Origin of the sequence: Oscillibacter acetigenes (assembly GCF_025567605.1) — a bacterium.
Classification (GTDB): Bacteria; Bacillota; Clostridia; order Oscillospirales; family Oscillospiraceae; genus Oscillibacter; species Oscillibacter welbionis.
The window spans coordinates 148,356-205,009 of sequence record NZ_JAOQKG010000004.1 but is presented as its reverse complement, the minus strand read 5'-3'; the positions used below and the strand labels follow the sequence as shown (position 1 = coordinate 205,009).

60 protein-coding genes and 1 other RNA gene (1 of these 61 only partly in view) are annotated in these 56,654 nt (G+C 59.6%); 39 read left to right on the top strand and 22 right to left on the bottom strand.

Annotated elements, in window-relative coordinates:
• From OCV80_RS09820 to OCV80_RS09805, 4 genes are all read left to right on the top strand, one after another.
• Positions 1-169 carry the end of a tyrosine-type recombinase/integrase gene (locus tag OCV80_RS09820; RefSeq protein ID WP_119311179.1) on the top strand. Its footprint begins 677 nt before the window's first position, so the window shows 169 of its 846 coding nt (coding positions 678-846); the start codon falls outside the window, past its left edge; its stop codon occupies positions 167-169.
• A 341-nt stretch (positions 170-510) separates the two neighbouring features.
• Positions 511-1,377, top strand: a complete 867-nt coding sequence (locus OCV80_RS09815) for a tyrosine-type recombinase/integrase (protein ID WP_158629675.1) — start codon at positions 511-513, stop codon at positions 1,375-1,377.
• Positions 1,378-1,541: 164 nt separating this feature from the next.
• Positions 1,542-8,135, top strand: coding sequence for an S-layer homology domain-containing protein (locus tag OCV80_RS09810; RefSeq protein ID WP_119311181.1), 6,594 nt, complete (start codon positions 1,542-1,544; stop codon positions 8,133-8,135).
• A gap of 433 nt (positions 8,136-8,568) precedes the next feature.
• Complete coding sequence (locus OCV80_RS09805) at positions 8,569-9,030, top strand: integrase core domain-containing protein (RefSeq protein ID WP_136890754.1); 462 nt, start codon at positions 8,569-8,571, stop codon at positions 9,028-9,030.
• A gap of 215 nt (positions 9,031-9,245) precedes the next feature.
• On the opposite strand, the gene ssrA is transcribed toward OCV80_RS09805, so the two are convergent.
• The 4 genes from ssrA to smpB all read right to left on the bottom strand — a co-directional run bounded on the left by ssrA (position 9,246) and on the right by smpB (position 11,655).
• Positions 9,246-9,609: a transfer-messenger RNA gene (gene ssrA, locus OCV80_RS09800) on the bottom strand.
• 221 nt (positions 9,610-9,830) lie between these two features.
• On the bottom strand, positions 9,831-10,589 hold the full coding sequence (locus tag OCV80_RS09795) for an SDR family NAD(P)-dependent oxidoreductase (RefSeq protein ID WP_119311182.1): 759 nt from the start codon (positions 10,587-10,589) through the stop codon (positions 9,831-9,833).
• Between the two features lie 15 nt (positions 10,590-10,604).
• Entirely contained in the window at positions 10,605-11,126 is a 522-nt protein-coding gene (locus OCV80_RS09790) for a peptidylprolyl isomerase (RefSeq protein WP_119311913.1), read from the bottom strand.
• Positions 11,127-11,136: 10 nt separating this feature from the next.
• Entirely contained in the window at positions 11,137-11,655 is a 519-nt protein-coding gene (gene smpB / locus OCV80_RS09785) for an SsrA-binding protein SmpB (RefSeq protein ID WP_081692081.1), read from the bottom strand.
• 104 nt (positions 11,656-11,759) lie between these two features.
• Between smpB and OCV80_RS09780 the strand changes: the two genes are divergently transcribed.
• From OCV80_RS09780 to OCV80_RS09735, 10 genes are all read left to right on the top strand, one after another.
• Positions 11,760-12,308: an NUDIX domain-containing protein gene (locus OCV80_RS09780; protein ID WP_021748410.1), complete on the top strand. Its 549-nt coding sequence runs from the start codon at positions 11,760-11,762 to the stop codon at positions 12,306-12,308.
• A 14-nt stretch (positions 12,309-12,322) separates the two neighbouring features.
• Positions 12,323-13,036 (top strand): response regulator, encoded by a 714-nt coding sequence (locus OCV80_RS09775; protein ID WP_021748409.1) that lies wholly within the window; start codon positions 12,323-12,325, stop codon positions 13,034-13,036.
• A gap of 38 nt (positions 13,037-13,074) precedes the next feature.
• A complete protein-coding gene (locus OCV80_RS09770; protein ID WP_119311183.1) occupies positions 13,075-14,871 on the top strand; it encodes an ATP-binding protein in 1,797 nt (598 codons plus the stop codon).
• 39 nt (positions 14,872-14,910) lie between these two features.
• A complete protein-coding gene (locus OCV80_RS09765; protein ID WP_119311184.1) occupies positions 14,911-16,194 on the top strand; it encodes a hypothetical protein in 1,284 nt (427 codons plus the stop codon).
• A gap of 47 nt (positions 16,195-16,241) precedes the next feature.
• Positions 16,242-17,042 carry a hypothetical protein gene (locus OCV80_RS09760; RefSeq protein WP_021748406.1) on the top strand — a complete coding sequence of 267 codons (801 nt, stop codon included), beginning with the start codon at positions 16,242-16,244 and terminating at the stop codon, positions 17,040-17,042.
• A gap of 328 nt (positions 17,043-17,370) precedes the next feature.
• Positions 17,371-18,669: a UDP-N-acetylglucosamine 1-carboxyvinyltransferase gene (locus tag OCV80_RS09755; protein WP_036629797.1), complete on the top strand. Its 1,299-nt coding sequence runs from the start codon at positions 17,371-17,373 to the stop codon at positions 18,667-18,669.
• A gap of 162 nt (positions 18,670-18,831) precedes the next feature.
• Complete coding sequence (locus tag OCV80_RS09750; protein WP_025544043.1) at positions 18,832-19,632, top strand: MBL fold metallo-hydrolase; 801 nt, start codon at positions 18,832-18,834, stop codon at positions 19,630-19,632.
• Positions 19,620-20,102 (top strand): 23S rRNA (pseudouridine(1915)-N(3))-methyltransferase RlmH, encoded by a 483-nt coding sequence (rlmH, locus tag OCV80_RS09745; protein ID WP_021748402.1) that lies wholly within the window; start codon positions 19,620-19,622, stop codon positions 20,100-20,102. The genes OCV80_RS09750 and rlmH overlap by 13 nt, the downstream gene beginning before the upstream one ends.
• 13 nt (positions 20,103-20,115) lie before the next feature.
• A complete protein-coding gene (locus OCV80_RS09740) occupies positions 20,116-20,424 on the top strand; it encodes a putative signal transducing protein (protein ID WP_119311185.1) in 309 nt (102 codons plus the stop codon).
• 46 nt (positions 20,425-20,470) lie between these two features.
• Complete coding sequence (locus OCV80_RS09735; protein WP_119311186.1) at positions 20,471-22,198, top strand: phospho-sugar mutase; 1,728 nt, start codon at positions 20,471-20,473, stop codon at positions 22,196-22,198.
• A 68-nt stretch (positions 22,199-22,266) separates the two neighbouring features.
• On the opposite strand, the gene OCV80_RS09730 is transcribed toward OCV80_RS09735, so the two are convergent.
• From OCV80_RS09730 to OCV80_RS09715, 4 genes are all read right to left on the bottom strand, one after another.
• Complete coding sequence (locus OCV80_RS09730) at positions 22,267-22,686, bottom strand: nuclear transport factor 2 family protein (RefSeq protein WP_119311187.1); 420 nt, start codon at positions 22,684-22,686, stop codon at positions 22,267-22,269.
• A gap of 49 nt (positions 22,687-22,735) precedes the next feature.
• Positions 22,736-23,116: a hypothetical protein gene (locus OCV80_RS09725; protein ID WP_119311188.1), complete on the bottom strand. Its 381-nt coding sequence runs from the start codon at positions 23,114-23,116 to the stop codon at positions 22,736-22,738.
• A 99-nt stretch (positions 23,117-23,215) separates the two neighbouring features.
• Positions 23,216-23,551 (bottom strand): hypothetical protein, encoded by a 336-nt coding sequence (locus tag OCV80_RS09720; RefSeq protein WP_119311189.1) that lies wholly within the window; start codon positions 23,549-23,551, stop codon positions 23,216-23,218.
• Between the two features lie 18 nt (positions 23,552-23,569).
• The gene (locus OCV80_RS09715) at positions 23,570-23,980 is read right to left on the bottom strand and encodes a hypothetical protein (RefSeq protein ID WP_119311190.1); all 411 of its coding nucleotides are present in this window, start codon (positions 23,978-23,980) and stop codon (positions 23,570-23,572) included.
• 144 nt (positions 23,981-24,124) lie between these two features.
• Here OCV80_RS09715 and OCV80_RS09710 point away from each other — a divergent pair, with 144 nt between their 5' ends.
• The 12 genes from OCV80_RS09710 (at position 24,125) to OCV80_RS09655 (ending at position 32,889) form a co-directional block, all read left to right on the top strand.
• On the top strand, positions 24,125-24,487 hold the full coding sequence (locus tag OCV80_RS09710; RefSeq protein ID WP_249390776.1) for a DUF134 domain-containing protein: 363 nt from the start codon (positions 24,125-24,127) through the stop codon (positions 24,485-24,487).
• Positions 24,484-24,891, top strand: coding sequence for a NifB/NifX family molybdenum-iron cluster-binding protein (locus tag OCV80_RS09705; protein WP_249390777.1), 408 nt, complete (start codon positions 24,484-24,486; stop codon positions 24,889-24,891). Before OCV80_RS09710 ends, OCV80_RS09705 begins: the two co-directional genes overlap by 4 nt.
• 137 nt (positions 24,892-25,028) lie before the next feature.
• Positions 25,029-25,667, top strand: a complete 639-nt coding sequence (locus tag OCV80_RS09700) for a superoxide dismutase (protein ID WP_119311914.1) — start codon at positions 25,029-25,031, stop codon at positions 25,665-25,667.
• 128 nt (positions 25,668-25,795) lie between these two features.
• A complete protein-coding gene (locus OCV80_RS09695) occupies positions 25,796-27,112 on the top strand; it encodes a dihydroorotase (RefSeq protein ID WP_267288382.1) in 1,317 nt (438 codons plus the stop codon).
• Positions 27,109-27,846: a dihydroorotate dehydrogenase electron transfer subunit gene (locus tag OCV80_RS09690; protein ID WP_021748390.1), complete on the top strand. Its 738-nt coding sequence runs from the start codon at positions 27,109-27,111 to the stop codon at positions 27,844-27,846. Before OCV80_RS09695 ends, OCV80_RS09690 begins: the two co-directional genes overlap by 4 nt.
• Positions 27,840-28,754 carry a dihydroorotate dehydrogenase gene (locus OCV80_RS09685; protein WP_267288381.1) on the top strand — a complete coding sequence of 305 codons (915 nt, stop codon included), beginning with the start codon at positions 27,840-27,842 and terminating at the stop codon, positions 28,752-28,754. The genes OCV80_RS09690 and OCV80_RS09685 overlap by 7 nt, the downstream gene beginning before the upstream one ends.
• 40 nt (positions 28,755-28,794) lie before the next feature.
• Positions 28,795-29,499, top strand: coding sequence for an orotidine-5'-phosphate decarboxylase (gene pyrF, locus OCV80_RS09680; RefSeq protein WP_136890755.1), 705 nt, complete (start codon positions 28,795-28,797; stop codon positions 29,497-29,499).
• A 21-nt stretch (positions 29,500-29,520) separates the two neighbouring features.
• Positions 29,521-29,691, top strand: coding sequence for a hypothetical protein (locus OCV80_RS09675; RefSeq protein WP_021748387.1), 171 nt, complete (start codon positions 29,521-29,523; stop codon positions 29,689-29,691).
• Between the two features lie 35 nt (positions 29,692-29,726).
• On the top strand, positions 29,727-30,368 hold the full coding sequence (gene pyrE, locus OCV80_RS09670; RefSeq protein ID WP_136890756.1) for an orotate phosphoribosyltransferase: 642 nt from the start codon (positions 29,727-29,729) through the stop codon (positions 30,366-30,368).
• A gap of 93 nt (positions 30,369-30,461) precedes the next feature.
• A complete protein-coding gene (gene pyrB, locus OCV80_RS09665; RefSeq protein ID WP_025544034.1) occupies positions 30,462-31,382 on the top strand; it encodes an aspartate carbamoyltransferase in 921 nt (306 codons plus the stop codon).
• Between the two features lie 18 nt (positions 31,383-31,400).
• Positions 31,401-31,826: an aspartate carbamoyltransferase regulatory subunit gene (locus OCV80_RS09660; protein WP_025544033.1), complete on the top strand. Its 426-nt coding sequence runs from the start codon at positions 31,401-31,403 to the stop codon at positions 31,824-31,826.
• A 193-nt stretch (positions 31,827-32,019) separates the two neighbouring features.
• Positions 32,020-32,889, top strand: coding sequence for a YitT family protein (locus OCV80_RS09655; protein WP_158629678.1), 870 nt, complete (start codon positions 32,020-32,022; stop codon positions 32,887-32,889).
• 45 nt (positions 32,890-32,934) lie between these two features.
• Here the strand turns inward: OCV80_RS09655 and OCV80_RS09650 are convergent, their stop codons facing one another.
• The 10 genes from OCV80_RS09650 to OCV80_RS09605 form a co-directional block, all read right to left on the bottom strand.
• Positions 32,935-33,336 (bottom strand): RNHCP domain-containing protein, encoded by a 402-nt coding sequence (locus OCV80_RS09650; protein ID WP_081692079.1) that lies wholly within the window; start codon positions 33,334-33,336, stop codon positions 32,935-32,937.
• 126 nt (positions 33,337-33,462) lie between these two features.
• Positions 33,463-33,735: a CD3324 family protein gene (locus OCV80_RS09645; protein ID WP_021748380.1), complete on the bottom strand. Its 273-nt coding sequence runs from the start codon at positions 33,733-33,735 to the stop codon at positions 33,463-33,465.
• 394 nt (positions 33,736-34,129) lie between these two features.
• Positions 34,130-34,729: a hypothetical protein gene (locus tag OCV80_RS09640; protein WP_136890758.1), complete on the bottom strand. Its 600-nt coding sequence runs from the start codon at positions 34,727-34,729 to the stop codon at positions 34,130-34,132.
• A 75-nt stretch (positions 34,730-34,804) separates the two neighbouring features.
• The gene (locus OCV80_RS09635) at positions 34,805-35,551 is read right to left on the bottom strand and encodes a hypothetical protein (RefSeq protein ID WP_256264234.1); all 747 of its coding nucleotides are present in this window, start codon (positions 35,549-35,551) and stop codon (positions 34,805-34,807) included.
• A 24-nt stretch (positions 35,552-35,575) separates the two neighbouring features.
• Positions 35,576-35,983 (bottom strand): hypothetical protein, encoded by a 408-nt coding sequence (locus tag OCV80_RS09630; RefSeq protein WP_136890760.1) that lies wholly within the window; start codon positions 35,981-35,983, stop codon positions 35,576-35,578.
• 19 nt (positions 35,984-36,002) lie between these two features.
• Positions 36,003-36,440 (bottom strand): helix-turn-helix transcriptional regulator, encoded by a 438-nt coding sequence (locus OCV80_RS09625; protein WP_136890761.1) that lies wholly within the window; start codon positions 36,438-36,440, stop codon positions 36,003-36,005.
• 365 nt (positions 36,441-36,805) lie between these two features.
• Entirely contained in the window at positions 36,806-37,675 is an 870-nt protein-coding gene (locus tag OCV80_RS09620; protein ID WP_025544024.1) for a radical SAM protein, read from the bottom strand.
• Positions 37,672-38,946, bottom strand: a complete 1,275-nt coding sequence (locus OCV80_RS09615; RefSeq protein WP_021748374.1) for an aminotransferase class I/II-fold pyridoxal phosphate-dependent enzyme — start codon at positions 38,944-38,946, stop codon at positions 37,672-37,674. The genes OCV80_RS09620 and OCV80_RS09615 overlap by 4 nt, the downstream gene beginning before the upstream one ends.
• A gap of 143 nt (positions 38,947-39,089) precedes the next feature.
• Positions 39,090-39,425 (bottom strand): hypothetical protein, encoded by a 336-nt coding sequence (locus tag OCV80_RS09610; protein ID WP_021751899.1) that lies wholly within the window; start codon positions 39,423-39,425, stop codon positions 39,090-39,092.
• An 89-nt stretch (positions 39,426-39,514) separates the two neighbouring features.
• A complete protein-coding gene (locus OCV80_RS09605) occupies positions 39,515-40,522 on the bottom strand; it encodes an adenosine deaminase family protein (protein ID WP_158629679.1) in 1,008 nt (335 codons plus the stop codon).
• A 190-nt stretch (positions 40,523-40,712) separates the two neighbouring features.
• Between OCV80_RS09605 and OCV80_RS09600 the strand changes: the two genes are divergently transcribed.
• On the top strand, positions 40,713-42,077 hold the full coding sequence (locus OCV80_RS09600; protein WP_136890762.1) for an MATE family efflux transporter: 1,365 nt from the start codon (positions 40,713-40,715) through the stop codon (positions 42,075-42,077).
• Positions 42,078-42,146: 69 nt separating this feature from the next.
• Here the strand turns inward: OCV80_RS09600 and OCV80_RS09595 are convergent, their stop codons facing one another.
• The 3 genes from OCV80_RS09595 to OCV80_RS09585 all read right to left on the bottom strand — a co-directional run bounded on the left by OCV80_RS09595 (position 42,147) and on the right by OCV80_RS09585 (position 44,455).
• Entirely contained in the window at positions 42,147-42,545 is a 399-nt protein-coding gene (locus OCV80_RS09595; RefSeq protein WP_025544447.1) for a hypothetical protein, read from the bottom strand.
• Between the two features lie 112 nt (positions 42,546-42,657).
• Positions 42,658-43,389 carry a PHP domain-containing protein gene (locus tag OCV80_RS09590; protein WP_119311199.1) on the bottom strand — a complete coding sequence of 244 codons (732 nt, stop codon included), beginning with the start codon at positions 43,387-43,389 and terminating at the stop codon, positions 42,658-42,660.
• A gap of 61 nt (positions 43,390-43,450) precedes the next feature.
• The gene (locus OCV80_RS09585; RefSeq protein WP_136890763.1) at positions 43,451-44,455 is read right to left on the bottom strand and encodes a LacI family DNA-binding transcriptional regulator; all 1,005 of its coding nucleotides are present in this window, start codon (positions 44,453-44,455) and stop codon (positions 43,451-43,453) included.
• 651 nt (positions 44,456-45,106) lie between these two features.
• Here OCV80_RS09585 and OCV80_RS09580 point away from each other — a divergent pair.
• The 11 genes from OCV80_RS09580 (at position 45,107) to OCV80_RS09530 (ending at position 55,530) form a co-directional block, all read left to right on the top strand.
• A complete protein-coding gene (locus OCV80_RS09580; protein WP_021750901.1) occupies positions 45,107-45,940 on the top strand; it encodes a transketolase in 834 nt (277 codons plus the stop codon).
• A 14-nt stretch (positions 45,941-45,954) separates the two neighbouring features.
• Positions 45,955-46,929, top strand: coding sequence for a transketolase family protein (locus tag OCV80_RS09575; RefSeq protein ID WP_021750902.1), 975 nt, complete (start codon positions 45,955-45,957; stop codon positions 46,927-46,929).
• A gap of 76 nt (positions 46,930-47,005) precedes the next feature.
• Positions 47,006-48,181: a 4-hydroxybutyrate dehydrogenase gene (locus OCV80_RS09570; RefSeq protein ID WP_025544450.1), complete on the top strand. Its 1,176-nt coding sequence runs from the start codon at positions 47,006-47,008 to the stop codon at positions 48,179-48,181.
• A gap of 249 nt (positions 48,182-48,430) precedes the next feature.
• Positions 48,431-48,712 carry a hypothetical protein gene (locus OCV80_RS09565; protein ID WP_119311307.1) on the top strand — a complete coding sequence of 94 codons (282 nt, stop codon included), beginning with the start codon at positions 48,431-48,433 and terminating at the stop codon, positions 48,710-48,712.
• A gap of 81 nt (positions 48,713-48,793) precedes the next feature.
• Complete coding sequence (locus OCV80_RS09560; RefSeq protein WP_119311308.1) at positions 48,794-49,990, top strand: ABC transporter substrate-binding protein; 1,197 nt, start codon at positions 48,794-48,796, stop codon at positions 49,988-49,990.
• A gap of 150 nt (positions 49,991-50,140) precedes the next feature.
• Positions 50,141-51,061, top strand: a complete 921-nt coding sequence (locus OCV80_RS09555; protein WP_021750907.1) for a branched-chain amino acid ABC transporter permease — start codon at positions 50,141-50,143, stop codon at positions 51,059-51,061.
• A gap of 9 nt (positions 51,062-51,070) precedes the next feature.
• The gene (locus OCV80_RS09550) at positions 51,071-52,147 is read left to right on the top strand and encodes a branched-chain amino acid ABC transporter permease (RefSeq protein ID WP_119311309.1); all 1,077 of its coding nucleotides are present in this window, start codon (positions 51,071-51,073) and stop codon (positions 52,145-52,147) included.
• A 19-nt stretch (positions 52,148-52,166) separates the two neighbouring features.
• The gene (locus OCV80_RS09545) at positions 52,167-52,988 is read left to right on the top strand and encodes an ABC transporter ATP-binding protein (RefSeq protein WP_249390888.1); all 822 of its coding nucleotides are present in this window, start codon (positions 52,167-52,169) and stop codon (positions 52,986-52,988) included.
• 11 nt (positions 52,989-52,999) lie between these two features.
• Positions 53,000-53,701: an ABC transporter ATP-binding protein gene (locus OCV80_RS09540; protein WP_036631146.1), complete on the top strand. Its 702-nt coding sequence runs from the start codon at positions 53,000-53,002 to the stop codon at positions 53,699-53,701.
• Between the two features lie 94 nt (positions 53,702-53,795).
• Positions 53,796-54,308 carry a transcription repressor NadR gene (locus tag OCV80_RS09535; RefSeq protein ID WP_036631139.1) on the top strand — a complete coding sequence of 171 codons (513 nt, stop codon included), beginning with the start codon at positions 53,796-53,798 and terminating at the stop codon, positions 54,306-54,308.
• Positions 54,309-54,420: 112 nt separating this feature from the next.
• Entirely contained in the window at positions 54,421-55,530 is a 1,110-nt protein-coding gene (locus OCV80_RS09530) for a PTS transporter subunit IIC (protein WP_021750912.1), read from the top strand.
• 36 nt (positions 55,531-55,566) lie between these two features.
• Here the strand turns inward: OCV80_RS09530 and OCV80_RS09525 are convergent, their stop codons facing one another.
• Positions 55,567-56,229 carry a helix-turn-helix domain-containing protein gene (locus OCV80_RS09525; protein ID WP_021750913.1) on the bottom strand — a complete coding sequence of 221 codons (663 nt, stop codon included), beginning with the start codon at positions 56,227-56,229 and terminating at the stop codon, positions 55,567-55,569.
• A 142-nt stretch (positions 56,230-56,371) separates the two neighbouring features.
• On the opposite strand from OCV80_RS09525, the gene OCV80_RS09520 reads away from it, so the two are divergent.
• Positions 56,372-56,654 (top strand): PPC domain-containing DNA-binding protein (locus OCV80_RS09520; RefSeq protein WP_267288380.1); only part of this gene is annotated, 283 nt, incomplete at its 3' end.

Below are 56,654 nucleotides of genomic sequence, written 5' to 3'. Positions count from 1 at the left end.
TCACAACCTGCGCCATTGTTTTGCCACGGCCTACTACCGGGCCTACCGGGATATCGCAAAACTGGCGGACGTACTGGGGCATAGTTCCATCGAAACAACCCGCATCTATCTCCTAACCTCCGGGGCAGAGCACCAGCGGCAGCTCGACCGTCTGGGGCTGGTGTCATAGGCGGAGTTAACATTCCGCCCCAAACAAAACGGTTTTTCTACCTGCGGGACTATATACATAAAGAAATTATACCATTTCTATTCTCGAAAAGCAAGGAACTTCCTAACTTCCGGGCATGGAAAAGCAAGCCGCAAAAGGAGATTTTTTGCGGCTTGGTTTTGTGCGCCTCCTGCTCTCCTTTTATTGGGAGCAGGGGGCTTTATTTTTTGTGCTTGGTCCTTCTGCTGGGCACTTGTGCGCTAAAACTGTGGTCAGAATGTTAATTCAGTTTTCGCCGGGTATATCCCGGCGTTTGTGCTATCTGTGCGGAATGTTAATTCTGACGCTGCGAGGTGATAGATGTGCCATTGGAAAAGAGCCAGGAAAGGCCGAGCCTTTCCGAGAATACGGAACGCCTCAGCAGGCCGGGACTGCGCCTGACAGACGAGCTGGAACTGCGTTTTCTGGAAAACCTGCGGGAGCATGGGCGGACAAAGGGGACAATCAGCACCTACCGCCGCAACCTCTCCAAGCTGCGGAAATACCTGCCGGAGGACAGCAATCTGGACCCCGCCTTTCTCTCCAGCTGGCAGTCGGAACTGTTGGAGCAGGGCTATTCCCCCGGCACCGTAAATAGCTGCACGGCCACAGTCAACGGTCTTTTGGAGTTTGCCGGACGGCGGGATCTCCAGGCGGGTCAGATCCCTATAAACGGGGAAGTGTCTTCGCCGGAGCTGACCCGGAATGAATATCTCCGGTTGCTCCAGGCGGCGAAACTCCTGAAGAAACGCCAGACTTATCTGCTGGTGCTGCTGTTTGGCACAATGGACCTGCCGCTTCGCTCCCTGTCCCGTGTGACTGTGGAGGCCGTACAGGAAGGATGGGTGTTTGCTCCACGGCGGTTGCGTGTCCCGCCCTGCCTGCGCGCGGAGCTGCTGGCCTATGCCGGGGAGCGGGGGATCGGGAGCGGCCCGGTGTTCTGCACCCGGTACGGTAAGCTGATGGACCGTGGAAATATTAACGTCCGCATCCAATCGCTGGCCCGCGACGCGCGGGTATCGGCGGAAAAATGTAACCCCCGGTGCCTGCGAAAATTATGTACTGCCACGCAAGAGAGCATCCGGGCCAATCTGGAGCTGCTGGCCGAGCAGACGTATGACCGCCTGCTGGAAAAGGAGTCTTTGACTGCAGGTTGGAGCGACTGCTACAAGGGAGGTGAGGAGTTATGAACGGTGGAATTCCTTTGGCGGGGGCGTTTCAATGCCTGGCCAGGCAGCCGCCGGAGGCCAGATAGAGGCATTATGGAGGGAATTGAAGCTCCATAGGAAAAACACCGATTTTTGCAGACCGCGGCTGTGTGCCAAATCCAGGTCTGTGCAAGGAGGAAGATACCATGAAAAGGCGACTGTTGGCAATGGTCCTTTCGCTGGCTATGCTGATGGGGCTGCTCCCCACGGCTGCGCTGGCGGCGGGCAGCGGGGGGCCTTCTGGCGGTGCCCCGTATCAGGATCTGGGCCAGAGAGAGGAAGGGGCGGTGTCTGCGGCCAAGTTTACCATCTACAAGGATGGCGTGAAAGGCGACTCCCCTAAAGAAAATGTGCAGGCTGGTCAGTTGAGCGAAACCGCGCCCGATCTGACCGGGGAAAACCTTTACTTCGATCACGCCGAGGTGAACGGGAAGCGCGTGTATGAAGCGGGCACTCTGACGGGGCAGGATATCACCTACTACGGCTCCATCAGCGGGGCACTGTCCATTCTGGGCGAGAGCGAAACCATTGACCTTTACTATGTCTCCAAGTATCCGGTAACGTATCATGTGACCGGCGCGGAGAAGACCGCCGGGGACGATCTGGTGAAGAAGGGTGACTCCCTGACCTTTCGGGCAATGCCGTCGGCCAAGGGACAACGACTGGTCGTAAAGGCAGGAGATACTGACATTTCCAACACCGGTACAGTCTTTGGCCAGGACACCGGTGAAATGCTCTTTACGGTGGATAACGTACAGAACGAACTGACTATTACGATCACCGAGACAGCTGCAACATCATATACCTTTTCATATAATACAACTGACGGCGCATTCCGCAATGGCCGCATTACCAGCGGTAACAATAATCAGAGCATAACGCCGGGCGGAACGATCACTTTTAGAATTGAGTCAACAGCGGGCAGCCTGTTAAATCGGTACACATTGAATATGCTGGTCATCAACGGCCACGAGGTTCAGACTCCTGGCACAGAGACCGGCGAGGGTGCTTATGTAGAGTCTACCCTTCCAAGCGGCGAAACAGTACGGATAACTCTGGTGCAGGAGGACACTACAGCAGCTCCAATTCATTATCAGAATGATTATGAGGTTACGATATCCGATGTGTACACTGACCTCTATATCAGCGAAGGTAATTTTAAGCGCACAGACAGAAACGAGGTCATCATCAAGGAACTGTCCGGCATAGGAAATATTGTGGGCTGGGACGATGGCGCTGAGGAATATGTTCCGGGAAGCGTAAACCATGTGTATCTCCAGACGGGCAGAACCGGCAACGAGTTCTACTTCAATCTCAAGCCAGGCTATGAAAAACCGCAGCTTACCGTCAAGGTCAACGGTCAGGTAAGCGAAGCGGAGATGAATTTTGAAAAGAATATCGGAAATCTGCACGACGGGAGAGAACCGAGCTATACGCAGGAGCAATATCAGTACCGCTTTGATCTTCCCAATGGCTTGGGAGACAACATAGAGCTTTTCCTGACCGCGACTCCCATCACCTATTCGGTGGAATACCGGAATGATAGGAATAACAACGACCTGATTGGCGAACCAGAGACGGGCTTCACAGTGGTGGAGGGCAACAAGGATACCATCACCATCACCAGCCGGACACCTTATGAGACGGTAAAGGGGTATTCGCCGGATGGCTACGTTGTAAGAGGAACCAGTGCCCCAGTGTATCACGCCGGCGATATTGTAGATGTAAAAGATGTAGCCGCCGATGCCGCTGGGACCACCATCATCTTTGTACCACACTGGGTTCCTGTGAATGAAGTGAACGAGCGGAATATCACCATCAACCTGTACATCGAAGACCCGACCGACATCAACGGCAGTGACATTCCGGCGGCGAACTACCTGCGCACGGTGGCGGAGGGCGACGCCCTGTTCAGACCGAACGAGGAACGTGGCCGGGAGCATATCCGAGAGTATATTAGCAGCTCTGATGAGCCGTGGAAAGACACTTATAACGATGAGGACTTTGTGCTGCGAGAGGGTGGAGAGATCCAAGTCGTTAAGGAATCGGTTAGCTCCTTAGATTTCCACTTTGATGTGAAAAAGGGCAACCTGACGGTGAAATTCCAGTGGGGTGCGGGTGAGCAGCCCGACACCGCGGTGCCTGCTCTGCCAGAGAATATCACAGAGCAAATTGCCATCAAGCAGGCATTTTCTGTGGATGTGAGTGAGTCCATACCGGAGGGCTATACTGCTTCTACGACAACCGTTGCGGGGACGATGATCGAAGCGGGTGTGGAGAAAACCGTTTACCTGTACAAGGATGCGGACAATGACAATAAGCCGGACAACCACACCATCACCCTGACGTTTAATGCCGGTGAAAACGGAATCATTGATCCTAATAATCTGACATCCGGCGGAGCACTGTCAGAGGATCAAAAGACCCTGACCTACAAGCTGGTAAAACCAGTGGAAGGCGAACTGGAGGGCGACAAGTATCCGCAGATCCCGCAGGTCAACGCAACGGCGGACAGTATGGTCTGGACGGGCTGGTTCAACAATAAAAATGAATCCAGCCGCTACGCCGACTATGCGAACCAACCCGTCGGTGCGGACGCGGCAGATCTCACCTTTGATGCGCATTACGACGCTGCCGAAGGCCATAAAGAAGTTGCCATCCGCTATTACACCGAGCAGGAGAGCGGAGAGTTTGGCCTCGCCCGTACCCTTACCAGTTACCGGAAACCCGGCGAAACTGTTACATACGGCCGCCCTGCCCGTAACGGCTATGTGACTTCCAATGAGGGGACATCCGGCAGCCTGACCGTGACCGAGGATGGACCAAATACCGCCGATGTCTATTATTATCTTGACACGGACAACAACGACAAGCCGGATACCTACACGGTGACGCTGACCTTCCGGGGCACCGGCTATGGCAGTTGGGATATTGAGGACACCATGTGGGAGCAGATGGAGGCAGGAAAGGATTACATCTATGACACGGACTCCCGTGCTCTGAAAGTATTCCTTGTAAAAGCAAACGAAGCAGGCTTTGAGGCGGAGACCTATCCCGAGGCCCCCAAAGTAATTCCCGAAGATACCTACCTGTTTGACTCCTGGCAGGATGACAGCAAGCACGCCTATGGCTCCGGCACGGAGGGCGACGGCATCACCGTTGGAAGTTCCGTGGGGGCGGAAGACGCCAACAAGAGCTACACGTCGGTCTACAACGAGGATAAGAACAACGACGAAAAGCCCGACGACGAGCAGTACATTACGATCACCTTCCGGGCTGGGGAGCACGGGACGTTTGCCGATAGCGAAAAGACAGTGACTTATGATAAGCTGCTGCCGGGCTACAGCTCTTATCCGGAGGCCCCTGCCGTGACAGCAAGCACGGGCTGGCAGTTTGCGGGCTGGAGTCCGGAATACGATAAGAGCGGAACAATAGAAGCGACTGTACAGGAAAGCCAAATGTACACGGCGACTTATCGCGGGCAAGGCACGCTGACCTATGGCGGCAACGCACAGAGCGGCGGAGAGGTTTTCGACCTGCCGGATGAGCAGACCGTTTGGGAAGGAACCACCGTGGAGCTAAGCGGCCAAACGCCAACCCACACCCCCGTCAACGAAACATCCGTTGTATTCATCGGCTGGTCCAGAACGAAAACCGGCCAAATCTATGGCGAGGAGGATCAGGAAGCGTTTGAGAAGATCGCGTTGTTGCCTGGCAGGGTTTACATCGACAGCACGGCTTTGACGATCTACGCCGTATGGGGCTATGATACTGATGGCAACCAGAAGCCGGATGTGACGGAACCCACGGAAAAGCCCAACCTGATCAATGTCGTACCGCCTGCGGCAATCACCGTGGAAAACGGCACCGCCATTGAGGAGATGGGGCTTCCAACGCAGGTGACGATTCAGACCACGAAGGGCGATATGCAGGCTAATGTTACGTGGGATACTCAAAACACAAGCTATGATCCCAGCAAGGCAGAGGCGCAGACCTTCACCCTGAACGGCACGCTCACGCTGCCGGAGGGCGTCACGAACACGAACAGCATTCCCTTGATGACCACCATCAGCATCACCGTGAATGCCAAGGATGTGGAACCCGGCCCCGATCCTTCTGAGTCCTACACCCTGACCTACGATGCCAACGGCGGTTTCGGCGGGCCGGGGCAGGAGAAAGTAAGCGCGGATGAAGCGGAAAACTATCAACTGAACACCACCGACAAACCGACTCACAAGACGGCTGAAGATGGCACCATGATCATCTTCATCGGCTGGAGCGCTGAGCAGGACACTAAAATCTACGGCGCTTCCGATAAGGACGGCCCGAATACCATTGACAAGCTCACCCTGACTGCCAACGATGAAGTTTATGCCGTCTGGGGCTATGACGCCAACGAGAACGGCACGCCCGACGTGGAGGAAGACGGCAAGTACACCCTGGCCTATGACGGCAATGCCATCAACGACGGTGATCAAGTCGCTGGCGTCCCCGACGGCGGAGAAATCAAGTATGTTTCCGGGCAGGTCGCAGTTCTGGACACCGAAGAACCCACCTACACCTTGGCGCCAGCCACGGATGACTCCGCTGTGATTCCCAGCCCCACAGACGAGCCGGAGACAGAGACGCTCCCCAGTGGAGAGTCCGCAGGTGAGGAAGAGCCCACAGAGAGCGAACCTGCCGCAACCGATCCTGTTGAGGAATCCATCCCTACCGAGGAGAGCGCCCCCCCCGTAGAAACCACTCCCGCGCATGTGCCCGAGTTAGCCTCCATCGGCATGACGCGCCTCTCCTACCGCAGTGCGGGCGATGGCAGTGGCGACAGCGTGGTGTTCATCGGTTGGTCCCTCAACCAGCACAGACAGATTTTCAAGGGAACCGATACCGAAGCTTTCAAGTATGTACAAATCGTTCCCGCCGTGACCTTCGACGATGAAGACATCACCGTGTACGCTGTCTGGGGCTATGATTCCGACAACGATGGCACAGCCGACGTGCTGGGCGAGAATTATGTGATTCGCTCCTATGCCGGTCCCAACGGCAGCATCGATCCGAGCGGAGACACCACCGTTGCAGAGGGCGGCGACCAAGGCTTTACCTTTATTCCCGACTCCGGCTATGCGGTGGATAAGATCGTCATTGACGGTGACACGTATCTGAACGACGGCAACCTCAATCTGGCCGGCTATGATGCGGACAGCAAGACCTACACCTTCACCAATGTGCAGGCCGACCGCAGCATCGTCGTGACCTTCTCCGCCGATGCGGACAGCGACGGCGTTCCCGACAAGTACGATCCCGCGCCAAGCGAGAGATACACTGTCACCGCCAGAGTAAACGACGGTAACGGCACCATTACTCCCGTCAGCAAGACCGTTGACGCGGGCGATGATGTTGTATTCACCATTACCGCCTATGGAGGTTACGCACTAGACTACATCACTGTGGACGGCAAGGTGGTCTACTCCAACAATGATGCAGAAAATCCATTCAAGGATACCTGGACGCTCAAGAACGTGCAGGCAAACAGCGAAGTTGTGGCCTACTTTGGCGAGGATCAGAACGGCGACGACGTTCCCGATGCGCCGACCTACCTGACCGTCACGGCGCGGGCCGGTGAAAACGGCTCCATCAGCCCCAGCGGCACCTTGCTGGTGAAGCGAGGCGAGAGTCAGAGCTTCAGCATCACTGCAAGCTCCGACTACCATATCTCCGATGTGGCAGTAAACGGCGTAAGCGTGGGCGCGGTCAGCAGCTATGAGATGATAAGCATCTCCGAGAACATGACCATCACGGCCAGCTTCGCCCGCGACAGCAGCGGCGGCGGAAGTCACACCACCCGCTACACCATCACGGCCAGCGCCGGTAAGGGCGGAGAGATCAGCCCTGACGGAAGCGTTCGCGTGGTCCGTGGCAGCAGCAAAACCTTTACCATTACCCCGGATGCGGGCTATGTGATCGAGGATGTGCTGGTGGACGGCGAGAGCGTCGGCGCTGTGGATAAGTACACCTTTGAGAATGTGCGTGAAAAGCACACCATCGAGGCGGTCTTTGCCGAGCAGAACGGCGGTGTGGCAGACCCGGACGACACCGGCGTATCTGGCTGGCTGAACACCAAGGACCACAGTGCCTATCTCGGCGGTTATGGCGGCGGGTGGTTTGGGCCTGACGATAACATGACCCGCGCCCAGGTGGCGCAGATGTTCTATAACCTCCTGCTCAATAAGAATGTGCCCATCACGGTCAGCTTCTCCGACGTGGCCCCGGACGCATGGTATGCCGAGGCGGTCAATACCTTGGGCAGTCTGGGCATCGTCGCCGGTATCGGCAACGGGCAATTTGCCCCCGACCGGGCGATCACCCGTGCGGAGTTCACCGTGATCGCTATGCGCTTTGCAGAACTGGACACCAGTGGGGAGAACATCTTTACGGATGTATCCGAGAACGACTGGTTCTATGACTATGTGGTAGGCGCGATCAAGTATGGCTGGATCACCGGCTACTCCGATGGCCGCTTCGGTCCTTACGACACCATCACCCGCGCCCAGGTGACCACCATCGTCAACCGGATGCTGGACCGCAGTGCGGATGAAGCCTATGTGGACCGCCACGCAGATGAACTGGAACAGTTCACCGATGTGCCGGACACTCACTGGGCTTACTACGAGGTCGCAGAGGCCACCAATGCCCACGACTACGACCGCACCAGCGGCAGCGAAGACTGGACACAGCTCTGGTAAGCATACTGAACAGTACGGAGGAAAGGGACTTCGTTCCCTTTCCTCCGTATGCATAAATAAAATAAGGAGTTCTTTAAGCCGTAATATACTTAATTGCCGCATTGCCGCCTTTGCAGAAATGGAAGAAGGCGGCAATGCATCCCACTTCAATACCGCTCTGTTAAAACACAGCATCCCTCTGCCGGATGGGCCTGCTGAATCATTGGAGAAGCACATGACAAATCCGGAAACCTTTTGCGGTGTGCCGTAATACCCCATTTTTCTTGTAACTACTCATTCGTTTTATCCATTGCCGAGAAGTGCACTGCCGGACAATTGGCATTGGAACATCTTTTTAGATTCCGTTTATAATTTGCTGTCTTAACTTTTGGCTTTAGGCCCATGAAACACACGGGTTCTATTTTGTATCCCCCTTTCTTTCACGCAGGAGAGGATGCCTGTTGACATCCCCTCTTTTTTACTTCCCTCTTCCTCCTGTCTCCTTGGCAGGACGCAGTTCTGCACTGGAGGAAGAAAACTCAAGTACGAGACCTACCTCAAGCTTATCATCGCCACCGGGATGCGGCAGGGCGACTACTGCGCGATCTGCAAGGGGGTGACATCAACTGGCAAGAGCACATCTCATCGGTTCAGACAGCTGTTTCATGCGCACACTGTAGTACAATCCTTCTCCAATTCATGGCGTCCCCATGACAACGCTGTCGCCGAGCCATTCTCCGCCACACTAAAACAGGAAGAGCTTTACCGGAAGGATTATACCTCCGAGGCAGACTTCAAACAATGTCTTGCCTCCTGCATCGAGTACATCGAGCTTTACAGCACACAGCGGCCGCATCGCACGTTGAAAAACCGCATACCCTGTCGGGTGGAAGAGGCATTCATGAACAGCAAGTGAAGGGGAGCGGTGTGCTGACATATCAGGGGTTCGAATCTGGCCGATTACATGTTTTGTATTTTGATTTTGTCCTGTTTGTATTTTGCAGATGACACAAGGCAAGAACTATAGGAAATTCTGACCTCCTTGCAGTGCAAAAAGTTCAGGCATAAATTGCCCCTACCCAATCCAAACAATGACATGCATTTGTTCAGATCGGATAGGGGCATTCATTATGGTGGAGGTGAGGGGAGTTGAACCCCTGTCCGAAAGCACTTTAACGGGACTTTCTCCGGGCGCAGACGGTTATTGCGGGAGTCTTTCTCCCTGTTCCCCTTCCGGATGGCAAGCCGTCACGCCGTCCGGTCAGGTGAGAGTCATCATGCGTGGGCGGGGCAACTCTTACCCGCCGCACGGACGCCACATCAACGACGCCTTCCCCGGCCTGTGGCCACTCCGGTTCAGACGGCCGCCTTTAATTAGGCAGCAATAGCAACTTGTCTGTTGTTATTTGATTTATAAATTGCCCGTTTTATGGCGGTCAGGCGCCGCCGCCCGCTGGTCCCGCCTCCATACCCCCGTCGAAACCGGTACACCCCCCTGTCGTCGGGACAGACTGTGCTCTACCCGCTCCCGGCTGCACCGAGAGCTCGCAATGCTCCGTTGTCCCTCCACTTCCCATCACAAACGCTTCACTGGTTTGTGATGGGAGCCTGCGATTCGCATCTCCATGCCGAGGGCCTTTCTGGGATATCTGGCAGGATACCAATGGAGATTGTAACACATCCCGCTGTCGGAATGTGTTACAATTCCATGACATTTCAGGTTTTGGTAAATTTTACCATCAGCTTCACCGGCGCGACTTTGGCCAGCAGCCGGTAGAATTTGTAGAACAGCCGCGGCGTGTACATAGTCCTGCCCGCCTTGGCGGCCCGCAGCGCGCCCGCCGCTACCCGCACCTGGTCGCAGTAAGGCAGGTACTCAAAGGCCGGGGAACGGCCAGTGATGCTGCCCACGTCCAGGAACTCCGTTTTCATGGGGCCGGGGCACACCGCCGTAACGGTAATGTCCCTTCGCTTCAGCTCTTCACTGAGGCCCACAGTGAAGGAGGACACATACGCCTTGCTAGCGCCGTACACCGTCATCCGGGGCGTGGGGCAGAAGGATGCGATGGAAGACGTGTTGAGGATGCGTCCCCCCGCCGGCATATAGGGAATGACCAGGTTCGTCATCGCCGTCATGGCCCTGACGTTCAGATCTACCATCCGGGTCTGGACAGCGGTCTCCGTCTCCCCCATCCGGCCCAGGTAACCGCAGCCGGCGTTGTTGATGAGGATCGCCACCTCCGGTTTCTCCGCCGCCAGTTTTTCCTGCAGGGTGGTAAAGGACATGGAATCGCACAGGTCCAAGGGAAGGCAGACCGTCTCCACCCCCACCATCTCCCGGGCGATCTCCTCCAGCCGGTCCTCCCGGCGGGCAATGAGCCAGCAGCACTCAATCTCCGGGAATATGTCCGTCAGCTGGCGGGCAAACTCCCGTCCCAGACCGGAGGACGCGCCGGTGATGATGGCCGTCTTCATTGGGCTCTCCCCCTCTCAGCGCTTTTCAGGCTCCGGATAGTCCACGCCCTGGGTGTCCACCCGAATGCTCTGAATGACCACCGGTGTCTTGGGCTTGTCGTTCCAGTCGGTGGGGACCTCCGAGATGCGGATGGCCTCCTCCACGTTTCCGGTCACCTGGCCGAAGGCGGCGTACTGCCCGTCCAGATGGGGCGCCGGGGCCACCATGATGAAGAACTGGCTGCCGGCGGAGTCCGGATGCATGGCCCGGGCCATGGACAGCACGCCGGTGGTGTGCTTCAGGTCGTTCTGGACAAAGCCGTTGCCGGAGAACTCGCCCCGGATGTCATAGCCGGGGCCGCCCATGCCGTTGCCGTCGGGGCAGCCGCCCTGGATCATGAAGCCGGGGATGACCCGGTGGAAGATCAGGCCGTCATAAAAGCCCTTGTTGGCCAGGGAGATGAAGTTGGCCACCGTGTTGGGAGCCTTGGCGGGGTATAGCTCGCCGGTCATCACAGCGCCGTTTTCCATGGTGATGGTGACAATAGGGTTCGTCATGTCAGACATATCATCGATTCCTTTCTTTTAGGGTGCGGTCAATCTCCCGCTTGGCGTCCCGCTGGGAGGCAGCCGCCCGCTTGTCATAGTTCTTCTTGCCCCGGCACAGGCCGATCTCCAGCTTCACCCGGGAATCCTTAAAATAGACGGACAGGGGCACCAGGGCATAGCCGTCCTGCTTCACCAGGGCATGGAGCTTGCGGATCTCTCGTTTGTGCATCAGCAGCCGCCGGGAGCGCACCGGGTCCCGGTTGAAGATGTTGCCCTTCTCATAGGGGGAGATGTGCATCCCATGGACGAACAGCTCCCCATCCTTTACCGTACAGTAGGCGTCCTTCAAATTCAGCGTTCCGGCCCGGATGGACTTGACCTCCGTGCCCGCAAGCTCGATGCCCGCCTCGTACCGGTCCTCCACGAAGTAGTCGTGGAAGGCCTTGCGGTTCTGGGCCGCGATCTTGATTCCCTTCTTCTCCGTGGGGCTCACCTCTTTCCTGGAAGGTTTTATTATAATACCATATTTTCCCCGCATCTTCAAGAGAAAGTCACAGTTGGCTTTTTCTGGAGGATATGCTATAATAAAGTGATTGAGTATGTCCTGAATATACAAAAAATAGACACAAGGTGGAATGCTATATGAATCAGACTGCGGATCTGACGGAGAAGACCCTCAGCCGGGAGGAAAAGTACCAGGGAAGCTTCCTGAGCCTGCACGTGGACCAGGTGCAGCTGCCGAACGGCAGGACCTCTTTCCGCGAGGTAGTAGAGCATGTGGACGGCGTGGCCATTCTGGCCCTGGACGACCGGAACAATGTGCTCACCGTCACCCAGTACCGCTATGTGATCGGAAAGACGCTGCTGGAGATCCCCGCCGGAAAGCTGGAGCCGGGCGAGGACCCGGTGGCCGGTGCCCTGCGGGAGCTGAAGGAGGAGACCGGTGCCGTGCCGGACACCTTCCTGCCCATGGGCGTGACCCTGCCCTCCCCCGGCTGTCTCAGTGAGCGGCTGTACCTCTTCCTGGCAAAGGGCCTGCACATGGAGTCCCAGCAGTTGGACGAGGATGAATTCTTGAATGTGGAGCGCATTCCCTTCAATGAGATGGTCCACCGCGTCATGGACGGGGAGATCGAGGACAGCAAGACCATCGCCGCCGTGCTGAAGGCAAAAGTGCTTCTGAATCTTTGAGAGGAGACTCTGCCATGAGCGATCCGAAAACCGTCCTGATCGTGGAGGACGAGAAGAATATCGTGGACATCCTGCGGTTCAATCTCCAGCGGGCGGGCTATCAGACGCTGGAGGCCTATGACGGAGAGGACGGCCTGGCTCAGGCGGTATCCGCCAATCCGGACCTGATCCTGCTGGATGTAATGCTGCCCAAGAAAAACGGCTTTGACGTGTGCCGCGCCCTGCGGGATCAGGGCAGCAGCGTTCCCGTCATCATCCTCACCGCCCGGGAGGAGGAGGCGGACAAGGTCCTGGGGCTGGAGATCGGTGCCGACGACTATATCACCAAGCCCTTCTCTATGCGGGAGCTGGTGGCCCGGGTAGGAGCCAACATCCGGCGGACCACCATGACGCCGCCGGCTGCCGCCTCTGCCGCGGCCTCCGCCATGCCCGTGTCCGGGGATTTGTCTATCAATACCGACAGCCACCAGGTCTTCCGGGCCGGTAAGGCCATCGACCTGACCCAGCGGGAGTATGAGCTGCTGACCTTTCTGGCCAGCCATCCCAACAAGGTCTACTCCCGCATCGACCTGATGGAGCAGGTGTGGAACTACGGCTATGTGGGCGACGACGTGCGGACCGTGGACGTGACGGTCCGGCGCCTGCGGGAGAAGATCGAGGCCGACCCCGCCAATCCTGTCTTCATCCTCACCCGCCGGGGCGCCGGCTACTACTTCTCCGTGAAATGACTCCGCCCCCCATTCTCTAAGGAAAGAAGGTGTTCGCCGTGTTCCGCAGCCTGCACATGAAGCTGATGCTGATTCTGCTGCTGCTCATCACCTCGCTGATGGCGGTGGTAGGTGCATTCCTGACCACCAGCGTCTCCAGCTTCTATATCGACACCTTTTACGAGCAGATCAGCGCCGTGTTCAGCGACGACAGCGACGGCTATGTCTCCACCCTCCGGGCCCGGGCGGCCGAACCGGACGGCGCCGCCGGCATCAAGGAGATGCTGGAGGGCCGGGCCGGCTCCCTGGGCATCGACTACCGCACCCGGAACTACTTCATCCTGGATGGGCAGAGCGGCACCTACCTGGACGGGTCTGCAGAGGCGTCAGAGCTCCCCCGGGAGCAGACCGCCAACCTGCTGACCGCCCGGAATGCCGTGGCTCAGGGCGACAGCACCCTGGTGGGAGACCGCAGCGACATCACCGCCGACTATATGGACGCAGCCATCCCCATCATGGGGGGCGGAAACGCCTACATCATTTACATCCTGGACAACAAGGACACAGTGACGGACCTGAACTCCCAGCTCTTCCTCATCATCATGCAGGCGCTGGTGATCGGCCTGCTGATCTCTGTCCTGTTGAGCTTCCTGCTGTCCAAGACCATGGTGGGCCCCATCGAAAAGCTCACCGCCGGGGCAGAGCGGGTGGCCGCGGGAGACTTTGACAGCCAGCTCCCCGTGGAGTCCACTGACGAGATCGGCATCCTCACGGGCACCTTCAACGAGATGGCCGATGTCCTTCAAGCCACGCTGGCCGCCGTGGAGAACGAGCGGAACAAGCTGGACACCCTGTTCCTCCACATGACCGACGGCGTGGTGGCCTTTGACCACGACAGCCTCCTTATCCACTGCAATCCCGCCGCCACCAATATGCTCCATCGCAGTGTGCCGGAGGGCACTACCTACGATACCCTCTTCGGTCAGGTCTATCCCTTCCAGGAGACCCTGGCCCTCCAAAGACCCAACTACGCCGAGGCGGAGATGGAGGTGGGGGACCGGACGCTGGAGCTGTTTCTGGCGCCGTTTTCCGACCAGGCCAGCGGCGGCGTGCTGGTGGTGCTTCATGACGTGACGGAGCAGCACCGCAACGAGGAGCGGCGCAAGGAGTTCGTGGCCAATGTCTCCCACGAGCTGCGCACCCCCCTCACCAACGTCCGCAGCTATGCCGAGACCCTGCGGGACGCGGAGGGAGACATCCCTGTGGAGACCTCCAACAGCTTTCTGGACATCATCATCACGGAGACGGACCGCATGACCCACATTGTTCAGGATCTGCTGACCCTCAGCCGCCTGGATGCGGGCAATGCGGAGCTGGTGCTCTCCCGCTTTCCTTTCGGGGACGCCATTGAGAGCGTCACCCGTGCCAATGCCCTGGCCGCCAAGCAGCACGGGCACACGCTGACCTATACTCCGCCGGAGAGCCTGCCCTTGATCGTGGGGGACCGGAGCCGGCTGGAGCAGGTGATGATGAACGTCATCGGCAATGCCGTCAAATATACGCCCGACGGCGGACACATCACCATCACCGCCGGCTCCACAGAGGCGGAGGTCTGGATGGAGGTCTGCGATGACGGCATCGGCATCCCAGAGAAGGATCGGGACCGGATCTTCGACCGCTTTTATCGGGTGGACAAGGCCCGTTCCCGGGAGTCCGGCGGCACGGGCCTGGGTCTCTCCATCGCCAGGGAGATCGTCCAGCGCCACCACGGCACCATCGCCCTGGCGCCCCACGAGGGCCCCGGCACCACCATCCGGCTGACGCTGCCCATCGGCGGGCCCTCCAACCCCATCTGAGAAAGTCACATCCGCAAAACCGCTGAAAGGAGGCTGCCCATGGATCAAACGGCCCGGCGCAGGCGCCGCAACCTCATCCAGAACATCGCCATCGCGCTTCTGTCCGTCTCGGCGGTGCTCCTGTTCGCCCAGCTGCAGCTGTACAATCTGGGCACGTCGGAGGACCCGCTCTATCTGGAGCGGCTGACCGGCGAGGGCTCACCCTCCCGGCTGCGGGAGTTTCCCGCTCCGGTACGGGTGGTCCTCACGGACTCCTACGGCCGGTATGGCAGCCTGGGCTTCACTACCAACAGTGACGGCTTCTCCGCCCTGGGCCTGCGGGAGGCTCTGGGCTCCGTCCAGCACCTTGCTCCTTCTGCAACGGATGCCTTTCGGGGTGCCCTCTCGGGCCCTTCCATCTATTTTGATTTTTTGAATCCCCTGCCCCTCCAGGTGCTTGCCGAGCTCACCGGTGCAGAGGGCACCGCGTTGGAGGGAAATGCCCGCTGTCTGCTGCTGGCCGCAGGGGCGGACGGCTCCGTCCATCTCTATGTATGGGACGGTGCTGATACCGTCCTCACCGGCACCGTCGCCTCCACCGCCCTCTCCATAGATTCTCTTACAGAGGCAGTGAGCCAGTCCGGCATGGGAAGCGTCTCCTTCGCCTTTGAGGTTGTGGAGATGGAGCCGCTATACGGCAAGCTGTTTCCCCTCTCCATCCTGCCGACGGAGTTACCGCAGCTGCCGGTCCTCTCTGCCGCTTCATCCATCTCCGGCACGGACTGGCTGCTGGCGGCTTTCGGCTTCAACATCAACACGCGGGAGCGCTATGCGGAGGCCGACGGCACGGAGGTCATCACCGAGGTCGAAGCCGATCGCTCCCTTCACATCCGTCCCTCCGGGGAGATCACCTACCGCAGCGGAACAGATGCTACGCTGGAGATCTCCGCACAGGAGGAGGTCCCCACTGCGGCGGAAGCCGTGCTGGGTGCCAGTATCCTGCTGGAACAGCTGACAGAGGACCGCTCCGGCGAGGCAAGGCTGTATCTGGAGTCCGTCAGTCAGGGCGGAGACACCACCCAGCTTCTGTTCGGATATCAGATCGATGGTGTCCCCATTCGCTTCTCCGACGGCGGACACGCCGCCGAGATCACGCTCTCCGGCACCAGCGTCACCCGCCTCACCCTGCGGTTCCGGCAGTACAGCACCGCCGGGGAGACGTCGCTCCTGCTGCCGCTGCGGCAGACGCTGGCCATTGCAGCGGAGCATCCCGGCACAGAGCTGTCTGTGGGCTATGCCGACGGCGGCGGAGACTCGGTATCCGCCAGCTGGCTGGCGGACTGAGTGCAGCGGATACAAGCCGCTCCGGCGGTGGAAAGGAGGTCCGACGGATGGAGAGCTTCCGTCTGAAAAACATCATCATTCTGATCCTGGCTCTGATGAATCTCTGCCTCCTGGGCCTGCTGGGAGTACGGCTGACCACCGGCTATTCCGCCCAGGCAGAGGCCCGTCAGCAGATGGTGCAGCTGTTCGCGGCGGAGGGTGTCTCTCTGGATGACGGCATTATCCCCGGCGCCACACCGCCCGCCGGCCTGACCTTGTCCAGGGACCCGGACGAGGATGAGAAGCTGGCCGGCTTTCTCCTGGGAGATGAGCTGGTCATGTCTGATGGTGGCGGCGGCGTCACCACCTATCAAAGCGAAAACGGCAGCGCCGTCTTCCGGTCCGACGGCACCTTTGACGTGGTGATCGAACAGAGCGGCGAGACAGCGGACGCCCTGTGCCGGGCCTTCTGCCGTGCGTTCCACTACGAAGCCCTCGCCTTCTCCCTGGATGGGGAGGACGGCAGCGCCTCCGCGGTCCAGACCTACGACGGGGCCCCGGTGGTCAACTGCACCGTCTCCTTCTCCATCTCCGGCGGGCGGGTGGCCTCCGTCAGCGGTACCCACCTGCCCCAGGCGGGACAGACCGCCAATGGGAACGGTGCCCTGTCCGCTCTGGATGCCCTCAATGCCTTCCTCGGCACCGTTCAGAGCGGCGCGGTGGTCACTGCCGTGACGGACCTGTACCTCTGTTATGAGCTGCAGAGCACCACAGCCACTCCTATGGCCCTGGTGCCCGCCTGGTGCGTTTCTACGGATACGGCTGATTATTATGTCAACTGCTACACCGGCGCGGTCTCCTCCGGCTGAGTAACTGGAGCCCTGCCGGGCAGATAATTTGTTTCCAAATTTCTCCGCCTGTGCGCCGCGATTCGGCCTGAAGCGGCTGTTTTCAGCCGTCGGCGGCTTTGGAATTTTGACGAATTTTGACGCGGAACCCGTCCGGCTCGCAGGAAGGGTTTGCATTTTGCGCGGGGATATGGTATAGTTTGGGTGTGTGAGCTTCCCCATCCGGAAAATTTCTCCGGTTTCGCAGGTCTTTAGCGGGTATGAAGCGGCACGGGCCGGGCACACTGTTTCATAGAAATTACAGGTGCCGCCACAAAAGAAAGCGCCTTTTGAAGAGAGGGTATCGACTTTGACAAAGTATATTGTACAGGGTGGTCATCCCCTGTTTGGTGAAGTAGAGATCAGCGGCGCCAAAAACGCCGCCGTTGCCATCATTCCCGCCGCTCTGCTGGTGGACGGGGTCTGCCGGATCGAAAATATCCCCCAGATCTCCGATGTGACGCTGTCCCTGAAGATTCTGGAGCATTTGGGTGCCGGCATCCGCGTCATCAACCGCCATACAGTGGAGATCGACGCCAGCCGCATCCGCTCCACCCGAACCTCCTATGAGTTGGCCCGGAAGATGCGGGCCTCCTATTATCTGATTGGTTCTCTCCTGGGCCGCTTCGGCCAGGCGGAGGTCGCCATGCCCGGCGGCTGCAACTTCGGGGTGCGCCCCATCGACCAGCACGTGAAGGGCTTTACCGCGCTTGGCGCCAAGGTCATGGTGGAGGGCGGCTTCATCAACGCTTCCACGGAGACCGGCCGCCTCAAGGGCGCCAACATCTATTTGGATGTGGTCTCCGTGGGCGCTACCATGAATATCATGATGGCCGCCGTCCGGGCGGAAGGCAACACCGTCATCGAGAACGCTGCCAAGGAGCCTCATATCGTGGACCTGGCCAACTTCCTCAACTCGATGGGCGCCAACATCCGGGGTGCCGGCACGGACACCATTAAAATTCAGGGCGTGGACCGCCTGCGGGGCGGCAGCTACGCCATCATTCCCGACCAGATTGAGGCAGGCACCTATATGGCCGCCGTGGCTGCCACCGGCGGCCAGATCCTGGTGAAGAATATCATCCCCAAGCACATGGATTGCATCACCGCCAAGCTGGTGGAGATGGGCGTGGAGGTAGAGGAGCGGGAGGACACCCTTCTGGTCCGCCGCAGCGGCCCCTTGCAGAAGGCCAATGTGAAAACCATGCCCTATCCGGGCTTCCCCACAGATATGCAGCCCCAGATCACCACCGTCCTCTGCCTGGCGGAGGGCACTTCCCTGGTGACGGAGAGCGTCTGGAACAACCGCTACCGCTATGTGGATGAGCTCAAGCGCATGGGCGCCAGCATCCAGGTAGACGACAAGACCGCTGTGGTGGAGGGTGTGGACCATCTCACCGGTGCGCCCATCCAGGCCTGCGATCTGCGGGCCGGCGCGGCATTGGTGATCGCTGCCCTGGCTGCCAAGGGCGAGAGCGAGATCAGCTGCGTACAGTATATCGAGCGGGGCTATGAGGATATCGTCACCAAGCTCCAGGGCCTTGGCGCTTCCATCCGTACCGTGGAGGTCCCCGGTGAGTCCGAGGAGCTGGAGGCTCACATTGGCTGAAACGGGGTACAGGCTTCTCTAGGTTTCCCCCGCTGCCGCGGGGTTATACAATCAAGACATTTCCATAGATCGAGCGATTTTACGTCCGCGATGGAGGATGGCGACTTTCGTCGACGGCCTCCCTTGTGGACGTCTTACTTTTCACCGGAAGAGGTATGTTTTTTGACCACCGTACATACGCTGGCAAGCGGTTCCTCCGGGAACGCGCTGCTGCTCTCCTGCGGGGAGAGCTATATTCTGCTGGATGCGGGCATTTCCTGCCGCCGCATCACTGCCGCTTTGCGGGAGCTGGGCCTGGAGCTCGGAAGCCTCACGGCCATTCTCATCACGCACACCCACGCGGACCACATCTCCGGCCTGCAGACGCTGCTCAAGCGCTGCGCCGCCCCGGTTTTTACCACCGAGCGGGCCGCCCGGGAGCTATCCTGGCGGCTGCCCGGCGCAGAGACACGGCTGGACGCGCTGGACTTCGGCATCCCCCAGTCTATCGGAGAGTTTGCCGTGACGGCATTTCCCACATCCCATGACGCTCCCGGTTCCTGTGGTTTCCGGCTGGACGCCGCCGGCGGCGCCGTCGGTGTCCTGACGGATACCGGCTACGTCACCGACGAGGCTGCCGACATTCTGGAGGGCGTGGATCTGGCGGTGCTGGAGGCCAACCACGACATCGAGACCCTCCGCAGCGGGCCCTACCCCTACTATTTGAAACAGCGGATTCTGGGCGCACAAGGCCATCTCAGCAATGAGGATGCCGCCCGTTTTGCCGCCGTTCTGGCGCAGAGCGGCACATCAGAGATCATCCTGGCCCATCTGAGCCGGGAGAATAATACGCCCGCCATGGCGCAAACTGCCGTAGAACGGGCTCTCTCCGCCGCAGGTGTCTCGCCTCTGCTGTCTGTGGCTCCCAGGGACTGCCTGGGCCCAGCCCACACCGTGAGCAGGAGGTCCGTATGCAGAAGGTGACGATCCTGTGTGTCGGAAAGCTGAAGGAGAAATTTTATATAGACGCCGCGGCGGAGTACGTCAAGCGGCTGTCCCGCTTCTGTAAGCTGGAGCTGGTAGAACTGCCGGAGGAGCGGCTGCCGGAGGACCCCTCCCCCGCCCAGATCGAGGCGGCCCTTTTGAAGGAGGCTGCTGCCATCCGGGCCAAGCTCCCATCCGGCGCCGCCCTGATCGCTCTGTGCGTGGAGGGAGAGCCGCGGTCCAGCGAGGCGCTGGCCCGGCAGATGGCTGCCTGGGCCAGCCAGGGCGTGGGACATCTGGTGTTTCTCATCGGCGGGTCCTTTGGCCTGCACCCCTCCATCAAAGCAGAGGCCAGGCTGCGGCTCTCCATGTCTCCCATGACCTTCCCCCACCATCTGGCCCGGGTGATGGTGCTGGAACAGATCTACCGGGCGTATCAGATCAACGCAGGCACCAAATATCACAAGTAAAGGACGTGGAACTATGACAGAACCGGCAAAGGACTTCTGGGCCCGGGCGGACCGGGACCTGCTGGACCGCTGGCCGAAAGACGAGGCAGGCGCACCGGAACCCGCCGCCAAGCTGGACATCCAGTGGGAGCTAGACAGCCAGGCGGACATCACTGTGTCGTTTTTGGAAAGCTGCGGCATCCCCGCCTTCCAGAATGGGTCCCTGGGCAAGGTGCTGGGAGGCTTCGCCTCCCAGGGAGTAGAGATTTGGGTCCCCGCCTCCCAACTGGAGGAGGCCCAGGCGCTGCTGAACACCCCCGCGGAAATCCCGGAGCAGGACTAATGTCCCGCCTCCGTTCTCAATTTACACAACAGGAGGTATCTCTCGCATGGATTTTATGAAGGAATATGAAAAGTGGCTGGCGAGTCCTGCCCTGTCCGACGCGGAGCGTGCGGAGCTGGAGAGCATCCGAAATGACCCCAAGGAGATTGAGAGCCGGTTCTACGGCCCGCTGGAGTTCGGCACCGCCGGCCTGCGGGGCATCATGGCCGTGGGCCTGCACAACATGAACATCCATGTGATCCGCTGGGCCACCCAGGGCTTTGCCCAGGTCATCTGCGCCGAGGGCGAGGAGGGCAAGCGCCGGGGCGTGGCCATCTGTATGGACTGCCGGAACCACTCCATGGAGTTCGCCCGGGCGGCGGCGGAGGTCTGCGCCGCCAACGGTATCCATGTGCGGATCTTCGAGTCCCTCCGCCCCACGCCGGAGCTGAGCTTCGCCGTGCGGGAGTACCGCTGCCAGGCGGGCATCAATGTCACCGCCAGCCACAATCCGAAGGAGTACAATGGCTACAAGGTCTACTGGGAGGACGGCGCCCAGCTGCCCCCTCACCACGCCGACGCCATCGCCGCTGCTCTGGAACAGATCGACGTCTTCAATGGCATCCGGCGCATGGACTTCGACGAGGCGGTGAAGGCCGGCCTCATTGAGACTATGGGGGAGGAGACGGACCGGAAGTTTATGGCCAACGTCACTGCCATGATTAACGACAAGGAAACCGTGGCCAAGGTGGCGGACACCTTCAAGCTGGTGTACACTCCCTTCCACGGCTGCGGCTACAAGCTGGTGCCGGAGGCATTGCGGACCCTGGGCATCAAGCACCTGATCTGTGAGCCCAAGCAGATGGTGATCGACGGCGACTTCCCCACCGTGGTCTCCCCCAACCCGGAGAACCCGGAGGGCTTCTATCTGGCCATCGACCTGGCCCGGGAGAATGACGTGGACTTCATCCTGGGCACTGACCCGGACAGCGACCGGGTGGGCATCATGATCCGGAACCACAGCGGCGAGTACCGCCCCGTCACCGGAAATCAGACCGGCGTGTTGCTGCTGGACTACCTCATCGGCGCCATGCGCCGCTCCGGCAAAATGCCGGAGAAGCCCGTGGCCCTCAAGACCATCGTCACCACGGAGATGGCCCGGAAGGTGGCTGAGTCCAACGGCGTCACCTGCTACGACACCTTCACTGGCTTCAAGTTCATGGCGGAGAAGAAGAACGCCCTGGAGGCCGCCGGCGAAGGAAAGGTCATCTTCTCCTATGAGGAGAGCTACGGCTACATGCTGGGCGACTACGTCCGGGACAAGGACGCCGTCACCGCCTCCATGCTGCTGACGGAGATGGCCGCCTGGTACGCCGCCCAGGGCATGACGCTGTTCGACGCCCTGGAGAAGCTATACGAGAAGTATGGTCACTACGCCGAAAAGACCTACAACCTGGTGATGCCCGGCCTGGACGGTCTGAAGGATATGGCGCAGCTGATGAAGAATCTCCGGGAGAATCCCCCGGCGGAGATCTCCGGCGTGAAAGTCGTCACCCGGAAGGACTACACCGACGGGTCCGTGGTGGACTGCGCCACCGGTGCGAAGAGCGCCATGGAGCTCTCCGGCTCCAACGTGCTGCGGTTCGAGCTGGCGGACGGCACCACCATTCTGGTGCGACCCTCCGGCACGGAGCCCAAGATCAAGGTGTATATTCTGACCCAGGGCGCGGATTCTGCCGCCTGTGACGCCAATCTGGAGAAGTACGGCCAGTGGGTCAAGACGCTGCAAAAATAAGACGTCCCTTCTTAGTATCCAAACAACGGCGCCCGTTCCTTTCGGAACGGGCGCCGCTTTTTGGGTTTTCAGAACCAGGCCGCCTGCTGCTCCCGGAACCGGGGCTCCGGGCCGTGGGCGTAGGGGTCGTAACGGCCCAGGTTGCAGCCGAACTCCTGGAGACGGGCGATCTGCCCCGTTGCCGTCCAGCGGACCAGGGTCATACCCTCGAACACCTCCCGGCGGCCGTCGTCCATCCGGTTGGCGAAGGTCCACTCCACCACCGTCTGGTCCCCCTTGTGGAAGAACTGGCGGATATCCCACCGCTCCACCGTGCCCCGGCGATTCCACTCGGTGAACCACCAGGCGATCTTGTCCGCGCCGTGGTACTCCGGGCCCCAGCTCTCGATGTACACCGCGTCCGGGGCGAAAAGGTCCCGGATGCCGGTGTCCCGCTTGGTGAGCCACATGTCGAACCATTGGCAGATGGCCGCTTCCCGCTGTTCCATCTGATTGCTCCTTTCCGCTGTATCTGCTCTTATCTATAAGCAAAATGAATTAGGATGCGAGGATGTTCTGAACCTCCGCCAGCAGGGTCTCCCCGTCGTGCAGGGGATAGCCGTCCACCGCAAAGCGCCCCTGACTGCCCACCAGGATGACGGATTCCCCATTGGCACCCAGGAGCATGACGGTATCCGCTTCCAGAGGATATACCCCAACGGGATTCTTCCAGCGGAACCTAGAGGCCCCCCGCATTGTAGCCTCCAGGTCCGCCAGCTGCTCCGGCCGGAGCGACGCCGTCAAATCCCGTCCGTCCTGCCGGACCTCCAGCAGCTGGAAGTCCTCTCCCCCTGCCGGGGCGGGTAGCAGGAAGAAATAGCCAGCCAGGGCTGCCACGGCCACAACACATACCAGCAGAACTTTCCATGTTCTTTTCATATGCGCCCCTTCTTTGTCACTGCTCCGGCAACAGGGCCCAAAGCTGTTCCAGGAGTTCTTCGCCATTGATGAGGGGATACCGTCTGTCACCATCATAAATTACGGCGGTGTCCTCGTCCAGATAGATATGCCATAGCCCCTCACTGTCTCTCCCGTTGATCTCCACACTGCTCTCCGAGAGCCATGGAGAGCAGCCAACACGGTACCCCCTCTTTCCGCGCCCAGCACCAGTCCCTTGATGGCGTCTAAAGTATCCTGATCGATCTGTTCCGTGATGTCCTCTAGTGTCTCCCCTGCTCTGATGAAGCTGATTTCAAAGTCCCCTCCCACCGCAGGGTAGTGCAGGACATACCGTGCGCAGATTCCCACAGTCATGGCCGCCACCGCTGCCACTACCACAACGCACGCCAGCAAAATTTTCCATTTTCTTTTCACAGGCGCATCCCTCCCCTGTCACGGCTCCGGCAGCAGGGCCCAGACCTGTTTCAGCAGCCCTTCGCCGTCAATAATGGGGTAGCCGCCCCTTTGTCCGTCGCAGAGTACGCAAGCTTCGCCGTCCAGCTCAAAGAACCAGGGTCCATGGCTGTCGACGCCTATGATCTGCACCGTGTCCTCCCGCAGCTGCCTTGGAAAGACGTTTCTGCGGTACCCCCTTCTCTCTGCTTGCCGAAGCAGGTCATTGAGGGCGTTACAGGTATTCTGGTCTATCTGACCGGTAATATTCTCCAGCGTCTCTCCCACATTGATATACTGGACTTCGTAGTCCTCCCCTACCGCGGGGCGGGGAAGGAGATACCACGCCGCAGCACATGCTGCCGTCACTGCCACGACGCACGCCAGCAGGATTTTCCACTTCTTTTTCAAGAGAACCGCCCCCTCTCTGGCTCCATCATAAAGGGACCGCCCTGGGCCTGTCAAGGCGGAACGCAGATTTTTCCAACGTTATTCTTGACATATGTTCAAAATCATATATAATGGGCATATGTTCAAAACAAGGGAGGAACACCCATGCCGCGCAGCGCCAAATGCCGCCGGGTCTGCCAGATGCCGGCCCACTGCCGCTTTGCTCCGGAACAGCCCGCCCACGGGGAGGCCGTGGAGCTGACAGTGGAGGAGTATGAGGCGGTGCGTCTGATGGATTACCTGGGCCTGAACCAGGAGGAGGCCTCCGCCCAGATGGGGGTGGCCCGGACTACCGTTCAGCGGATCTATGCCCAGGCCCGACAGAAGCTGGCGGTCTTTCTGGTGGAAGGCCGTCCGCTGCAGATCGGCGGCGGCAGCTACGCCCTCTGTCCCCAGGAAAGTTGCCGGGGCTTCAGCAGGCCCTGCGGCCGGTGTGCCTCCCAAGACGGAAAGGAAGCGTCCTCATGAAAATCGCAGTCACCTATGAAAACGGCCAGGTGTTCCAGCACTTTGGCCACACGGCACAGTTCAAGCTCTATGATGTGGAGAACGGCACCGTAGCCTCCTCCCAGGTGGTGGATACCAATGGCAGCGGACACGGGGCCCTGGCTGGCTTTTTGAAGGACCATCAGGTGGATGCCCTGATCTGCGGCGGCATCGGCGGTGGGGCCCAGATGGCGTTGGCGGAGGCAGGTATCCGGCTGTACGCCGGCTGCCAGGGCGACGCGGACACCCGGGTGGCAGAACTGCTGGCAGGCACGCTGGTCAGCGCCGATGCAGCCACCTGCGACCATCACCACGGTGAGGAGCACACCTGCGGCGACCACGGCTGCGGCCACCACGAGAGCGGCCATACCTGCGGCCACTGCTGAGACCGGACCGGGAGGGCGAAACGCCCTCCCGGTTTTTGTGCAGCACCTTTTGGAAATATGGGATTCCCTTTCTGCATAGGATGGGAACAGCGGACTTTGACACTTCGCCGGAAAGGATGATCCCCTTGGAGCAATACATGGAACAGCATTATCCCTTCACCCTGCCGCCCCTGCCCTACGGCTATGACGCGCTGGCGCCGGAGCTGATCGAAAAAGTGCTGTATTTCCATCACGACAAGCACTTCGCCGCCTATGTGGACGCTCTGAACCAGCTGCTGGAGCGGACGCCCGCCTATCAGTCCTGGCCGCTTTGGAAGCTGTGCCTAAACTGGGAGGAACTGCCGGATGGCCTGCGACAGGGCGTTCGGAACAACGCCGGAGGCGTCTTTAATCATGACCTGTATTTCCGCACCCTCCACCCCCTGCCGGTCTCCGCCCCGGACATGGCGCTGGAGGGCGCTGTGGTACGGGACTTCGGCGGCATGGCAGGTTTGAAGGAGGCCATGCGCAAGGCGGCCCTGGGGCAATTCGGCTCCGGCTGGGCCTGGCTATCCGCAGACGGCGAGGGGCACCTGGCTGTCCAAAAGACCGCAAACCAGGACACACCGCTGCCCCTGATCCCCTTGCTGTGTTGCGACGTATGGGAGCACGCCTACTATCTCCAATACCAGAATCGCCGGGCGGACTACTTCGAAGCCTGGTGGCGACTGGTGGACTGGCCTGAGGTCTCCCGGCTCTATACCGGCTGCCTGGCCTGCCGTCCGCCCCGGCCCTGATGGAAGATTCCAGAGGCGGCGGCAATCGCCGCCGCTTTTGGAAAACTCCAGAAAATAGGCGTTGACAACTGCTTCCTTTTCCGTTATGATAATATGTCGAATGAAGACGCAGAGGAAGGAGCGTACCCATGAATTTCTTGCTGACCGGCGGGGCTGTTTTCCGGGATGGAACTTTCCAGAATGTGGATGTTGCCATTTCCAAAGGCCGTATTGTTTCCGTTTCTCCCTCCCTTTCCCAGGAAGGTTTTTCCGTAATTGAATGTCAGGATCAAGTCATTGTTCCAGGTTTCGTTGATGTACATGTTCATCTTCGGGAGCCTGGATTTTCTTATAAGGAAACCATCGCCTCCGGCACGGCGGCGGCCGCCGCAGGAGGCTACACGGCGGTGTGCGCCATGCCCAACCTGAATCCGGTGCCGGACTCCCTGGAGCACCTGTGGCCGGAGCTGGACGCCATCGCCCGGGACGGCCGGGTGCGGGTGTATCCCTATGGGGCCATCACCCGGGGCGAAAAAGGCGCGGAGCTGGCGGACATGCCGTCTATGGAGCCCTTTGTCTGCAGCTTCTCCGACGACGGGAAAGGCGTCCAGTCCGCCGACCAGATGCGCGATGCCATGGAACTCGCAAAACAGCTGGACAAGCCCATCACTGCCCACTGTGAGGACGAGTCCCTGCTGACTCCCGGCTGGTGCATCCACGACGGGGAGTGGGCGAAGCGGAACGGCTTCCCCGGCAATGCCCCTGAGAGCGAGTGGAAACAGGTGGAGCGGGATCTGGAGCTGGTGCGGGAGACCGGCTGCCGATACCACGTGTGCCATGTCTCCACCAAGGAGAGCGTGGCCCTCATCCGCAAGGCCAAGGCGGAGGGGCTGCCGGTATCCTGCGAGACCGGGCCCCACTACCTGATCCTCTGCGACGAGGACCTGATGGATGACGGCCGGTTCAAGATGAATCCCCCCATCCGCTCCGCCGCGGACCGGGATGCTTTGATCGAAGGGCTGCTGGACGGCACCATCGACTGCATCGCCACGGACCACGCCCCCCACAGCGCGGAGGAGAAGTCTAGGGGACTCCGCAGCCTCAACGGCATCGTGGGGTTGGAGTGTGCCTTCCCGGTGCTGTATACGGAGCTGGTGGAGCCGGGCATCGTCCCCTTCGCCACGCTGCTGAACGCCCTGTGCGTCAATCCCCGGCGGCTGTTCCGCCTGCCCGGCGGAAAGATCGAGGCGGGAGAGATCGCGGATCTGACCGTGCTGGATCTGAACTGGCCCCATGCCATCGACAGCACCCTTTTCTTCTCCCAGGGCCGTTCCACGCCCTTTGACGGCTGGACCGTCACCGCCGGAGTGGACAAGACCATCTGCAACGGGAATCTGGTGTACACCGCCAGCTCTCGCAACATCAATAAGACCCCCATCCCCCCCTGTCAGGAGGACTACCTATGAAACAATCCCTCTTTACCATGGAACACGCCCGGCAGCTGACCGCCGACACCTATGAGCTGGTGCTGTCCGGCGACACCTCCGCCATCACGGCGCCGGGGCAGTTCGTGAACATCCAGCTGCCCGGCAAATTCCTCCGGCGGCCTATCTCCATCTGCAACTGGACGAAGGACGCCCTGCTGCTCCTGGTCCGGGTGGTGGGCGAAGGCACCCATGACTTAGTGCGGTGCGTCCCCGGCACAGAGCTGGATGTGCTGTCGGGTCTCGGCAACGGCTTTGATCTGGCAAAGGGCGGGGCCCACCCCATCCTGCTGGGCGGCGGCATCGGCATCGCGCCCCTGTACGGCCTGGCCCAGCGGATGCTGGAGGCGGGCATCGCCCCCACAGTGGGACTGGGATTCCGCTCCGGCGGAGACGCCTTTTACCTGGAGGAATTCGGCAAGCTGGGCTGCCGCCTGATGGTGGCCACGGAGGACGGCAGCTTGGGCACAAAGGGATTTGTTACGGATCTGGCCCGTCACGTGCCGGAGTGCGGCTACGCCTTCGTCTGCGGCCCCACCCCCATGCTGAAGGCCGTCCACGGCCTGCCCCAGCTCACCGGCGGGCAGTTCAGCTTCGAGGCCCGGATGGGCTGCGGCTTCGGCGCCTGCATGGGCTGCTCCGTGCCCACGGGAAACGGCTACAAGCGGGTGTGCAAGGACGGTCCCATTCTGTACAAGGAGGAAATCGTATGGTAAGCCTGTCTGTCCGCCTTGCAGGGGTGGAGCTGAAAAATCCCGTAATCCCCGCCTCCGGCACCTTCGGCTATGGCCGGGAGTACGCAGAGCTGTACGACCTGGACCTTCTGGGCAGCTTCTCCTGGAAGGGCACTACCGCACAGAGCCGTCCGGGCAACCCTCAGCCCCGGATCGCGGAGACCGCCTCCGGGATGCTGAACGCCGTGGGCCTCCAGAACCCCGGCATCGACGCGGTGATCGCGGAGGAGGTGCCCAACATTGCAAAAATCTTTCATGGGCCGGTGATTGCCAACGTGGGGGGCTTCTCTCTTCAGGAGTACGCTGAGAACTGCGCCAAGCTCAACGACGTGGAGCAGGTGTCCATTCTGGAAGTGAACATCTCCTGTCCCAATGTCCACGCTGGAGGGAAAAACTTCGGCTCCGACCCCAGGGCCGCCGCGGAAGTCACCCGGACAGTGAAGGCGGTGACGAAAAAGCCGGTCTTCATGAAGCTCTCCCCCAACGTCACGGACATCGCGGAGATCGCAAGGGCCTGCGCTGACGCGGGAGCCGACGGCATCTGCCTCATCAACACCCTGTTGGGGATGCGGATCGACCTGAAAACGAAAAAGCCCCTCATCGCCAACCGCACCGGCGGACTGTCCGGCCCCGCGGTGTTCCCGGTGGCGGTGCGGATGGTGTGGGACGTGTACGAGGCGGTGCAGCTGCCCATCATCGGCTGCGGCGGTGTCTCCTCTGCGGAGGACGTGTGTGAGATGATGCTGGCGGGGGCCAGCGCCGTGGAGATCGGCGCCGCCAACCTGCGGGACCCCTATGCCTGCAAGAAGATCATCGAAGCCCTGCCGGGCGTGTGCGAAAGGCTGGGCGTGGAGCGTATCGCGGACCTGACCGGCGCGGCGCACGGCTGAACGCTGTCACCGAGAAATTTACAGAAAGGACTGTTTGAATATGAGCGCAAAAGACGTCATCATCGCCCTGGACTTCCCCACCCGTGAGGAGACCCTCTCCTTCCTGGACCAGTTCCCCGCCGGGGAGAAGCCCTTTGTGAAGATCGGCATGGAGCTGTTCTATGCCGAGGGCCCCCAGGTGGTCCGGGACATCAAGGCCCGGGGCCACAAGATCTTCCTGGACCTGAAGCTCCACGACATCCCCAACACCGTGAAGCGGGCCATGGCGGTCCTCTCCCGACTGGATGTGGATATGGTGAACCTCCACGCCGCCGGGACCTCTGAGATGATGCGGGCCGCCCTGGAGGGCCTGACTCGTCCCGACGGCACCCGCCCCCTGCTGATTGCCGTCACCCAGCTGACCTCCACCGACGCCGCCGCCTTGAAAAACGAGCTGCTGATCGACACCCCCATGGCAGAGACGGTGCTCTCCTACGCCAAGAACGCCGCCGCCAGCGGCCTGGACGGCGTGGTCTGCTCTCCTCTGGAGGCGGCTCTGGTCAAGGAGCGTTGCGGCGCGGACTTCCTGACCGTCACCCCCGGCATCCGGTTCGCGGACAGTGCCGCCGGCGACCAGAAGCGGATCATGACCCCGGAGAAGGCGGGCAAGTCCGGCTGCGACTACATCGTGGTGGGCCGTCCCATCACCCAGGCGGAGGACCCGGTGGCCGCTTATCGGAGAGCGGTCAAGGACTTTTGGGGCTGAGCGGAACGGGGGCACGTCTGCATGAAATTTGATTTGATGGAACTTGCCCTTGTCATTGCTGTCTTTTTCATGGTACTGGCATTCGGAGTAATCTGGATCAAAGCCCTGCCATTCGGTTATACCGAGTCGGCGCTATTGTACCTTGCAGCCATTGTGGCCGCAAGTGCTTTCTGGGTCGGCCGAAAGCACTGACCATCTTCGCACATTTGGATAAGGAGGATTTTTCCATGAACTTAGAACGTGAAATCGCCCACGATCTGCTGAGCATCGGCGCGGTGTTCCTGCGGCCGGACGAGCCCTTCACCTGGGCCAGCGGCATCAAGAGCCCCATCTACTGCGACAACCGCCTGACCCTCACCGCTCCCGCCGTCCGCACGGCCGTGGAGAAGGGCTTGGTGGAGCTGATCCGCACCCATTACCCGGATGCGGAGGTGCTGATGGGCACGTCCACCGCCGGCATCGCTCACGCGGCCATCGTGGGCCACCTGATGGACCTGCCCATGGGCTACGTCCGCTCCGGCAACAAGGACCACGGCCGCCAGAACCGCATCGAGGGCAGGCTGGAGAAGGGCCAGAAGGTCGTTGTGGTGGAGGACCTGATCTCCACCGCCGGCAGCTGCATTGAAGTTGTAGAGGCGCTGCGGGAGGCGGGTGCCGAGGTTCTCGGCGTCGCATCCATCTTCACTTACGGGCTCCAAAAGGGCCTGGACCGGCTGGCCGCCGCGAACGTCGTCAACCACTCCCTCTCCAACTTCGATGCCGTCTGCGAGGTGGCCGCTGAGGAGGGGAAGATCAAGCCGGAGGACATTGAGCGGCTGAAGAGGTTCCGGGCCAACCCATCCGACGAATCCTGGATCACGTCGAAATAAATTCCGCTCATTCCGCTTCCGGCTTTGCCGGGAGCTATTCCCTGCCGCCCGAGGAGCGGCTCCCTCCCACCACACCCCTGAAAGGAGTTCATCATGCCCAGAAATCTCATCGACATCACCGACCTCTCCGTGGAGGAGATCAATCAGCTGATCGCCACTGCGGAGGACATTATCGCCAACCCGGTCAAGTACCAGGACGCCTGTGCCCACAAGCAGCTGGCAACGCTCTTCTTCGAGCCCTCCACCCGGACCCGGCTCTCCTTTGAGTCCGCCATGCTGGCCCTGGGCGGCAGCACCCTGGGCTTTTCTGAGGCCAGCTCCAGCTCCACCGCCAAGGGCGAGACCGTGGGCGACACCATCCACACCGTCAGCTGCTACGCCGACATCATCGCCATGCGCCATCCCAAGGAGGGTGCTCCCTACGCCGCCTCCCAGTTCAGTGAGGTACCTATCATCAATGCTGGCGACGGCGGCCACAACCATCCCACCCAGACGCTCACCGACCTGCTGACCATCCACCGGGAGAAGGGGCGGCTGAACAACTTCACCATCGGCTTCTGCGGCGACCTGAAATTCGGCCGCACCGTCCACTCCCTGGTGAACGCCCTGAGCCGGTACGATCACATCAACTTCGTGCTGATCTCCCCCACCGAGCTGAAGCTGCCCCGGTATGTGAAGGAGGAGGCTCTGAAGAAGAAGGGCATCCCCTACACCCAGACCACGGATCTGGAGTCCGTCATCCCCCAGCTGGACATTCTCTACATGACCCGTGTCCAGAAGGAGCGGTTCTTCAATGAGGAGGACTACCTGCGCTTGAAGGACAGCTACATCCTGACACCGGAGAAGCTGGAGAACGCCAAGGCGGACCTGTCCATCCTCCACCCCCTGCCCCGTGTCAACGAGATCACTGTGGCGGTGGACAAGGATCCCCGGGCCGCCTACTGGAGACAGGTGAAGAACGGCAAGTACATCCGCATGGCACTGATCCTGAAGCTGCTGGGCATTCAGGTGTGAGAAGGAGGCATTGACGCTATGAACATCGACAGCATCCAAAACGGCGTGGTCCTGGACCACATCCAGGCTGGCAAGAGCATGGACATCTACCGCTACCTCCATCTGGACCAGCTGGACTGCTCCGTGGCCATCATCAAGAATGTCCGCAGCGGCCGGATGGGTAAGAAGGACATCATCAAGATCGACTCCCCTATGGAGGTAGATCTGGATGTGCTGGGCTATATCGACCCCAACATCACCGTCAACATCATCCGCAACGGCGTGCGGGTGGAAAAGAAGCATCTGGAGCTTCCGAAAAAGCTGGTGAATGTCATCCACTGCAAAAACCCCCGCTGCATCACCGTAGCAGAGCCCCAGCTGGACGCCATATTCCTGCTGAGCGATCCCGCCACTCACACCTATCGCTGCGCCTACTGTGAGACCGCAAAGGACAAGAAGTTCTGATTCCCCGTGACGGCACTGCCCGTTCAGACTGCGTGGACATCCAGTTTTTTCCCCTCCGGCAGGGCCGTATATACGGATTCTGCATTGCAGGAAAGTTTTCCTGCAATGCAGAATTTTTTTTGCAATTTCTGTTGCGTTTTGGAGGAAAATGGCGTATACTGCGGCCCGGATTTCAGAAAACGGAGGCACTCCTATGAAGCATCATCCCTCTTGGACCGCTCTGCGCAGCTACGCGATCACAGCCGGTCTGGCCTGTCTGATGGGCGTCAGCTATGAGCTGTTTGTCTTTCCCAACGCCTTTGCCCCGGCGGGCATCAACGGCCTGGCCACCATGCTGCAATACCTGCTGCACGTCAATATCGGCTACCTCTCCCTGCTCATCAACCTGCCGCTGGTCCTGCTGGCCTGGAAAAAAGTCGACCGGGACTTCGCCCGCAAAACGCTGGTGTTCGTGCTGGTGTTCTCCGCCGTCACGCTGGTGCTGGGCCAGATGGACCTAAGCGCCATCGCCTATGACTCCGGCTCCTCCGCCATCCTGGGGCCTGTGGCGGCCGGTGTGGTCAGCGGCGCTGTGTACGGCTGGGTGATCCGGCAGAACGGCTCCACCGGCGGAACGGACATCGTAGCCGCCTGGGTGCGGAAAAAGCACCCGGAGGCCAGCCTGGTCTGGCTGATCTTCAGCCTCAATGCCGCGGTGGCGGTGTTGTCCTTCTTCGTCTACGGCTGCCAGTTCGAGCCGGTGATCCTGTGCCTGATCTACTGCTATCTCAGCTCCAGCATCAGCGACACCATTTTGAAGGGCGGCAAATCCGCCATGAAATTCGAGGTGGTCACCCGGCAGCCGGAGGAGCTCTCCCGGCAGCTCATGCAGCAGCTGCGCCACGGTGTCACTGTGCTCCAGGCGGAGGGAATGTACTCGGAGACTCCCCGTTCCCTGCTGATCTGCGTGGTGAACCGCCATCAGGTGGTTCGGTTCCAGGAGATTCTGGCCCGCTTCCCGGATACCTTCGCCTGCGTCTCCAGTGTCAATGAGACCTGGGGGAATTTCAAACACGTGGCATAGAAAAACCGGCGGAGGCCGTACAGCCTCCGCCGATTTTTCAGGTTTTTACTCCGCCGCCCGCTCCAGCCGGTCCAAGGGGAACGGCGGTGCGGCCAGAGGCTTCACCGCCAAGCTCATCAGCAGCATGGGGTTATCATCCGCCGCCACCCGGTTGGAATGGAGCACGCCGCAGATCTTGCAGCGGTGGATGATGGCCCACTCGCCGCCCTTGCGGACCCAGACGGCCACCGGCTCCATGGTGCCGCCGCAGTCGGCGGCCCGGTCCCCCGGCTCGTCATCCAGGTGGACGCTGGCAAGGCAGTTGGGGCAGTGGTTGCGGTGCTGGGTTCCGGCAGCCTGAGGTCCTACCGGCCAGCCGCAGACCCGGCAGGTGAATACATCCCGGCAGGGATCCTGCCGGTAGTCCAGGCGGCGCCGTTTCGGTTTTTGCGGGATTCGCTGGGACATTGGAAATTCCTCCTTGGTGTTGTCTTACTGCCCTCAGCATACCCTGCCGCAGGCCGGTCCCGCAACCGTCAACTCGGTTCAGAAATAAGAAAGCGCCATGCGGGAGTCCGCATGGCGCTTGTGTTCTTATTCATTTCTCAGGCGGGCGATGATCTTCCAAATGCTCTTCGGCGCCAGAAAGTAGGCTTCCGCCAGCTGGTCCACAGAGGTCCCCTCCCGATAGCGCCGATAGATCTCCTGATTTCGGGCCAGGGTCTCCGCCTTGCGGCCATTGGCCGCGCCCCAGGGTTTGCGGCTGGTCTCCCGCCGGGGGATGTACAGATACTCCCCGTCGATATACGCCTGGACCTGGGCCAGCAGGTCCGGCGGCAGCACGTCGGCTGCTTTCATATAGCGCATGATGCTCCTCCAAAGCTCTTGTGATTTGGAATGAGCAGAGGCTATATGCCAAATCTCTTTGTTTGACGCGATAGCCTCTGCTATGCGTCAAACGCCGAAACACAATGATTCAATTGCAACTGGATTCCCTCATTTCCCTGACCGCTGCAGCCGGTTTTTTCAGTGGCAGGAATTTTTTTCTGCCGCTGTCACTATACCATAGATCTCCGGGGCAGTCAACATAAATCCGTTATTACAGGAAGCAACAGGAAAATACCATTCTTGGACAGGTACCCTAAATCCTTTAATTATGTAACGGTTTATCCGTTCACGCACAGCGCAAACGGGTAAACCATTATAGTGGAAAACTCATCGTCGCAATAGCGACAATGAGTTTTCCGCACAATTACTCTCATTAACCTCTTTCTGGAATCCATCCATACTTACCCATTTCTACTATATTGCCGTTTATTTCGTAGTCCAACCTATATAACACTTCATCCGAACTCGACAAAGCAACCGCTTCAAATTTAACATCCATATCGCTCCTATCATCTGTTTTTATTTGTATTACAACGGGTTGATTGAGAGGAGCTTCTCTTTGAATAACAGTATCTCCACTTTTGATTCTAATCGATCTCACCTCTGGGTCGTGAGAAATTGATACAACCCAACCCGCATCCACATCTTCTCCCACCCAAAATTTATTAAGAAGTTCTACGCCGCTTTCTGTTTTTTCTTGTCCACTCGAGCCAACATACCCTCTCCATAAAAATTTTGTTTTTTTACAGTAAACAGTATAATATTGTTCTCCAGCATCCACGAGATAAAATACGCAATTTGAATTTATTCTCTCATTGAGCAGGATAACTGGAGCTTCTGCCGGATAAAAACGCACAGCTTTTACGGCGCTCTCTGGTGTAAGTCGATACCCAATGAAGACATTACTTATAATCGTAATAACTATAAGTATGGCGGCCATTTTTAATAAATTTGTTTTTGTGTTTTTTTTCAATCTTTCCTCCAAAATTATTTATCACAATGCCCCTGGTATATAATATACTAGGGGCATCGTGATGGAATTTACTTTTTACCAGCCTGTCTGGAAATTCTGTTTGTATGATGTTGATGCACTGTGACCTACAACAGATCCATTTTCAAAATTTGCATCAACTGTTGTAGTTGCACTAAGAGAAAACGCCGTTGCAAATCCGCTTGCTGCACTGATTTGAGGCCAATTTAGTGTCACAAAATTCACATTATTGTATGGTCCCAGAGTTCTTTCATAAATTTTGCTTCCGCTTGTTACCGCAGGTGGCCACGAAACCGATACTTGCAGCCCTGTTGTTTCAAATGTCTCAGTAATATAAATGGAGCTTGGAGTATAATCAGGGCTTGTATAAGCAGCTTTACTTACCCCCCCAACAACCCAAAGATATGCGTAATTATTATCAATACTTTTACAAAATGTTCCAGACTGGGATGCTGTTAATGAAACATCTGTTGGAGAGTGTTCACTCGTGTTGAACTTCTTTGACGCGGTAGCCGTAGGGCCCGATGCAAGAGGCATCGGAGCATCCGAAGCCATTTCAGATTCTATCTCCCTGATTGCGCCTTCCATGTCAGTCTCTGTTAAGCCCTCATCAGTAAACTCATACGTTGTGACAATAAATCCCTGATCGTCATACGTTTTCACAGTCGTGGAGATACCGTTGATTTCAATATTTTCTGTGCTAATCAATCGGTTGTCTTCTTTTTCAAACTCCGTAGCTGAACCTGTAATGCCACATGACAGTACCATCACAAGAGCCAAAACCAACGCAGCAATTTTTTTCATAGAAGCCGCCTCCTTTCAACATCCCTAATAATTTACAAATCCGGAAACACTCACTTTGTAACTGGAGTTGTTTCTTACCGCAAATGTATAGGTCCCTCTGAGATCGATCCTGATCGTCTGGTTAATGCTCCCGTTGCTTCCTCGTACAGGGTAAAATAGCCCGTCGGAGTCGATCAGTCCGAAGTCGACACTCGCTGACGCCGGAGAATAAGATGCCGTAATGGTAACGGTTTCCCCATATTCCATCGGAAAGCTGGTGCTTGCTTTTCTCATGCTCTTCGCAGAAATCTCAAAATCAAACTCGCCTGTGGCTCTTGGTTCTGCGATCTCTGTTGCCTGTTCTCCAATATCAGCTGCAACGGCCTGAGCGGGAATACAGCTAAAAATTGCAATACAGGCGAACAATAAGCACAGATATCTTTTCATCCCCATTGGTTTCACCTCCTTCCTGTTACTCCCAATTCAAGTTAAAATCCGGCTCTTCCAACAACGTACTTTCTTCTCCCTGAATTGAATGTAAATCCAAGCCATTTTCCTTCTGCCCTCTTCCATACCAGAAAAGGAAGCATACCAGCAGGGCCAAAACAACGGCGCCGATCACAAGCAGCCTCATCCACTGCTTTTCTTTTTTCTGTACCTTCTGCTCCGGCGCCCTCTCTGCAGCCGGGGCCGCCGGAGCAGGAAGTTCGTCCCCGCTTTCATCCAGCAAATACTCCAGCGGGACGTTATAGAGCCTGCTCAGAGATTGCAGATTTTCTATTGATGGCCTGGACGTCCCTGTTTCCCATTTTGTTACGGCCTGCCGGGACACATCCAGCTTTTCCGATACCTCCGCCTGGGACAGCCCTTCTCTTTTTCGCAAACAGGCCAATTTTTTCTCTAGGGTCATTGTTTACATCTCCAAATCTATCCCAGCAAGAAATGAAAGTAAACCGCCCGCGGCTTACTTTCCGGCAACCAACGGTTGCCAACTGGGTTTTTTATCCTTTTTTTGAGGTTTCCATGCCCCGGAATGTCCGCTCACGCTGCGCCGCTGCACATATCACGTTGGACTTTCAAGGGGGGCCGGGCAACACCAAACAGGGGGATGCCGCCTCCTTTTCAGCCCGGTAGTTGGTCTTGCGCACAGAACCGACATCCCACCCCGCTTGGAAATCGGCCCTATGGTATCATCTCCGGCAGGGGCTGTCAAGCCTGCGGTCCCGGGCAAAAAAGCAGCCGCAGAGCGTTGCTCTGCGGCTGTTTCATTTGGTTTTACAGGCCCCGCCACTCCTCCGGCCGGAGGCGGCTCAGGTCGTGCTCCGCCGCGTCGATGGTGCGGAGCATGGCCTCCTTGTCCCGGTTCAGCGTGCCCTTCAGCACCAGGTAGTTGCTGGCGTGATTCATCCGGAACACGCTGCCGGGGCTGTCCAGATGCTCCATCAGCAGCCGGGTTTCCTCCAGCACCTGGGGCTGGGTCAGCAGTTGGAAGCTGCCGTCCCGCACCCAGTCGTAAAGGGGCGTCTCCGGCTCCACCATCAGCGTCAGCATCCCGATATACTCCGGGTTCATGGCGTTGAAGGCCTCCGCCGTCTCGATGGCGTGGCGCTCCAGCAGCTCCGGGCCGCCCAGGCCCGTGATGGCGGTGACGGACAGCGCCATGCCGCACCGGCGGACCTTCCGGCCCATCTCCACGATCTCGGCGGACATGTGGCCCTTGCGCATCCGCTTCAAAACATCGTCGCACCCGGACTCCAGTCCCATGTAGACCATGGTCAGGCCCTTGTCCCGCAGCGTCCGCAGCTCCTCCTCCGTCCGGATACGGATGGAGGCAGGGGACGCGTAGCTGGTAACCCGCTCACACTCTGGGAACAGCTCCCGAATGGTGTCCAGAATGGTGTAAAGCTCATTCGCTTTCCGGACCAATGCATCGCCATCTGCCAGAAACACCCGGTCCACCCGGCGGTACACGCCCCGGGCGATGCGGAAGTCCTCCAGCACCTCCTCCAGGGGACGAATGGCGAAGTGCTTCTCCTTATACATGCTGCAGAAGGCGCAGGTGTTGTGGCTGCACCCGTAGGTCACCTGGACGATGAGGCTGTACGCCTCAGAGGGCGGACGGTAAACGCTTCCCTTGTATCTCATACGCCCAGCTTCTCCAGGGCCGCCATCTTCAGGCAGACGCACAGCACGGCGATGGCCTGCTCCAGCTCCTCAACAGGGGGCAGGGAAGGCGCGATGCGGATATTGCTGTCCTGGGGATCCTTGCCATAGGGGAAGGTGGCACCTGCGCCGGTCATGGTGACGCCCGCCTCCTTGCACAGGGCCAGCGTCCGCTTGGCGGTGCCGGGCATGGCGTTCAGAGAGACGAAGTAGCCGCCCTTGGGCCGCCGCCAGGAGGCGATCTCCAGCGGCGCGATCTCCCGGTCCAGCGCGTCCACCACACAGCGGAACTTGGGGCCCATGATGGCGGCGTGCTTCTTCATCAGCTCCAGGGTGTGGGCCTTGTCCTTGAGATAGAGCACATGGCGCTGCTGGTTCACCTTGTCGAAGCTGATGACCTGGACAGTGAGGAGCTTTTCCATGTAAGCCATGTTGGCCTCGGAGCAGGCAAAGCAGGAGATGCCGGCGCCGGGCAGGGTCACCTTGGAGGTGGAGGCGAACTCGAACACCATGTCGGCGTTGCCGTATTTTTCACACTCCGCCAGGATGTCCGGGAACTCCACATAGTCCCCCTCGAACTCATGGATACAGTAGGCATTGTCCCACATCAGCAGGAAGTCCGGGGCGGCGGGCTTCATAGAGGCGATGCGCCGGATGGTCTCGGCGGAGTAGATGATGCCGTCGGGGTTGGAGTACTTGGGCACGTTCCACATGCCCTTGACCGCCGGGTCCTGGATAGCCTTCTCCACCGCGTCCATGTCCGGTCCCTCGTCCGTCATGGGGATGGTGACGAGCTCAAAGCCAAAGGACTCCGTCACCTTGAAATGCCGGTCATAGCCGGGGGCGGGGCACAGGAACTTCACCACGGGCTCCCTGCACCAGGGGCGCTCGCTGTGGAGCAGGCCATGGGTATAGGCCTTGGAGATGGTATCGTACATCAGCTGCAGGCTGGCGTTGCCGCCCACGAACACCTGCTCCGGCCGGCAGCCCAGGATCTCCGCGAACAGCCGCTTGGCGGCGGGCAGGCCACTGAGTTCGCCGTAGTTACGCACGTCGACGCCGTCGGACACGTAGTCTTCCGGCTTCTGCATCAGGCTGAAAATATCGCTGACCAGATCCAGCTGCGCCTTACCGGGCTTGCCCCGGGCCATGTTCAGATTCAGTCCCCGGGCCTTCAGCTCCTCGTACTCCCGGGTCACCTCGGCGTATTCCGCCTTCCGCTCCTCGGCGGTCATCTTGGGATAAGCAGTCATTACAGCGCTTCCTTTCTGTTGAAAAATCTTTACAAATCCAATTCAGTATATCGTTTTTTCAACAAACTTGCAACCCCATTTCTCCTGGGCGCAAACACGAAAAGGGCCCCGCCGAAATGGGCGGGGACCCTGTTCCGCTTTCCTCAGCAGCCGCCGCAGCCGATGCAGCTCTCTGCGCAGGTGATGGTGGGGTCGCAGGTAGAAATGGTCGTGCCGTAGCGGACCGGGATGGAGACACAGACCTTCTGGGTCATAGTCACGGTGCACATGGTTCCGTCTGCATTGGTGGCGCAGGTGATGGTGGGATTGCCCTGACAGGTGACGGTGGGGCTGCCCATGACTGCGGTGGGGGACAGGATCACGGAGGCAGTCACATCCACACACTGGGTACTGACCTTGTTGCAGCCGTTCAGGGGGCAGGATTCTTCGGACTGATATGGTAAAATGGGCTCATGCTCATAGGCTTCATTGATACGCAAAGGAATTCCCTCGTTTCATGGAAATTATATCCGGCGTTTCCGCCCTGGATACAACCCATCTTATGCGCGGCAACGCCTGACTGCGCCTGTCAGCTCTGCTGAAATTCTGCAAGGGCCCGCCGCAGGAAGTTCTTGGTCTCCGGTCCGCAGAAGGCGGCGTCCACCGCCGCCTCCTGGCAGGCCAGCAGTTCCTCACGACTCATATAGGCGAATTCTGCGGCCCGGCGCAGCTCCTCCGTCAGGGTCAGCCCGCCCAGGAAGGTAGGATCGTCCCGGCTCAGGGTCACCACCGCCCCTGCATCCAGCAGACGCCGCAGGGGATGATCCTCCCGCCGCCGGTACAGCAGTGTCAGGTTGGAGGTCAGGCAGATGTTCAGCGGCACCCGCTCCCGCACCAGCCGGGCCGTCAAATCCGCGTCCTCTGCCGCCCGGACGCCGTGGTCCAGCCGGTCCGCCTCCAGGAGATCCAGGGCGTCCCGCACGCCATCCGGCCCGCTGCTCTCCCCGGCGTGGGCGGTGCGGCCGAAGCCCGCCGCACCCGCCGCCAGGAACGCCGGACGGAACCGCTCCCCCGTTCGGCCCGCCAGGGCCTCGTTCCCGTCAATGGAGAGGCCCGCCAGCCGGTGGGTCCGGTGGGCTTTCATATCCTCCACCAGGGCCATGGCCTCCGCCCCCGTCTGGGTGCGGGAGAGAGACAGCGTGAATCGGCAGTCTGCGCCGCCCTGTGCCGCAGCCCGGTCAAACCCAGCGGTCACCGCGGCGATGATCTCCGGTACCGAGAACTGGGGCCAGTGGGTGGGGTTCAGGATCATCTCGCTGTACAGGATATGCTCCCGTCCACTCTCCAGCGCAGCGTGCTCCGCCGCCTCCGCCAGCTCCTCCGGCGTGCCCACAAAGGAGCAGATGTTGTCCAGAAAGGCGAGGAAGTCGCTCAGGTCCTCAGCAGAGCAGTCGTACAGCCGCTCCGCCGGGCGGGGCAGCTCCCGCCCCTGCCGGGCCGCGAACCGCGCCAGCATCTCCCCCGGCATGGTGGACTCCAGATGGACATGGAGCTCCACCTTGGGCATGCGCGTCAAAAAGGCAGTCAGATGTTCCATTGCGTTTGCTCCTCTGGTTGTTTTTTCTATAATGAATGTAGGGCACCGGAGGGAACCACCGGACCCGCTGTTTTCCATTATACCATACCGGCGCCGATGTGCCAATCCCCGGAAAATACCCTTCCCTTTTGTCAGAGCCGTGCTATAATTCTGTTAGGATCATGTAAATATTTCAGGAGGAGGGCTCTCCATGGGTGAAGAACAGGAACAGAAATTCCACCAGCTCACAGAAGAACCGGTGAGCCGGATGATCTCCCATCTGGCCGTTCCCTGCATCATCAGTATGCTGGTGACCGCTTTTTACAACATGGCGGACACCTTTTTTGTGGGGATGCTGCGCAGCAACGCTGCCACTGGCGCTGTGGGCGTGGTGTTTTCCATGATGGCGGTGATCCAGGCTGTGGGCTTTTTCTTCGGCCACGGCAGCGGCAACTTCATCTCCCGGGAGCTGGGGCGGCGCAATACGGATTCGGCCTCTAACATGGCGGCCACCGGCTTTTTCTCCGCCCTGTTCACCGGACTCCTCATCTGCGTTTTCGGCGAGATCTTCCTGACGCCCCTGGCCGCGTTCCTGGGCTCCTCCCCCACCATTCTGCCCTATGCCAAGGACTACCTGCGCGTGATCCTCATCGGCGCGCCGTGGATGACCGCCTCCCTGGTACTGAACAACCAGCTGCGCTTCCAGGGCAACGCCATCTACGGCACCATCGGCATCGCCAGCGGCGCCGTGCTGAACATCGGGCTGGATCCCCTGCTGATCTTCGTCTTTGACCTGGGAGTGGCGGGCGCCGCCTGGGCCACCATCATCAGCCAGTTCGCCGGGTTCTGTCTGCTGCTGGCGGGCTGCACCCGGGGCGCCACCCTTCACATCCACATCTCCCGCGTCCAGCTGAAATGGTCCTACTTCAAGCTCATCATCCAGGGCGGGCTGCCTTCCCTGGCCCGGCAGAGCTTGGCCAGCGTGGCCACCATCTGCCTCAACCACGCCGCCATGCCTTACGGAGACGCGGCCATCGCCGCCATGGGCGTGGTCCAGCGGATCACCACCTTCGGCGCCTCCGCCATGATCGGATTCGGCCAGGGCTTCCAGCCGGTGTGCGGCTTCAACTACGGTGCCCGGCTGTATCACCGGGTGAAGGAGGGCTTCTGGTTCTGCGTGAAGGTGGCCGCCGTCTTTCTGCTGGTGATCGGGGCACTGGGGTTCGCCTTTGCACCGCAGCTCATCGCCCTGTTCCGGGATGACCCGGGGGTCATCGCCATCGGCACGGTAGCCCTGCGGTTCCAGCGCGTGACTTTCTTCTTCCAGGCGTGGATCACCATGAGCAACATGATGCTCCAGACCATTGGGCGGACCGTTCCCGCCACCTTTGTCGCCATGGCCCGGCAGGGCATTTTCTTCATTCCCCTGGTGTGGCTTCTCTCCCTGTCCCCGTTGGGACTTCTGGGCGTCCAGATGGCCCAGTCCGTCTCCGATCTTCTCACTCTGGCGGCGGCTGTCCCCATTCAACTGTATGTACTGCGCCAGATGTCACAGATGCAGCCCGCCAAGATTTGAACCCGAAACAGGAAAAAGCACCCTGCGGCCGACGGCCGCGGGGTGCTTTCAGGTTGTCTTACGGTCCTCTCATGCGGGCAGCAGCGCCTCCACCGCGGCGGCCAGCGCCTCACCCTCCCGAATGGCATAACTCCAGTCCGGATCCTGATAGACGGCGAAGAGCCCGTCCTCCATGGAGAGTACCACGTGCAGGGCCTCCTCTCCGCCGACGACGTTCACCTCCACCATATCCCGGAAGGAATGCGCCGGGAGTCCGCCCCGGGAAATCAGACCGCGGGAGGCGCCCTCCAGCAGATCCAGCACCTCGTCCCCGTCCACCTGGGACGAGATCTCCTGTCCCCGGTAATAGAGCGAGGTGAGCCGGTACTCCACCTCCTCGTCCAACACGGGAGCCGACAGGGACAGCACCACCGCTCCGGCCGCCACTGCCAGCACCGCAACGATCAGCACCACAATGCTCTTTCGCATCCCATCACCTCCTGTTTTTTCCATTATATCCGGCTCCGCTCCCCGCTGTCAAGCAAGAAAGCGCCGCCAAAGGCAGCGCTTTTCTGTTCGGCTCCGCGGCGCGGACAAGCTGTTATTCCGCAGGTTCTGCCCGGCGCAGAGCCTCATCCGCCGCCGCCAGCTCCGGAAAGACGGGCGACCAGAGGCGGAAGCACCGCCCTTCGATCATGCGCCGGTAGGCAAAGGAATCCCGCACCCGCTCCGGCAGGAGGACGCCAGCCCGGCACTCGTCACCATCCTCGTGGGTGTCAGACCCTGCCAAGCGCAGATACTCCGGGTGGCGCTTCGCCAGCTCCAGGGCCCGGTCGTTATGGTTTTCATGGCGGGGATGGGCGTTGAGGATCTCCGTGCCGTGGACAGCATCTTCAAATACCGTGGTATTGCCGTCGCGGTAAGGGTGGGCGTGGACGATCAGTACTTGGTCGTGGAATTTCCGGTAGAACTCCCGGGCGCTCATGCAGCACAGATATGGGTTCGCCCGCAGCCACGTCTCGTCAATGCCATAGACCAGATAGTCGTTGTCGTTCTCCGGGAAGCGCAGCTCCGCCCCCAGGATCACATCCAGCCCCAGTTCGTCTCCCCGGGCCTTGGAGGCCCGGTAGCCGGCAAGATAGTGGTCGATCACATGGTCCCAGTTGTGGTCCGTGTCAATCCGGGACAAGTACTCCGGGTGGAGGTGATCTGTCACCACCAGGCCGGAAAATCCGTGCCCGGCATAGCGATCCACCACCTCCGCCGCCGGCAGATGGCCGCATTTGCTGGTCTCCGCCGTGTGGGTGTGGGGGTCGTAGAGATACTCTTTCATAGCTGATCGCCTCTTCTTATCCGTCAAGCAGTGCGCCGCGCCGCAGAACGGCAGACGTCTCTCATGTCAACGCCCTGCAGGAGCTGCGCTTCACCAGACTGGGCATCAGGATCTGATGGACGTAGCCCTGGGTGCCCCGCTCGATCTTATCCAACAGAATCTCCACCGCCTGAAGGGCCATCTCCCGCTTGGACTGCTCCACCGTAGTCAGGTCGATCCGCGGCATGGCGGCAGATGCGATGTTGTCAAATCCCATCAGACTCAGCTGCTCCGGCACCCTGATCCCAAGCTCGTCCGCCGCCCGCAGAATCCCCAGGGCGTTGGAGTCCGTGGAGGCCAGGATGGCCGTATAGTCCAGGGGCTTGGTAAACAGCTCCCGGGCCAGCTCATAGCCGCCGGCCACTGAGGAGCGGGGAAAGCTGCTGTCCACAATCCGCGGTGTCAGCCCCATGTCCCGGCAGGCCCGCAGGTAGCCCTCTGCCCGCAGCTGGTGGGTGACGGTGTGCCTGCGGCCGAAGTACAGGATCTCCCGGTGCCCCAGGCTCCGCAGGTATTCCATGGCCAGGTAGGTGGCCCCGGTATTGTCCGTGGTCACACAGCTGAGGGGTTCGTCCCGCAGATCCTCGCTGAGGAAGACCGTGGGCACCTGCTCCGTGTAGACCCGGAGCTCCTCACAGCTCCGGTGCTCCTGGGGGACGATCAGCATCCCGTCCACCTGGCGGCCCACCAGCAGCTTTACCACCGCCTTCTCCTGCCGCAGATCCGGCCCGGAGTTGCACAGCATGAGATTGTAGCCCCGCGCCCGGGCGCTCATCTCCGCGTGGTACGCCAGCTCTGCCATGAACTGATTGTCAATAGAAGGCACTACCAGACCGATCAGCTCCGTCCTCCGCATGACCATGGAGCGGGCCACATAGTTTTTGGTGTAGCCCATCTCGTCGCACAGGCGCAGGATCCGCTCCCGGGTCTCCCGCCCGATCTGTGGGCCGCCTGACAGAGAGCGAGAGACTGTGGAATAAGAGACGCCCGCCGCTCGGGCCACGTCCTTCAGCGTGACGTTCTTCATCTGACTCTGCCTTTCCCGCCGCCGGTGCGGCGCATTCTGCGCAAACGCTTTCCCCACCCGCCAAAGCCGGCCGGAGGCGTATGCCGTCCCATATAGAATAGCGAATTTGCCGGGGCTTGTCAATTACAGAACGATGCAGGGCCTTCCGCCGCAAGCCTTGCCGCCCGTAGGTGTTTCTGGAAAATCGAGGAAAACCTTGAAGTGCTGCTTTCCATGGTTTTCCTTTCTCTGGAGAGTCACTCCCCCCTGCGCCTGTGTACCTTCCTATCTCCGGAAGTTATTCTTGTGAAAATTCAAACTCATATTGACTCCGTATAGGAGGATGGGGTAAAATATAGAAAATGTCAGGGTTGATTTTTGGTCAAAACCACCATATTTTTGTGCAGACATTGGGAAATCCGCCGATACACGCTTCTTCAGGTTCGCCCCACGGCACCACCGGCGGGACGAATTTTCAAAAACCTTTGATAACCCCCCTTTTCATGTTTTGGAATTTGTGGTATTCTGAAAGCGAAGTAATCGTTTTGCTTTTTCTGTTGGCGCACACACATTGCATTCTCACTTCTCAGCGACCTGTCCCCCTGTCGAACCTATGCGGCGCAGGTTTCCGCGCGGCGTGCAATTTAAGTGAAGGAAAGGAAGAAACACCCCATGAACGAAAAAAAGTGCAAAGTTCTGGCGGCTGAGATCCGGCTGGAAACGCTGAAGGTCATCCACTCCCGGGGCTTCGGCCACGTGGGCGGCTCCATGGACCTGGCGGACCTGATGGCCGTCCTGTACGGAGAGGTTATGAAGTTTGACCCGAAGAACCCCCGGTGGGAGGATCGGGATTGGCTGGTCCTGTCCAAGGGCCACGCGGGCCCCGTGGCTTACGCCACTTTTGGCCTGATGGGCTACTATCCCATGGAGGAAGCTTATACCCTCAACCATCCTCACACCAAGTTCCCCAGCCACACCGACCGGAAGCTGACCCCCGGCGTGGATCTGACCACCGGCTCTCTGGGCCAGGGCGCCTCCACCGCCACCGGCGCCGCTCTGGGCAACAAGATCGATGGCCGTGACAGCCACGTGTTCTGCGTCATCGGCGACGGCGAGGCCGACGAGGGCCAAGTCTGGGAGGCATTCCACTTCGCATACGCCCACAAGCTGGACAACATCATCTACTTCATCGACAACAACGGCTATCAGCTGGACGGCCCCACCGCCGACATCCTGGACCACGGCAACATTGCCAAGAAGGCGGAATCCTTCGGCCTGTATACCCAGGAGATCGACGGCCATGATGTGAAGGCTATCTACGACGCCATCCAGAACGCTTACGCCAAGAAGGGCGTGCCCAGCTGCATCGTGCTGGACACCTGCAAGGGCAAGGGCGCCACTTTCGCTGAGCCCAAGCACGACCACTCCTCCCAGCCCAATGAGGAGCAGTGGGCCGAGGCGCTGGCCGCCGCGGAAAAGGCTCTGGAAGACGCCAAGAACGCTTGAGGAGGGTGAGAGCAATGAACGTGAAACTGATCGGTAAGCATGAAAAGGACTCCCGGGCCTGCCGGGACGGTCTCGCCCTGACCCTGGACGAGATGATGGCGCAGGACAAGTCCATCTGCTATGTGGACTGCGACCTGATGGGCTGCATCAACACCAAGCGGCTGCGGGAGCACTATCCCGACCGGGCCTTTGAGGCCGGCATCGCCGAGGGCAACGCCGCCGGTGTGTCTGCGGGTCTCGCCGCCACCGGCAAGAAGGTTTTCTTCCACTCCTTCGGTACCTTCTCCTCCCGCCGGTGCTATGACCAGATCTATATGTCAGCTGCCTATGCCGGGCTGACGGTCCATGTTCTGGGTTCCGACGCCGGCGTCACCGCCGCGTTCAACGGCGGCACCCACATGCCGCTGGAGGATGCAGCCATGTACCTCTCCATCCCCGAAACCACAGTGCTGGACCCCGCCGACTATGACCAGCTTGCCAGTATCACCCGCCAACTGGTGAACATCGACAAGGGCGTCACCTACACCCGGTTCGTCCGCAAGGGCATCATCCAGGTGTACGGCGAGGGAAGCGAGTTCGAGATCGGCAAGGGTGTGGTGCTGCATGAGTCCGACAAGGATCAGGCCACCATCATCACCTCCGGCATCATGGTGGACGAGTCCCTGAAGGCCTATGAGGCTCTGCAGGCAGAGGGCATCTCTGTCCGGGTCATCGACATGTTCACCTGGAAGCCCCTGGACGAGGAGCTGGTGGTCAAGGCCGCCAAGGAGACCGGTGCCATCGTCACCGCCGAGAACCACAACGTCACCTGCGGCCTGGGTTCTGTTGTGGCCAACTGCCTGTCCAGGAACGCCCCCACCGTACAGGAATTTGTGGGCGTGCAGGACCAGTTCGGTCAGGTGGGTCCCCAGGACTTCCTGATGGACGAGTACGGCCTCCGCGCCGCCAACATCGTGGCCGCCGTCAAGAAGGCCATCGCCCGCAAATAAGTTCAGATACCCGGCGGGGTCCCTCAGGGGCCCTGCCTGTATCGCCATATATCATTTTGAAAAGGAGACAAGAATCATGGATGCTTTTTCCGCTTCCCTGATGGCTGACAAGCGGGAGATTATTTTCGCTCCCACAGTGTACAAGTTCCAGACCTTCGCCCAGATGGCGGAGGAGTTCAAGCTGAACGAGCGGGACGTGGTGCTGACCAACGAGTTCATCTATACCCCCTTCATGAAGGATCTGGGCCTCAAGTGCCATTATGTATTCCAGGAGAAGTTCGGTGCCGGCGAGCCCAGCGAGGAAATGATCCAGGTCATGTACGACGCCATCCCCTACGACAGCTACGACCGCGTCATCGCCGTGGGCGGCGGCGCCATTATGGACCTGTGCAAGCTGCTGGGCTGCAAGCGCCCCGATACCGTCCACAACCTGTACTTCAAGCGATTCCCCGTGGTGCACGAGAAGGACGTCATCGCCATCCCCACCACCTGCGGCACCGGCTCTGAGTGCACCAACATCTCTGTGGCTATCGTCAAGGACGAGAAGGACGGTGTGCTCACCGGCGGTGAGACCAAGCTGGGCCTGGTGTCCGACGACATCATCCCCAACAAGGTGTGCCTGATCCCGGAGCTCCTCAAGACCCTGCCCTACAAGCCCTTCGCCTGCTCCGCCATCGACGCCCTGGTCCACGCCACCGAGTCCTTCCTGAGCCCCCACCGCAAGACCATGACCTCCGAGCTCTTCAGCGAGAAGGCTATGGATGTGATTCTGAAAGGCTTCAAGCTGATCGACGAAAAGGGCCAGGACGCCCGGTTCGAGTATATGGATCAGTTCGTGACCGCCAGCTTCTACGCCGGCATTGCCTTCCTGAAGGCCGGCTGCGGCCCGGTCCACGGCATGAGCTTCCCCCTGGGCGGCACCTATCACGTGCCCCACGGCGAGAGCAACTATATGCTCTTCGGCGCCATCATGGACTACTATGACGAGCACAAGCCCGACGGTGAGATCATGAAGTTCAAGGAGCTGGTGTCCAGCATCCTGGGCTGCGAGGTCAAGGACGCCATCCCCGAGATGAACGCCCTGCTGCAGCGCATCCTGCCCCTGCGGCCCCTGCGGGACTGCGGCTTCACTGAGGCGGACTTCAAGGCCTTCCCCCTGTCCGTCGAGGCCAACCAGCAGCGCCTCATGACCAACGCCTACTACCCCTTCGACCTGGAGTCCGAAGAGGCCATCTACCGCAAGTGCTATTAAAATTTTTCCAGACAACGAAGGGAGAGACGGCGGCTGCCGTCTCTCCTTTTTTCCTTTCGCCACGCGGTTTCTTTCCTCTATACACCGCACCTTTCTTTGCATTTTTGTACAGTACACACAAAAATATAATGAAATCAAAAACATTTTATGGGCGTTCTTTTTGAGATTGAGGATTGACTTTCCGAAAGAGAGCCGCTACAATTGGAAACAACATCAACGGGTTGTCTGTTTTGAAAGGAGTGGAACACCATGGCATTTTACACGACGTCTTCCCAGTCCATGATGATGAATGGTGCGTCCGCTCGCCAGGCGGCGTCTGCTTCCTGCGCCTATTCCACGGAGATGTCCCGTGCTTCCATGATGAATATTGCTCTGATTCTGGACGCCATTCTGCTGGCGTCCATTATTATTTGCGCCCTGATTCCCCTTGCCATTCTGGTATCCGTACTGGCAGTGGCCCTGTTTGTTCTGGTACTGGTATTGTTGGCAGCAGAGTATCATCATACGCCGAGATCGCGACGAGGTGCATAACTGTTTGATACAGTAAAGCGGCTCCGCATCTGGCGGGGCCGCTTTTTTGTATAATCTGAACCAAGAAAAGGAGATTGCAAGATGAAAAAGAAGTTCTTTGCCCTCATGATGGCCATGGTTATGGTCCTCAGCCTGGCCGCCTGCGGCGGCTCGGATGAAGCCGACTCCAACTCCGGCGATTCTGCCGGCGGGGAGAGCTCCGGCAGCAGCGCCTTCAAAGTCGGCGTCATTGGCCCCCTGACCGGCGGCGCCGCCATCTACGGCACCTGCGTGGCCAATTCCGCCCAGATCGCGGTGGACGAAATCAATGCCCTGGGCGGCGACATCCAGTTTGAGCTGATGACTGAGGACGACGTCAACGACGCTGAGACCTCCGTCAACGCCTACAACGCCCTGATGGACGACGGCATGCAGATCCTGGTGGGCACCGTCACCACCCAGCCGGCCCTTTCCGTGGTCCCGCTGTCCTATGAGGACCGGGTGTTCACCCTGACCCCCTCCGCCTCCGGCGACGATGTCATTTCCATCAACGACAATGATAACGTGTTCCAGATCTGCTTCACCGACTCCAACCAGGGCTCCCGTTCCGCCCAGTACATCGATGAGAACTTCGACAGTCCGAAGATCGCCATCATCTACAAAAACGATGACCAATACTCCATCGGTATCCGGGACAACTTCAAGGCAGAGGCCGATTCCCGCGGTATGGACATCGTCTATGAGGGCACCTTCACCGAGGCCAGCCAGACCGACTTCAACGTCCAGCTGGCTGGTGCCCAGTCCGCCGGCGCCGATCTGCTGTTCCTGCCCATCTACTATACCCCCGCCTCTGTCATTCTGACCCAGGCCAACGCCATGGGCTACGCCCCCACCTTCTTCGGCGTGGACGGCATGGACGGCATCCTGACCGCCGAGAACTTCGATGCCTCTCTGGCTGAAGGCGTCTACCTGCTGACTCCCTTCTCCGCCGACTCTGAGGACGAGATGACCCAGAACTTCGTGGCGGAGTATCAGGACCGGTTCGGCGAGATCCCCAATCAGTTCGGTGCCGATGCGTATGACGCCATCTACACCCTGTATCAAGCCATCCAGGCCGCCGGCGCCACCGCCGACATGTCCAATGAGGAGATCTGCGATGCTCTGATCGAGGTCATGCCCACCCTGGCCGTCACCGGCCTGACCAGCGCCGGCTCCGAGATGACCTGGGACGAAAACGGTGCTGTGTCCAAGGACCCCACCGCAGTCATTATCGAAAACGGTACCTATGTCACTCCCTGACAGCGGAACACACACTCCACTGTAATAGAGGACAGGGATCGGCTGCCGGAACTCCGGCAGCCCTCCCTGGACTTCTATGGTGGAAACCGACGCGGGGAGCTGTCACCGCCCCGGTTTCTGCCATAGAAGGGGAAAGAGAGGAAAATACTTATGGAATTTCTATCCTACCTGATCACGGGCATCAGTCTGGGAAGCATCTACGCCATCATCGCCCTGGGCTACACCATGGTATACGGCATTGCCAAGATGCTGAATTTCGCCCACGGCGACGTTATCATGGTTGGCGCCTATGTGTCCTTTTACGTGACCATGTTTGCAGGCAGCAACCTGCTGGGAGAGGATCCCTCCGCACTGACCACCGGCGCTGTGGCTCTGGTGTCCGTGCTGCTGGCTATGGTGGTCTGCACGGTTCTGGGCGTGGTCATCGAGGGGCTGGCTTACCGCCCCCTGCGCCAGGCCGGCAGCCTGGCGGTGCTGATCACCGCCATCGGCGTCAGCTACTTCCTGCAGAACGCAGCGCAGCTGCTGTTCGGCGCGAATCCCAAGAACTTCACCCCCGTGGTCAGCGGCCAGCTGACGCTGTTTGACGGACAGCTTCGGATCTCCTATGTGGCGCTGCTGACCATCACGGCCTGCGTGGTCATCATGCTGGGGCTGACCGCCTTCACTGGAAAGAGCAAGATGGGCAAGGCCATGCGGGCCTGCTCGGAGGACCGGGGCGCAGCCCAGCTGATGGGCATCAACGTCAACGCCACCATCTCTATGACCTTTGCCATCGGTTCCGCCCTGGCGGCCATCGCCGGGGTATTGCTGTGCTCTTACTCTCCGGTGCTCCAGCCCACCACCGGCTCCATGCCCGGCATCAAAGCCTTCACCGCTGCGGTGTTCGGCGGTATCGGCTCCATCCCCGGCGCCTTCCTGGGCGGACTGCTACTGGGCGTCATTGAGGCCATGGCGCAGGCCTATATCTCCACGCAGTTGTCCAACACGATCCTGTTCGCCGTGCTGATCGTGGTGCTGCTGGTCAAACCGTCCGGCCTGCTGGGCAAGTATGTGCCTGAGAAAGTGTGAGGTGGCGGTATGAAAGGCTATTTCAAAAACATGAAAACCATCACCAAGGTGGACTTCGCCACCTATCTGGGCGTGATCCTAGCCTTTATTGTGGTGTCGGTCTGCCAGGCCCAGGGACTGGTGAACCGTTCTCTGGGCGGTATGCTGGTTCCCATCTGCTGCTACGTGTGCATGTCCATCTCCCTGAACCTGACCGTCGGCATTCTGGGAGAGCTGTCTCTGGGCCATGCCGGCTTCATGAGCGTGGGCGCCTTCTCCGGCATCATTGCCGCCATGAGCCTGCAATCTGCTGTCCCAAATGATCTGGTGCGGATGATCGTCGCCCTGGTGGTGGGCGCCTTCTTTGCCGCCATCGTGGGCTTCATCGTCGGGATTCCGGTGCTGCGGCTCCGGGGGGACTACCTGGCCATTGTCACCCTGGCCTTCGGCGAGATCATCAAGGATCTGATCAACTGCCTTCTGGTGGGCTGGGATGAGAACGGCCTGCACATCGCCCTGAACGTGGACGGCACCAAGAGCATGTCCTCTCTCGGCCTCAGCGAAAACGGCATCGAAATCATCAAGGGCGCCCAGGGCGCCACGGGCAACGCCCGCATCGCCACCTTTGCTATGGGCTTTGCACTGGTGATGATTACCCTGGTGGTGGTGCTGAATCTGGTCCGCAGCCGGACCGGCCGGGCTATCATGGCCATCCGGGACAACCGGATCGCCGCCGAGAGCGTAGGCATCAACGTCACCAAGTACAAGCTGATTGCCTTCGTCACCTCTGCCTCCCTGGCAGGTGCCGCCGGTGCCCTGTTCGGCCTGAACTACTCCAATGTCACTGCCGTACAGTTCGACTTCAACACCTCCATTCTGGTGCTGGTGTATGTGGTGCTGGGCGGTCTGGGCAACATCTGGGGCTCCATCGTGGCAACAGTTGTCCTGTATGTGCTGCCGGAGGCCCTGCGGCAGTTCTCTGACTATCGGATGCTGGTGTACGCCATTGTGCTGATTCTGGTGATGCTGGCCACCAACAACCCGCAGGTGCGGACGCTGATTAGCCGGATCATTCCCAGAAGAAAGGGGGCAGCCCTCGATGAGTAAGAAATTTGAAAAGGGCAAGATGGTCCCTGTTCCCAGCCATGCCATCATTCCGGAGCGGGACATCGACAAATCCCCCATTCTGGAGTGCAGCCACCTGGGCATCGACTTCGGCGGCCTGCGGGCGGTGAATGACTTCAACCTCACCATCGGCCGGACGGAGATCGCCGGCCTCATCGGCCCCAACGGCGCCGGCAAAACCACCATCTTCAACCTGCTGACCAAGGTCTATCAGCCCACCCGGGGCACCATCCTGCTGGATGGACTGGATACCTCCGGCAAGACCACAGCTCAGATCAACCGCATGGGCATTGCCCGGACCTTCCAGAACATCCGCCTGTTCAACAACCTCTCCGTGGAGGACAATGTGAAGATCGGTCTCCACAATCAGGAGCGCTACTCCGCCATCACCGGCGTTCTGCGCCTGCCCTGGTACTGGAGCCGGGAAAAGGCCGCTCATGAGCGGGCACTGGAACTGCTGTCCCTCTTCGGGATGGCGGACTTGGCGGACCATCAGGCCGGTTCCCTTCCCTACGGCGCCCAGCGCCGGCTGGAGATTGTCCGGGCCCTGGCCACCAATCCCTCTCTTCTATTGCTGGATGAGCCCGCCGCGGGCATGAATCCCTCTGAGACGGCGGAGCTGATGGAGAATATCGTCAAGATCCGGGACACGTTCCAGATCGCCGTCATGCTGATCGAGCACGACATGAAGTTGGTCATGAGCATCTGCGAGGGCATCTGCGTCCTGAACTTCGGGCAGGTCATCGCCAAGGGCACCGCCGAAGAGATTCAATCCAACCCCGCCGTCATTGAGGCATATCTCGGTAAACAGAAGGAGGCGTGACCATGGAACCGATTCTGAAAGTCAGCGACATCAACGTCTACTACGGCGCCATACACGCCATCAAGGGCGTCTCTTTCGAGGTAAATCCCGGAGAGGTCGTCACCCTGATCGGCGCCAACGGCGCCGGCAAATCCACCACGCTGCAGACTGTCTCCGGCCTGCTCCACTCCCGCACCGGCTCCATCGAATTTCTGGGGGAGAACCTGATGGGCGTCCCAGCCCACAAGGTCGTGGCCAAGGGACTCGCCCAGGTGCCGGAGGGGCGGCGGGTCTTCCTGCAGATGACCGTAGAGGAGAATCTGGAAATGGGCGCCTATACCCGGTCCGGCGGCGACATCGACGCGGATCTGGAAAAGGTCTACGCCTATTTCCCCCGGCTGATGGAGCGGCGGCGGCAGATCGCTGGCACCCTCTCCGGCGGCGAACAGCAGATGCTGGCCATGGGCCGGGCGCTGATGAGCCGTCCCAAGCTGCTGATGCTGGATGAGCCCTCCATGGGCCTGGCACCCATTCTGGTTGAGCAGATCTTCAAGATCATCCAAACCCTCCATGAGGCGGGCACCACCATTCTGCTGGTGGAGCAGAATGCCCAGGCAGCCCTGAGTATCGCCGACCGTGGCTATGTGCTGGAGACCGGAAAAATCGTCACCTCCGGCACCGGAACGGAGCTGTTGGCCTCCCCGGAAATCAAAAAAGCCTATCTGGGCGGCTGAAGTCTCAGAAAAAGGAGAGCGTGTGCTCTCCTTTTTTCTTTGCAATCTGCCGGGCATGTGGTATACTGCTGTCATGACGGAAAGGAGGGATCCCATGCGCGCGGAAGAACGGCGGCAGGCCATTCGGGAGCTTCTGCAGCGGGCAAAGCAGCCTGTCAGCGCAACGGCCCTGGCGGCTCAATTCTCCGTCAGCCGACAGATCATCGTGGGGGATATTGCCCTGCTGCGGGCGGCTGGAGCAGACATCTCCGCTACGCCCCGGGGCTACGTGATCCTGCGAGAGACGGGAGGTCTGGTGCGGCAGGTGGCCGTCCAGCACGATGCCGCTGGTATGGGAGAGGAGCTAAACGCTATGGTGGACCAGGGCTGCACGGTACTGGATGTCATTGTGGACCACCCCATTTACGGGCAGCTGACCGGCCCTCTGCAGCTCTCCAACCGCTATGATGTGGGGCAGTTCCTCTCCCGCTGTGCGCAGTCCGACGCCCGCCCGCTGTCGGAACTGACGGAGGGGATCCATCTCCACACTCTCTCCTGTCCGGATGAGGCGGCATTCGGCCGGGTGTGCCGGGAGCTGCGGCGGCTGGGCGTCTTGCTGGAAGGTTGAACATGTAAAAAAGCAGTTGACAGGAACCGGGATTTTGTGTATGATACGGTTTACAGGTGTCAAGACACCTGTAAACCGTATTTTTTGATTCTACATAAAGCAGGTGTCTCCCATGGAACAGGTCAAAGGCTTTCTGAAGCGCAAAAACATTGTGATCTCCGCCAAGCGGTACGGCATTGACGCCCTGGGCGCCATGGCTCAGGGACTCTTCTGTTCCCTGCTGATCGGCACGATCCTCAACACCATCGGCACCCAGTTCCACATTGGCTTTCTCACCGCCCAGGTCATCACCATCAATGGCGTGGGGTATACCATCGGTGGACTGGCGTCGTTCATGAGCGGGTCCGCTATGGCGGTGGCCATCGGCTACGCTCTCCAGGCGCCGCCTATGGTGCTGTTCTCCCTGGTGACGGTGGGCTATGCCTGCAACGCCCTGGGCGGGGCGGGCGGACCGCTGGCCGTGCTGTTCGTGGCTATCATCGCCGCTGAGGTGGGCAAGGCCATCAGCAAGGAGACGAAGGTGGACATCCTGGTGACGCCCATCGTCACCATCCTTGTGGGCGTGGGAGCGGCCTGGATCATTGCGCCCCCCATCGGCGGAGCAGCCAGCGCCTTTGGCCAGCTGATTATGCGGACCACGGAGCTGCAGCCCTTCTTCATGGGCGTTCTGGTGTCCGTGCTGGTGGGCATCGCCCTGACGCTGCCCATCTCCTCCGCCGCCATCTGCTCCGTGCTGGGACTGACCGGACTGGCAGGCGGCGCCGCCGTAGCGGGCTGCTGCGCCAACATGGTGGGGTTCGCCGTCCTCTCCTTCCGGGAAAACCGCTGGGGCGGACTGGTGAGCCAGGGCATCGGCACCTCCATGCTGCAGATGCCCAACATCGTGAAGAACCCCCGCATCTGGCTCCCTGCCATCCTCACCTCCGCTGTCACCGGACCCCTGGCCACCTGCTTTTTCAAGCTGGAGATGAACGGAGACCCCATCAACTCCGGCATGGGCACCTGCGGCCTGTGCGGCCAGCTGGGGGTCTGGACCGGCTGGGTCAATCCCAGTGACGCGGCTCTGGCCAATGGGGCCGCCGCCATGGCCCCCACCGCCTTTGACTGGGTGGGACTGATCCTGATCTCCTTCGTCCTCCCCGCTGTCCTCACCTGGGCCTTCGGGCTGTTCTTCCGGAAGATCGGCTGGATCAAGCCGGGGGATCTGACCCTGCCGCAGTAGGTAAAATGCCCGGACCGCGATGCGGTCCGGGTAATTTTATTTGTTCAGGCCAAGGAACACGAGACAGCCAGTCAAGAACCACGGGCTGTATCGCATAAGTGTATAGTAGTTCATATTTTTGATCCAATCAACAAACCCAGGAATATTTGCTAAAAAAATGAATCTATGCCCAAAACAATAAATCACAAATATTAGATAATACCCAATGGCAACAGCGCCAAATATCAAAGCCATCATCCGAAGCCGCTTGGATGGCAGGCGGAGGTCGACAACCAATGCCGTACCGGACATCAAAAGGCCTCCAGCCGCCAGAGCAGCAGCTGACGGCACAGTCAAAGCGTACCATACCCACGGCATAAGGTCATATGTTTCCCAGCAAATCTGCTGCACAAAGGGCCTTAATACTGTTTCCAGCACGCAGAATATGAATAACACCGCTACACAGATGGCTGCCAAAGCTGCATACTTCCGTTGACCGCGTCGATAACTTTCCTCTCGCCCCGGGCCGTAGATCAGCTCCCGGACGTCGGCGTTCAGCGCCTCCGCCAAGGTGGTCAGGGTCTCGATATCCGGCTGGGTCTTTCCGGTCTCCCAGGAGGACACCGCCTGCCGGGTCACATGGAGCCGCTCCGCCAGGGCGTCCTGGGTCAGCTTCTCCCGCTGGCGCAGCTGCTTCAGATTTTTTCCCACCGCGTTCACAACCTCGCCTCCTGCTGCCAGCGTACCACAGTCCCGGCGCTTTGTCACGCAACAAAGTGTTGCGCGCCCTGCAAGGGCTTGCGGCGGACCGCGGGATATGGTATCGTTAGGATATCCGAGATCAAAAACAGGAGGAACTGTCATGGAATACCGGAAATTTGGGGACGCCTACATCGTCCGCCTGGACCGGGACGAGGAGATCCTGGCCCAGCTGAAGATCTTCGCAGAAAAGGAACAGGTCAAACTGGCCTCTGTCACCGGCCTGGGGGCTGTGAAGGACTTCACCGTAGGAGTGTTCGACTCCAGCGCCAAGGCTTACAAGTCCAACCGCTTCCAGGGGGTCTATGAGATCGTCTCTCTGGTGGGGACCATCAACACGATGAACGACGCGTTTTACTGCCATCTCCACATGTGCGCCGCCGACC

Excerpts from the sequence above, each read along its gene's own strand:
- OCV80_RS09810 (WP_119311181.1), top strand. The coding sequence starts at position 1,542 with ATGAAAAGGCGACTGTTGGCAATGGTCCTTTCGCTGGCTATGCTGATG.
- OCV80_RS09805 (WP_136890754.1), top strand. The coding sequence starts at position 8,569 with ATGCCTGTTGACATCCCCTCTTTTTTACTTCCCTCTTCCTCCTGTCTC.
- OCV80_RS09795 (WP_119311182.1), bottom strand. The coding sequence starts at position 10,589 with ATGAAGACGGCCATCATCACCGGCGCGTCCTCCGGTCTGGGACGGGAG.
- OCV80_RS09790 (WP_119311913.1), bottom strand. The coding sequence starts at position 11,126 with ATGACGAACCCTATTGTCACCATCACCATGGAAAACGGCGCTGTGATG.
- smpB (WP_081692081.1), bottom strand. The coding sequence starts at position 11,655 with ATGCGGGGAAAATATGGTATTATAATAAAACCTTCCAGGAAAGAGGTG.
- OCV80_RS09780 (WP_021748410.1), top strand. The coding sequence starts at position 11,760 with ATGAATCAGACTGCGGATCTGACGGAGAAGACCCTCAGCCGGGAGGAA.
- OCV80_RS09775 (WP_021748409.1), top strand. The coding sequence starts at position 12,323 with ATGAGCGATCCGAAAACCGTCCTGATCGTGGAGGACGAGAAGAATATC.
- OCV80_RS09765 (WP_119311184.1), top strand. The coding sequence starts at position 14,911 with ATGGATCAAACGGCCCGGCGCAGGCGCCGCAACCTCATCCAGAACATC.
- OCV80_RS09760 (WP_021748406.1), top strand. The coding sequence starts at position 16,242 with ATGGAGAGCTTCCGTCTGAAAAACATCATCATTCTGATCCTGGCTCTG.
- rlmH (WP_021748402.1), top strand. The coding sequence starts at position 19,620 with ATGCAGAAGGTGACGATCCTGTGTGTCGGAAAGCTGAAGGAGAAATTT.
- OCV80_RS09740 (WP_119311185.1), top strand. The coding sequence starts at position 20,116 with ATGACAGAACCGGCAAAGGACTTCTGGGCCCGGGCGGACCGGGACCTG.
- OCV80_RS09735 (WP_119311186.1), top strand. The coding sequence starts at position 20,471 with ATGGATTTTATGAAGGAATATGAAAAGTGGCTGGCGAGTCCTGCCCTG.
- OCV80_RS09730 (WP_119311187.1), bottom strand. The coding sequence starts at position 22,686 with ATGGAACAGCGGGAAGCGGCCATCTGCCAATGGTTCGACATGTGGCTC.
- OCV80_RS09725 (WP_119311188.1), bottom strand. The coding sequence starts at position 23,116 with ATGAAAAGAACATGGAAAGTTCTGCTGGTATGTGTTGTGGCCGTGGCA.
- OCV80_RS09710 (WP_249390776.1), top strand. The coding sequence starts at position 24,125 with ATGCCGCGCAGCGCCAAATGCCGCCGGGTCTGCCAGATGCCGGCCCAC.
- OCV80_RS09705 (WP_249390777.1), top strand. The coding sequence starts at position 24,484 with ATGAAAATCGCAGTCACCTATGAAAACGGCCAGGTGTTCCAGCACTTT.
- OCV80_RS09700 (WP_119311914.1), top strand. The coding sequence starts at position 25,029 with ATGGAACAGCATTATCCCTTCACCCTGCCGCCCCTGCCCTACGGCTAT.
- OCV80_RS09695 (WP_267288382.1), top strand. The coding sequence starts at position 25,796 with ATGAATTTCTTGCTGACCGGCGGGGCTGTTTTCCGGGATGGAACTTTC.
- OCV80_RS09690 (WP_021748390.1), top strand. The coding sequence starts at position 27,109 with ATGAAACAATCCCTCTTTACCATGGAACACGCCCGGCAGCTGACCGCC.
- OCV80_RS09685 (WP_267288381.1), top strand. The coding sequence starts at position 27,840 with ATGGTAAGCCTGTCTGTCCGCCTTGCAGGGGTGGAGCTGAAAAATCCC.
- pyrF (WP_136890755.1), top strand. The coding sequence starts at position 28,795 with ATGAGCGCAAAAGACGTCATCATCGCCCTGGACTTCCCCACCCGTGAG.
- OCV80_RS09675 (WP_021748387.1), top strand. The coding sequence starts at position 29,521 with ATGAAATTTGATTTGATGGAACTTGCCCTTGTCATTGCTGTCTTTTTC.
- pyrE (WP_136890756.1), top strand. The coding sequence starts at position 29,727 with ATGAACTTAGAACGTGAAATCGCCCACGATCTGCTGAGCATCGGCGCG.
- pyrB (WP_025544034.1), top strand. The coding sequence starts at position 30,462 with ATGCCCAGAAATCTCATCGACATCACCGACCTCTCCGTGGAGGAGATC.
- OCV80_RS09660 (WP_025544033.1), top strand. The coding sequence starts at position 31,401 with ATGAACATCGACAGCATCCAAAACGGCGTGGTCCTGGACCACATCCAG.
- OCV80_RS09655 (WP_158629678.1), top strand. The coding sequence starts at position 32,020 with ATGAAGCATCATCCCTCTTGGACCGCTCTGCGCAGCTACGCGATCACA.
- OCV80_RS09650 (WP_081692079.1), bottom strand. The coding sequence starts at position 33,336 with ATGTCCCAGCGAATCCCGCAAAAACCGAAACGGCGCCGCCTGGACTAC.
- OCV80_RS09645 (WP_021748380.1), bottom strand. The coding sequence starts at position 33,735 with ATGCGCTATATGAAAGCAGCCGACGTGCTGCCGCCGGACCTGCTGGCC.
- OCV80_RS09635 (WP_256264234.1), bottom strand. The coding sequence starts at position 35,551 with ATGAAAAAAATTGCTGCGTTGGTTTTGGCTCTTGTGATGGTACTGTCA.
- OCV80_RS09630 (WP_136890760.1), bottom strand. The coding sequence starts at position 35,983 with ATGGGGATGAAAAGATATCTGTGCTTATTGTTCGCCTGTATTGCAATT.
- OCV80_RS09625 (WP_136890761.1), bottom strand. The coding sequence starts at position 36,440 with ATGACCCTAGAGAAAAAATTGGCCTGTTTGCGAAAAAGAGAAGGGCTG.
- OCV80_RS09620 (WP_025544024.1), bottom strand. The coding sequence starts at position 37,675 with ATGAGATACAAGGGAAGCGTTTACCGTCCGCCCTCTGAGGCGTACAGC.
- OCV80_RS09615 (WP_021748374.1), bottom strand. The coding sequence starts at position 38,946 with ATGACTGCTTATCCCAAGATGACCGCCGAGGAGCGGAAGGCGGAATAC.
- OCV80_RS09605 (WP_158629679.1), bottom strand. The coding sequence starts at position 40,522 with ATGGAACATCTGACTGCCTTTTTGACGCGCATGCCCAAGGTGGAGCTC.
- OCV80_RS09600 (WP_136890762.1), top strand. The coding sequence starts at position 40,713 with ATGGGTGAAGAACAGGAACAGAAATTCCACCAGCTCACAGAAGAACCG.
- OCV80_RS09595 (WP_025544447.1), bottom strand. The coding sequence starts at position 42,545 with ATGCGAAAGAGCATTGTGGTGCTGATCGTTGCGGTGCTGGCAGTGGCG.
- OCV80_RS09590 (WP_119311199.1), bottom strand. The coding sequence starts at position 43,389 with ATGAAAGAGTATCTCTACGACCCCCACACCCACACGGCGGAGACCAGC.
- OCV80_RS09585 (WP_136890763.1), bottom strand. The coding sequence starts at position 44,455 with ATGAAGAACGTCACGCTGAAGGACGTGGCCCGAGCGGCGGGCGTCTCT.
- OCV80_RS09580 (WP_021750901.1), top strand. The coding sequence starts at position 45,107 with ATGAACGAAAAAAAGTGCAAAGTTCTGGCGGCTGAGATCCGGCTGGAA.
- OCV80_RS09575 (WP_021750902.1), top strand. The coding sequence starts at position 45,955 with ATGAACGTGAAACTGATCGGTAAGCATGAAAAGGACTCCCGGGCCTGC.
- OCV80_RS09570 (WP_025544450.1), top strand. The coding sequence starts at position 47,006 with ATGGATGCTTTTTCCGCTTCCCTGATGGCTGACAAGCGGGAGATTATT.
- OCV80_RS09565 (WP_119311307.1), top strand. The coding sequence starts at position 48,431 with ATGGCATTTTACACGACGTCTTCCCAGTCCATGATGATGAATGGTGCG.
- OCV80_RS09560 (WP_119311308.1), top strand. The coding sequence starts at position 48,794 with ATGAAAAAGAAGTTCTTTGCCCTCATGATGGCCATGGTTATGGTCCTC.
- OCV80_RS09555 (WP_021750907.1), top strand. The coding sequence starts at position 50,141 with ATGGAATTTCTATCCTACCTGATCACGGGCATCAGTCTGGGAAGCATC.
- OCV80_RS09550 (WP_119311309.1), top strand. The coding sequence starts at position 51,071 with ATGAAAGGCTATTTCAAAAACATGAAAACCATCACCAAGGTGGACTTC.
- OCV80_RS09545 (WP_249390888.1), top strand. The coding sequence starts at position 52,167 with ATGGTCCCTGTTCCCAGCCATGCCATCATTCCGGAGCGGGACATCGAC.
- OCV80_RS09535 (WP_036631139.1), top strand. The coding sequence starts at position 53,796 with ATGCGCGCGGAAGAACGGCGGCAGGCCATTCGGGAGCTTCTGCAGCGG.
- OCV80_RS09530 (WP_021750912.1), top strand. The coding sequence starts at position 54,421 with ATGGAACAGGTCAAAGGCTTTCTGAAGCGCAAAAACATTGTGATCTCC.